Consider the following 56934-nt stretch of genomic DNA (forward strand, 5'->3'; position numbering starts at 1 on the left):
CTGGCATCATTTAAGATACTCATTTTTGTTTATGTCACCGAAGTGCACAAACTATTTTCGTTAACGTTTTGCTGTTCAGTTTTCAAGGTTCATGTCAGTCGTTTTTTTGACTGTTTCATTACTATAACAAATGATTTTTATAGTGTCAACAGTTTTAAACAATTTATTTCAATAAATGCTAATAAAATTTCATTTTCGCTAAACTGTTAAAAAAAACCGCTTCTCTCTATATAAGAAAGAAACGGTTTTCAACAAGTATTTTCTATTTGATAAAAATGAAATAAAGAATAAATATCACGAACAATCCATACATGATCGGATGGATCTCTTTTCTTCTTCCGCTTACAAGCATCGTAATCGGATAAAATACGAAGCCAATTGCGATCCCTGTCGCAATACTGTATGTCAGTGGCATTGCAATGATTGTAAAGAACGCAGGCACAGCTATTTCAAAACGATTCCATTCAATATTTCCTAATGTAGAGACCATCAGAACACCTACGATAATTAAAGCGGGTGCAGTAACTGCCGGTGTAATGACCAATAAAAGAGGAGAAAAGAATAAAGCTAACAGGAATAGAACGGCTGTGACGATTGAAGCGAATCCTGTTTTTGCTCCTGCTGCAACACCAGCTGTTGATTCTATATAAGATGTTGTTGTAGATGTACCCATTACAGCACCTGTCACCGTTGCCAATGAATCTGCCAGCAATGCTTTGCCTGCACGCGGCAGACGGTCATTCTTCATTAATCCTGCCTGTGTGGCTACCGCCACCAATGTACCTGCCGTGTCGAAGAAGTCGACAAACAAGAAAGTGATGATGATAACAAGAAACTGAGTCGTCATTAATGAAGACGGGTCGTTTATAATTGCATCGAAAGCCGCTCCGAATGTCGGCGTAACCGGTGGGATTTTATCTACAACTTTATGCGGGACTTCTATTAAGCTGACTAGCATACCTAGAACAGTTGTCATGATCATTCCATAGAAGATCGCACCTTTAATTTGGCGCACCATCATAACTATAGTAATAACTAATCCAAAAATCGCCAGCAACGTAGGGCCAGAAGTCAAATCACCAAGTCCTACTAATGTATTTTCGTCACCTACGATAATTTTGGCGTTTTGCAGCCCAAGGAAAGTAATAAACAAACCAATACCAGCGCCTACAGCGAATTTTAATTGAGCAGGGATCGCATTGATAATCATTTCACGCAATCCAGTTAATGAAAGAATAATGAAAATTAATCCAGAAAATAGAACACCGGTTAGCCCTGTCTGCCATGGTATTCCGTATGTTAAAACAACTGTAAACGCAAAGAAGGCGTTTAATCCCATTCCCGGCGCTAATCCAATTGGGTATTTAGCTATTAACCCCATGAACAATGTACCGACCGCGGCAGATAGTGCTGTCGCAACAAAGACAGCTCCTTTGTCCATTCTCATGGAATCGGGCAAATCAGGTATTACATCCAGTGATAACATGATCGGATTGACTGCTAAAATATAAGCCATTGCCAAGAATGTAGTGATTCCGCCAATAATTTCACGGCGGTAATTCGTGCCTAGCTTATCAAACTCAAAATATTTTTTCATGGCGACCTTCCTTATGCTCATTATGTAAAAAGAGGCATACGAAGTAAGTTCGCATGCCTCTAATCCAGCTAAATAGAAAATACTTATCCTATTTAGGGATCGTAGTCGAAACATTTACGGCGTTTCGGTAGAGACTTCTGGGCCATATCCCCAGCGTATACGATCATATTCACTTGTTGATTGATTACATTTTATTTCCACTCAATAATATTACTTCAAATATACGAACAGTGCAATAGCAGTTTAAAAAAGACTTTTTAAGTCTAAATGACGATTACCCATTTTTTCTATACTTGTTTTTAAATCTTTTATCACAGCTTTTCTCGCAGACGTCGTATGTCTTTCCTTGGGGAGAGACCAAATTTACGGCCGTATTCCCGACTGAAATGAGATGGACTTTCATAACCTACATTAAATACCGCCTCAGCCGTCTCCATGTTTTCCGTTAAAAGCAATCGTCGTGCAATCGCTACCACTTCCCCATTCAGTTCGGCACTATTCCTTGCTTCCTTCTTCCAGATGAATTCAAATAAAATCCCCAGCTTGTGATAATTAACTGGGGATTTCGTTGGGTAAGTTATGTCTGAAAAGGAGTACTACAAACCGAATGAGAAAGTTAAAATTTACGTTGTACGTTTACTATTCTTAAGACAACTTGTAAAAGCAAATAATGGGACCGACTCTATTAACTCATTCGATATACTTATATTGTTACGAAACTTTTATTGACTAAATTTATACCTCACCATTCAATTTACATCTTTTATGGTTAATTCTTGTTCTGGTGTAAAACTAACGTAATAATTAAAAACTTCTTCCCCTTTGACGACGCTTCTATACCCTACTTCAGCTAAATAATAATCGATAGATTTACTATTCAATTGCTTCTGTATTTCCTGGCTCTGTTGTAACATTTGTTCTTTCGTCAAATCGCCTTGTTCAATTTCAAGCATAATGAGAATCGGCTTTGGTGTTTTCAATTGCGGCGTCCATTCCTTGGAAACTTTGTTGTATACGGCCACGTCAGTATCCACTGAATCGACTTGCGGCACTTTTTCCTGGAGGAGTGTTAGAATATACTGCTCCGCCTCGGCATTTAGCTTTTCGGATGCCTCTTTGTCTATGTTGGATTCATGGATCGTATCACTAAAAACTTCATAAGGTTCGAGAGCAGAGACATAGAACGGATAGGTGGTTTCAACTGCTATCGGATCCTTTTTCACTACTTTAAAAAGATACGTGCCATCGGACCATCCATATCCTACAGACCGCTTGATCTCGTAGTCCATATCCGGGTAAGTTTGTTCTAAAAACTCTTCCAGGCTCTCCCTTGCTTTGTGTTTGTCAATTGTATTTCCGCTCATTTGTATGTAAGCGAACACTATGACGGCAATTAGTGATAGGGTAATCACACTGTATATTATTTTCTTTTTCATAATTAATTTTCCTCTCTTATTTTAAGAATGCAGAAGCCGATAATGATTCCGATAAAAGTAAACAGCAGGTGGACAATTAAGGCCGTCAGTGCTATTTGAAGAGCTTCCCAAAAATTTTCAGCATAAAATTCTCCGAACCAATCCGTCATATATAACAGGCAATTCCATATGAAATTCGGTACAGCCGCAAGTAGGACGGCAACGAGGACCGAGCGGTAAAACAGATACGTGACCGCACCCAAAATGGAATAGGTCAGGATAAAGCCACTATTGTCATTCATAAGGGTCGTGCTCATCGCCAATATAAAGGCAATTGCTACAAAGAAAATCTGTATTGTCGTCAATTTCACGGTTATATTCCGAATCATTTTTTTAGAAGCATCGCCGTCCCTTACTTCCACGGGCAGTGGAAGTTGTGATTGCTCTGCGATGCGGCCGCATTCTCGGCAACTTTTCAAGTGCTCCTCGATAAATTGTTTTGTCTCCACCTGCAACAAGTCTTCTTCGTATAATGGCAAAAGGTCTTGCACAATTGTACATTCGTTGCTCATAAAGTCACCTCCATTAATTTTCGAATTTTTAATTTCAACCGATGAAAAGTTACACGCGTATAGTTCTCTGATTTGCCGATCAAGATGCCAATCTCTGAAAAACTCAGCTCTCCGTAAATGCGCAGCAATATGATTTCCCTTGATTCATCATCTAATTTCGAGATATGAAGTAAGAGTATTTTTGTGTCTTCTTTAATTTCTGCCAACTCTTCTATTGAATGGATTTCAGTCTCTGGAATTCCTGCAAGTTTTTGCATTAAGCTTTGCTGATACTTGTTTTTTCGGTAATACTTTTTTAATAAATTAGTTGCAATCGAGAACACCCAAGTCGTCAAGGTTGAATGTCCATTATAAGAGACAATATTTTTACATGCCTCGTAAAAGGTATCGTGACAAAGATCTTCAGCAGTCACCCGATTTCCTGTCTTGTAATAAAAAAACGCATAGATTTTCGGATGTATCTCTTCATATTCTTCCTCAAGCTTATTCATAACTGCCCTCACTTTCTTGTTGTTCATAGTATTAATACCTCGACCATCCATTTCGTTACAAGTTTTTAAAAATTTGATCACTTGTTCGAAATTCCGCCCACTTAAAGTGGTTAACGTTTAAATGGAATCACGAATCGTTTTGATCTTCCAGCGAAGGAAAGCAGTGAAATATGCCGCTCTCATTGAGCCATTGGGTTGTTCTTCAAATAGATCAAGCAACATGTGAAAATCAAACACTTTTACGGGATGAGCGAAAACGCGGTGATTTTCAACTGTATTTGAAAAATCATAATGCAGAGTTGTGCAACGAGAAATACACAATGTTACAACGTGACATGGAGCCTCTGCGAGCATTTGACGCTATTAATCTTTTATCTATCATTCCATAGATCTCTCTTAACTGGAGTTTTAAAGGTTTGGGAACACAGCAAACTAATCACAAACAATCGGGCGCACTTCTTGAATGATAGTATGTTCATTTTTCAGAGTAGAGAAAATCTTATAGAACGATTAAGTAACTTATATAACTTTTCTCAGTCTAACAATTTAAGAAGGGAATGTGAGAGTAAATACATTTCAGAAAAAGAGTATCATTTTTGAAAGGAGAGAATAAATTGAAAAACTTATGTTTCATTTGGAAAGGGATATTGTTACTAGTACTAGTTTTCCTACTTACTGCTTGTAATGGAGAAACAAAATCTTCCGATACAACTAAAAAGGAAGCTGAAGCTGAATCGATATCGTCTTCTACATCCGGACAGAAGCCAAACGCTCTAGAAACACGCCCGGCAGTTAAAAGCTTTGAAATGCTAACATCTAAGGGAAATCAGACACTGGAGGCTACTTTACATCAAGGGGAAGGGTTTTCTTTGTATGTCTTCGACAAATTCACATTTGACGCAACTGAGAATCGCCTATCATTAAGTGGTAATCCGGAATATTACGTCGACATTGAACCACTGCCATCCGCTTATGATTTGGCTAAACTTGAAGTAGCGGGTAAAGAAGAGCTACTTCAATTCGGTGAGGTGTCCAATTTTAGCGGTGAGTTGCTCGAACATCCTCTTGGTTTCGCAGATCTCTACCTCCAAGTTTCCGGAACGAAAGGGATTAGCGATTATATTGTGTGGACAGCGGAATCAGGCGATGCTTTTTTATTCCGTCTTCATAATCCTAAAGGGGAGGATGTATCCGATTTCGCTGGACCCATTCAGATTTCCCTATCTACCGTACAAAGTGAATAAAGCACTGTCCATTCTGCCCAATTCGAAAAAGCACGCTGAACCCGAACATAGTGCTGTTCGGTTGATTAAACTAATCTTACTCAAGAAAACCGGGCTAAATTGTGAAGGACAATTTTTCAAGGGAAATCGGATAGTTATATTACCCTAAATCGCAATACCAAGTTAGCCACTAAGGTAAGATTCTTACATCAAAGGGCTGTTCGTTAAATAACATAGGCATCAAATTTGGTATCACAAAATAAAAAAGCTTGGAGATAACCCACTAATAATGGGATCTCCAAGCTTTTTATAATATCTATAACTTTATTCCCACTCAATTGTGCCAGGTGGTTTAGCCGTAATATCATATACTACACGGTTGACCTGATCAACTTCGGATGTAATACGTGTACTGATTTTTTCAAGCACTTCCCAAGGAATACGTGCCCAGTCAGCTGTCATTCCGTCTATAGAATGCACTGCACGGATACCGATTGCGTAATCATAAGAGCGCTGTTCATTGCGTACGCCTACACTGCGGATATTGGGCAGAACTGCGAAGTATTGCCAGATCGCACGGTCAAGACCTGCTTTTGCGATTTCATCACGCAAAATCCAGTCTGCATCGCGAACGATATTCAGCTTTTCTTCTGTAATTTCACCAAGTACACGAACCCCGAGTCCAGGACCTGGGAACGGTTGACGGTGAACGATTTCTTGAGGGAGTCCAAGCTCAGCTCCAACTGCACGCACTTCATCCTTGAATAACGCACGAAGAGGTTCAATCAACTCGAAATCCATATCTTCTGGCAGGCCGCCTACGTTATGGTGAGATTTAATTGTCGCAGAAGTTGCCGTCCCACTTTCGATAATATCAGCATAAATCGTTCCCTGTGCCAAGAATTTGATACCGTCAAGCTTAGCGGATTCTTCATCGAACACATAAATGAATTCATTACCAATAATTTTACGCTTTTGCTCAGGGTCTGTAATACCTTCAAGCTTGCCCAAGAAACGTTCGCGTGCATCAACTTTAATGAAATTCATGCTGAACTGTTCACTAAACGTTTTCACTACGCTTTCTACTTCGCCTTTGCGAAGCAAGCCGTGGTCCACGAAGATACATGTCAGCTGATCACCGATTGCACGGTCGATCAGAGCTGCCACTACTGAAGAATCTACACCGCCACTCAAAGCACAAAGTACTTTGCGGTCTCCGACAGTTGAGCGGATCTTGTCCACTTCGATTTCAATGAAGCGTTCCATCGTCCAGTCGCCTTTTGCTTTACAAATCTCGAATACGAAGTTGCGTAAGAATTCTTTTCCGTTCTCTGACTGATGATGTTCAGGATGGAATTGAATACCATAGACCTTTTGTGCGTCGTTAGAAATCGCTGCAATATTGCCAGCAGAATCTTTTGCACACGCAGTAAATCCTTCAGGTAGCTGTGCAACTGAAGAACTATGACCCATCCATACACTTTGCTTCTCCGACTGACCTGCAAACAAGCTAGACGCTGTATCCGCAGTAACTGCTTCCTCTTTAAAATCACTATCCGCAGTTTGCCCAAGAGAACCACCAAGGTGTTTGACGATCAGCTGTGTACCATAGCTGATACCCAATACTGGAATTCCCAATGTGAAGATTGCAGGGTCCACATCATATGCTGCGTCATCACCGATAGAAGCAGTTCCACCGGAAAGAACGATACCAACTGGATTCATATTTTTTAATTCTTCTACAGTCGTAGTATGTGCGTGAAGCTCGCTGTACACTCCGAAATCACGGATTGTACGAGTGAAGAGCTGATTATACTGACTTCCGTAATCAAGTACCACGATCTTTTCTTGTTCGACTAGCAAAGGAGCATTTGACAACTGATCCACCTCTTCCATTGTAATAGTGCCGATTGATTCCCCAATTATAAAAGACGCGTAAGAAAGTAACTTTCCACGCGCCTTTTCCGCTAACGAATACAAACCTTTATACGTCAGCAGTCAACGTTCGTTATAGCAAGATATATCGAGGTCATATCAAGCATCAATTCGTTACATATTTTACGCACATTTCATGAAAAAATCAAGAAGTAGTAGTAATAATTAAATCTTCCCAAACTTCATTTAATTTATTCCAATCATGCGCCACTTGATCATTTCCATATATTCCTTTTTCATAGGCATCTGTTAGTATGCGCATCTGCTCCCCGCCATATCTTGTATCAACTGCAGCCGCATAAATTGAAAGCGTCATACCAGGCTCTTTCGGAAAGCCAATCCGTTTCAGTTGCTGAAGCAGCTCTATATACTGCTGTTCAAATTTCCCCCACCCATCCGGACGCTTGCGAAGCTGTTTAATCCGCAACGCCGGCAGCCAGCTTGTCCGCTTGGAATAGCCGAGCACTGAACCGACGGCCAATAATACAGCTAAAACTGCATATAGCCACCACTGCGTAAAGAACCACTTAAGATTTTCTAGCTGCTTGCTAAACAGCGGCGAAGAAGAATCGCGCTTTTTCTTCTGCTCTTTGTTTTCTACTTTCGGTTTCACAGGCTGCTTGATCATTTGCTCTTCTTTTTCACCTTTTGAGGTATCAAATTTAATTTCTGTAGGATGTGTAAAGCCGATTGTCGGTTCAAACGGCATCCAGCCTATTTCTGGAATATAGGCTTCCACCCAGGAATGCGCCTCGTCGTTTGTTACGCGATAGACACTTTTTCCAGATGATTTAAATGCAGGTTTTCCCGGGGCAAACCCCTTTACCCAGCGAGTGGGAATACCTGCTGAACGAAGCATAACAGCCATCGAAGTAGAAAAGTTATCGCAATATCCTTTTTTCGTATCAAATAAAAACTGATCTACATAATCCTCATCAGGTCCCGGCACAGCTACATCCTGCGTTTCATAGACGAAGCCATTCCTCTTGAAATACTGTTCCACTGCTTTGACTTTGTCATAGACGCTTGTTTCTTCTTCCGTAATGGATAAGGCTAATTCTGTCACACGATCCGGCAACTCAGGCGGCAGTAGCAAATAGCTTTCCAAATCCTCCTGGACCGTTTCATAGGCAAGCATTTCTGCTTTTTCCAATTCAGACATTTTGTATTTGGGAGTCTCATATCCCACTTCATACTGTCTCAATTCCTCTTGTGCGCCCATCAGCAGATACATACGATTTGCTTCCGTTTCGCGCATGATGGAAAGCGATTCAGGATAGAAGATTGTTCGCGCGCCATAAGGAGTGACTAAAAAAGGAAGCGGCTGTTCAAAACGCAGATTCGCATAAGACAGTTGGGTATCTTCATTGCCTAAAAAATCTTCATTGGTATGCAAGATCTCGGAATCTACCTCACTGTTTTGAATCCAACCTTTTGACGTATAGGTATCCTTTGTCTCAATCCGCCAATACTGCCGCTGTTTCACATCCGCTTCAAACACTATTTGATGGTCCTGAATAAAGGCACCGCCCAGCTGTGAATCATCCGGATCATAGCCAGCTCTGGACACACCGCCTTTCTGACCGTCCTCCCCGCTCATCGATAATAAAAATGGTACAGGATCTGGCCAAGCCGGCGGATAAACCGGCAGCTGTCTTGATACCAATCCGACCGTCGCAATCAATAAGAGCAAAGGCAACGATAGAAGGAGCAAGCGTTTCGGGCGCAGAGTTGTGCGCTCTCCTGCAGCCAGCTTGATCAGCGTCAGATAACCGACAATGAGCAGTCCAACCATCATAATGCGTACAATGGAAGCAGACGCGTCATACGGACTGAATGTATCAAGAAGCGCAATAAACACAACGGTGATGGCAAAAAACATCATCATGCTATTGCGCACTTCAATCCAATGGCGAATTAAATAAGCAATCATCCAAATCAATGTATATAACAAAAGCGTTCGAAACAGATTGGACAGTTCCCCTACATGACCCTGAAATAAATGAGAGAAGTTCTGTTTAATATCAGTAAAAATTAGACCAATTGTTCCAGTCGATAACATAAGCTGACCAAAGTATATGTAATGAATTGTCCAAACAATATACAGCAGTTGGATAATCGCACTCAGCCACCACGTCACATCAAATAAGGCCAGAACGAAGAACAGAATCAAATAAATTAGGAAAAGCGATGGATAGCCAAAATCCGTCAGCTCCATTATCGGTATAAACCATTCCCAAAGCAAAATGACGCTCAGTATATATAAAAAGAGCAAGACCTTCCAGTTCATACGACTTTTCTTCATGAAGTCACCGCCTCTTTTAACGCTGAGGAAATATTGGCTTTGCTGATCAACTGAACTTTGATTCCCAGCTGTTTCACCTGTTGAATTACAGACTGTAACTCTTCCGAAACTTCTGTGGTTGTCACGAAACAAACGATAGAAGACGGATTTGGATACGATTGAAGGACAGTCTGAATGAATTCCAGCCGCAGATTCCCTGTAACTACTAGCAGGATATTCCCCTGATCAACTTTCAGCCTAGGAAGCTCAGAATGATTTGTCTCATCCGGCTGCATTTTCGCTAGATGAATCAGTGCCTGTTGCGTGCTTTCCGCCGAATGAATCATAGGAAATTGTGCTGGATTTTTTCCTGCAATCAGCAGAGTGAGCATCGCATGATGGTCTTTTGCAGAAACCAATAGGGAAGCAGCAAACTCAAGTCCCTCTTCAAAATCAGGCGACGCATTTGCATCCAGAAGGACCGTATACTGCTCAGATTTCTGTTCATCAAATTCTTTCGTCATCAATTTATTCGTACGTGCAAAAGACTTCCAATGAATCCAGGACATCCGGTCACCCGGCGCATATTCTCGTACACCTGAAGGCATCGCAGCATCCTTCGTCAGTGAATAAGCAGATGCTTTCTTCCCTTCATTCGCACTGGAAGAAGCTGACTGATAAAACAGCTCCGTTAACTTCGGATAAACTAAAAACGAATCCTTTATCGCAAACACCCGACGCTTTTTGATCCAATTAAAAAAATCGACTGTCTCTATTTCTACAGCCTTCAGAGTATATTCTCCACGCTGAATATTCGTTAATGTATAGGAGAATTCATGTTGCCTTTTAAATCCCCATAATACAATTTCCTGTGTTATTCGCTCACGTTCCGCGTGTTCTCTCCGGTCCGTAATTACGGTATATAATAAGGGAAATGGCAGCTTTCGCGTTATACGCAAACGGATTGTTACCTTGCCTTCACGCGTTAACCTTCGTGTTGTCATCTTTCGTTCCACTTTCAGATCACTCAGCGGATAAAAAAACAGCAGGATGGAGTACAGCACAAAAGGGAGCAGCATATAAAAAATAAACCAGCTGACAAAACTGCCTTGAAACTTTGCGAAAACATAGGCTGCTACACCGATTCCGATTACTCCCGCAATACTGCTGATTGATTTCATTCGCTTCATACTATGAACGACCGCTGGACCGGCACTTCCAGACGCGTCAGTACTTGCTGAATGAGTTCGCCAGGGTCCACTCCTTCATAGACAGCTTCAGGACGCAAAATGAGACGATGAGAAAATGCAAAAGGAGCTAAATACTGAACGTCATCCGGCAAGACATATGTACGGCCTTTTACAAATGCATACGCTTGGCATGCTTTCATTAATGCCAATGAACCGCGGGGACTCACACCGAGCGACACCAAGTCATGGTGTCGCGTTGCTTCTGCGCAATCTACAATATAGGAAACAATCGTATCGTCTACAACCACTTTCTGAACTTCTTCCTGTAACTCAAGCAATTCCTCAACCGATAGAATGGCGCTGATTTGATCAATTGGCAATTGCTGTTCGGCGCGTTTCAGGATGTCCATTTCCTGCTGCTTTGTCGGATAACCCATTTTCAGCTTGAATATAAAACGGTCCATTTGCGCTTCAGGTAATGGATAAGTCCCTTCATATTCAATCGGATTCTGTGTAGCCATAACGAAAAACGGTTTAGGCAACTGGATTGTCTTGCCGTCAACGGTAATAGATGATTCTTCCATCCCCTCTAGTAAAGCGGCCTGTGTTTTTGGAGAGGTACGGTTTATTTCATCCGCCAGTACAATATTGCCGACTAACGGACCGGGGCGAAATTCAAACTGCATCGTTTGCGGATTGTAGATCGACACACCTGACACATCGGATGGTAATAAATCCGGCGTAAACTGTATTCGCTTAAACTTCGCACCGATGGATGTTGCAAGCGCTCTCACCAGCATCGTCTTTCCTACTCCCGGCACGTCTTCGAGCAGAACATGTCCGCCCGCCAGCAGTGCTGTAATACTTAATTCCGCGATTTCTCGCTTGCCGACAATCACTTTTTCAATATTCGTCAGTACTTGTTCGATCCACCTTGAATGCATGTTATTTCCCCCTTATTTCCCTAACTTGCTCCGTTCTAGTATATGAGACTATCATACCTGAAACGACTAAGTCCCACAAACAGAAAAAACTGCCGCCTTCTATTTACTAGAAGGCAGGCAGTTTTCATTTCCAGAAATCATCAAATACGGTAATCGGCAAATGCCGCTTATGAGCAGAACGCAAATAATGTCCTTCTATTTGCTTTCTAGCCTCATCAGATACTTTTTTGCCTTCTAAGTAATCATCGATTTCCTCATATGAGACACCTAAAGCAATTTCATCGGGGATTGCTGGTTTGTTTCCCTCCAGATCTGCCGTTGGAATCTTATTGTATAGGTGAGGGGGACAGTTCAGCACTTCCAACATCTGTCTCCCCTGTCGTTTATTCAAACGGTAAATCGGCATCAAATCTGCTGCGCCGTCACCATGTTTCGTATAAAATCCTGTAATTGCTTCAGCTGCATGATCTGAACCAAGTACAACAGCGTGATGCACCGCCGCTACTGAATACTGGACTTTCATACGCTCCCGGGCTTTTTCGTTCCCTTTATCAAAGTCGGTAATGTGCAAACCTGCATTCGCAAGTGATCGTTCACTGGCATCCACCGCTTCTTTGATATCAACAGAATATACAACCGACGGACGAATGAAATGTAATGCGTCTTGACAGTCATCTTCATCAAATTGGACTCCGTATGGCAGACGCACTGCATAGAAGCGATACTTTTCATTCCCTGTCTCTTCATTCAGTTCATCAATAGCCATTTGTGCAAGCTTGCCGACTAAGGTGGAATCCTGTCCACCTGATATTCCTAATGTGAGTCCTTGCAAAAAAGTATGCTTTCTCAAATAGTCCTTCATAAAGTCAATGGAGGTTCGGATCTCTTGCTGCGGATCGATTTCAGGCTTCGCACCTAACGCGTGGATAATTTCTTGCTGCAATGTCAACGTTCCCACTTCCTTTTTCAATTATTTGTTGTAGTTGGCCACCATTTCATGCACTTCTTCTATATTACGTCGTTTATTGTCCCAGCACTTCTGGCTGAGATCGACAGGATATTCTTCCGGATTCAATGAACGTTTGTACTCTTCCCATAATAACGTTAGATTCTCATACGCAAATGAACGGATCTCATGCACTTCAGGGTTTTCATAAATCACTTCGCCGTTTTTTATGACTTGCTCATGAAGGTTTACCGCTTTAAAGTTCGTAACAAATTTCGAAATGAATGTGTGTACGGGATGGAACATTTTGATACGTTTTTCCTGCGTTGGATCTTCATCATGCATCGTAATGTAATCACCTTCTGCTTTGCCGTTTTCCAGATCGATAATTCGATACAGCTTTTTACGTCCCGGTGTCGTGACCTTTTCTACATTCGCAGAGATCTTAATCGTATCTTCCATCACACCATCGCTGTTTTCAATCGATACGATTTTATAAACCGCTCCGAGAGCAGGCTGGTCATAGGCAGTTATCAACTTCGTACCGATGCCCCATATATCCACTTGCGCTCCCTGAGCCTTTAAGTTAAGAATCGTATATTCATCCAAATCATTCGAAACGACAATTTTTGCATCTGTAAAGCCTGCTTCATCCAGCATCCTGCGTGTCTCTTTCGATAAGAACGCGATATCTCCACTGTCGAGGCGGACGCCGATGAAATTGATACTGTCTCCAAGTTCTTTTGCTACTTTTATAGCTGTCGGTACACCGATCTTCAGCGTGTTGTATGTATCAACTAAAAACACACAGTCTTTATGGCGCTGCGCGTAGACTTTAAACGCTGTATATTCATCCTTATAAGCTTGCACAAATGAATGCGCATGTGTGCCCGAAACCTCTAATCCGAAACGTTTCCCGGCGCGTACATTACTCGTTGATTCTACGCCTCCGATCACAGCCGCTCTGGCTCCCCAAATCGCTGCATCCATTTCTTGTGCTCTGCGACTGCCGAATTCCATCACAATATCGTCTTTCACGACTTGTTTGATACGGCTTGCTTTTGTCGCAATCAGCGTCTGATAATTGACGATATTAAGCAATGCTGTCTCAATCAGCTGTGCTTCAATCAAAGTTGTCTCAATACGGATAATCGGTTCATTGGCAAAAACAAGCTCTCCTTCTTTCATTGAGTAGACATCGCCTGTAAAACGGACACCTTGTAAGTATTCCAGGAAATCCTCTTGAAAGCCGAGCTCTTCTTGTAGATAAGCCAAATCACTCTCTGTAAATGAAAATTCCTGCAAGTACTTTAATACATGCTCAAGTCCAGCAAAAATCGCATAGCCGTTTCCAAACGGAATTTTTCGGAAGTACAGTTCGAAAACCGCTTTTCGTTCGTGAATACCGTCCCCCCAATAAGATTCTGCCATGTTGATTTGATAAAGGTCTGTGTGCAGCGCCAAGCTGTCGTCTTTATATGATGAAGTCATAATGGTCTCCTTCTTCCGATACAATGATGGTCTTATTATACACTATTTCCCCTTTTTCTCCGCAAAGTAACCATCTTCAGCTTAAATTACATATGAAACTTTTTCCAGACTGTTACGTAATAGAAACAAGGAGTGATTATTATGCAAACAATACTATTGGTAGTAGTTATGGCTGGCTTAGGATTTATGATTTTGGGTAAATTAGAGGCAATCGAAAGAAGACTGGCTAGACAGCAGTCGATTTTGGATCAATTAACTCAGGACTTACCGGAAATGCCTCCTGACAAGGAAGTCGTTGCACTGATTGCAGAAGGAGAAAGTATACAAGCTATAAAATTGGCGAGGGAAGTTTACGGGTTCTCTTTAATAGAAGCAAAGCAGTATGTTGATCGTTTAAAAAAGGATATGTAAAGTAAAAGAAGAACACCTTTCCCCATTTGGAAAAGTGTTCTTTGTTTACGTGAGGAATTAACAATCCTCAATCACAATATAAGCCGCCCTTACAGGACCATGTACTCCAATTACTAAATTCATTTCAATATCCGCCGAGTTACTCGGTCCGGTGATGAAGTTAATGCAAGAGGGCACTTGTTCTCCGCTGTCGATTTTCTCCCGGATTAAATCAGCTGCTTGTGTAATTCTTGGTACAAGTGTGCTCTTTGGAATAATAGCGATGTAATTCGTTGGCAGTAAACTGACAGAACGTCCTTTATCGGAACTACTTAAAAGTACTACAGTGCCTGATTCCGCGAGAGTCAGATCACTGAATGTGATGCCAATATTTGCTTGTTCGGCCAGCTCCACATTCCGTTCGCCAAGTTCAGCCTGCCATGTATGGACTTCTATATTTTCCGCCGGCCAATCACTTTCAATCAAACGGGTCAGCCCGTATTCTTCAAAGCGCTCATCATTCCAAAGCGACAGCGGACCTCCGCCATATAGTTTGACCGCATTGTCTAAAGCTGCGGGAAGGTCCACGAGCTTGGTTTCAATTAATTCCGTATGAATATGTTCACATTGATTGCGCAGTACATCAAGCAGCTCATCTGTGGAAGCACCCGTTAATACCTTTCGTTGCGGCTGGTGTTTCCATACAGGTTTCTCTACCTGCGCTTTCTGTGCTCTTCCCAGTTGAGATGCAATACCGCTTAAGAATGCTTCACGATTCTGAATGGTGCCTGTCATGTTTATTTGCCCCCTTTCTGATCGTAGAACCAGTCACGGAAACGAGTGTTGCCGACTGCCGGAAACTCCCGAAGATCTGTCCATTCTTTCAACGGACCAGGACCTTTCGAAATTCGTTCATTCTTCGTAAATGGCTTCATCGCGGTTGACGCCGCCTTAGAACCCATGGAATACAATGGATTGGAAGAAGCACCGATGCCGAATGCTTTCATTGCAAGCCGCTCTGAAATAGGAGCCCGCCCTTCTTCTTCGACGATGATTTGTCTGTGTGTATGCAGCAGTTCATGCAACGGTATTTTCACTGGACAGGCATCTGTGCACGCGCCGCAAAGTGTTGAGGCAAATGGCAATTCTTTGAAATCATCATACCCTCCGAGTAACGGTGACAGCACAGCGCCGATTGGTCCGGAATAAATCGAGCCATAGGAGTGTCCGCCGATATGCCGGTATACTGGGCAAACGTTGACACATGCTGCGCAGCGAATACATTGCAAAATGGATTGGAATTCTGTTCCTAAAATCTCAGAACGTCCATTATCTACGATGACTAAATGAAATTCTTCGGGACCGTCGGCATCGCCTTCCCCTTTAGGTCCAGTCAATGCTGTAACATAACTCGTCAGCTTTTGACCGACTGCACTGCGCGTCAATAAACTGACTAGCACTTCAAATTCTTCAAATGAAGGCACAATGCGCTCCATTCCCATTACGGTAATTTGTGTTTTCGGCAATGCGGACACTAAACGGGCATTCCCTTCATTTGTCACAAGACTGATTGATCCTGTTTCCGCAATAGCAAAATTACAGCCTGTGATTCCGATATCTGCCGCTAGAAACTCTTGTCGAAGTTTTTCTCGCGCATGAAGGGCCAGCTCTTCCGGCTTAGACGTATTTTTATAGTCCAGTTTATCTTCAAAGACCTCACGAATTTGCTCTCTGTTTTTATGGAGAGCAGGTGCAACGATATGTGACGGCGGATCATGGTCATCTATCTGAAGTATGTACTCCCCCAGATCCGTCTCGATTACTTCACACCCTGCTTCCTCAAGAACCGCATTCAAATTAATCTCTTCCGTCACCATGGATTTGGATTTAACTACTTTCTTGCCGTCTTTTTTCTCTATAACTTCACGAACATAGTTACTAGCTTCTTCCGCCGTTTTAGCGAAAAATACATGGCCTCCCCGCTGCGCCACATTTTCACTCAGCTGGTGCAAATAATAATCGAGATTCTCTAATACATGCTGCCGGATTTCTTCTCCGTGAGAACGCCATTCCTCCCAGTTCCCAAGCTCTTCTGCTGCATCTAAACGGCGACCGTGCAATCGTTCCTGCGCACCCGCTACCGCCTGCCGCATGAACTCATCTGATATATTGTCTTTCGTTCGATCTGCAAAGTTTTTCGTGCTGAACTTCATTGACATAAAGCTTCACCTCATTTCACAATTATTCGCGACTATTCAACACTTCCGCTATGTGCATGACTCGAATCTTCTTCCCTGTCCGCTCTGCACGCCCTCCGATATTCATCAAGCAGCCGCAGTCTGCCCCGATTAAATAATCCGCTTCTGTCACCATCGCGCTGTTTACTTTTTCATCGACCATCTGCTCCGAAATATCTCCCATCTTAACTGAGAAGGTGCCGCCAAATCCGCAACAGTTATGCGCGTTCGGCAAAGGTATCATTTCCAGTCCTTCCACTTGAGCAAGCAGCTTTTTCGGCGGTTCTTTAACGCCAAGCAGTCTCGTCATGTGACAGGATGGATGGTACGTACCCTTTCCCGTTAACTTCGCACCGACATCTTCCACTTTCAGTACATCCACCAGAAACTCAGTAAATTCATAGGTTTTATCTGCAAGTGCTTGCGCTTTGTCTTTCCATCTTGCATCGTTCGCAAAAATTTCAGGATACATTTTAAACATCGTGGCACAAGAGCCCGAAGGTGTCACTACATACTCTGCGCCTTCAAATGTCTTAATCATATTTTTCATAGCAGATTTCGAATTCTCTACATATCCGCTGTTATAAGCAGGCTGCCCGCAGCATACCTGCCCTTTTGGAAATGATAATTCACAGCCTTGACGTTCCAATACCTCTGCCATGTCTTTTCCTGCATGTGCATAGAACATGTCTACCAGGCATGTAATAAATAAACTGACCTTCATTTTCATTCCCCCTCCGGTATTTTCCCAGTCAACAGGTCATCAGATGACCTACATATTTCCTAGCATACTATAAATCTTTTTGATTGAATAGATGTTTACTGTTTTTTCTGATAAAAAAATCACCCGGTTACATAACGGGTGAATAGGGTCATGGCTGCAAGGTACGCATATAAGTAGATAAAACCTGTTCTACATTTTGTAAATGTGACTGCATGTTTATAGCTGCTGTATCAGGCAGTTTGTTTTTAATTGCTAAAAATATCGCTTCATGCTCTTCATGTAAACGGTCAACCGTTGCAGTCTCCGTATAGAGACAAATCCGCCGGGTCTCACGCATCGATTCACCCATCAGGTCTGAAACATGATTCATCAGGCTTACCAATATAGGATTGCCACTGGCTCGCGCTATAGCGAAATGAAAATCTAAATCCGCTTTTTCTCCTAGGATGATGTCACCTGCATGCTGCTTCATCTCATTCAGAGCGGATTCCATCTTCAGCAAATCCTCATCTGTTCGTTTTTCAGCAGCTGCATATGCAGCACCAGCTTCAAGTATTTTCCGCACACCGAGCAGATGAAATACATCTTCTTCAGTCATGAGCATTGCGCTGTGAAGAGGAAATGTCAGATCATCTGTTGAAAATTCAAGGACATAGGTTCCTTCACCTTGACGCATTTCAATCAGCCCCATTGCCCGCAGCGAAGTGAGTGCTTCTCGCACTGCCGATCTTCCCACATTAAAGTTTTCAGCCAACTGCTGAACCGAATCTAATTTATCCCCCGGCTTCAATTGACCCGAACGGATGAGACTTAATAACGTTTCTGCTACTTCTTCATATATTTTTTTAGGCTTGATTTGCTTGTATTGCACAGTGGTTCACTCCTGTCTCTCGCTTTATTATAATATATACCGCCTATTGATAGGTCGAAACGTGCAAATATATTATTTTCTAAAAAGTTCAAATAGTTGTTGTCTTTTATTATAACAGTCTATATAATCAGGAAAAGAGTTCATAGTCATTAGGTCATCAGATGACCACATGACCTCATAAAATAAGAAAGCACTTTCCAACAAATACAAAAAAAGGAGGTTGTTCATTTTGAGTTTACTCGTTCTTTCGCTTATTGCCCTGCTCCCCATTGTCACGATTTTAGTATTTTTGGTCTTTTTGAATTGGCCGGCAAGTCGTGCTATGCCAATCGCTCTCGTCGTCACTGCCCTCGTTGCCATCTTCGTCTGGGGGACAAAAGGAAGTGTCGTGGCTGGTGCCGCTTTTAATGGGTTGATCACTGCACTCGAAGTAATCTTCATCGTTTTCGGCGCAGTTTTACTGTTAAACACCATTAAAGAAAGCGGTGCCATCCACACAATCCGAAACGGTTTTACATCTATTTCTCCAGATAGACGAATTCAAGCTATTATTATCGCATTTTTATTCGGTTCATTTATTGAAGGTGCCTCAGGATTTGGCACACCAGCCGCTGTCGCTGCACCACTTTTGGTTGCTGTCGGTTTTCCGGCTCTGGCAGCCGTTATGGTATCACTTGTCATCCAGAGTGTTGCTGTTTCATTCGGAGCGATTGGCACTCCAATTCAAATCGGCGTCAATACCGGCCTTCTAGATCAGCCTGCCGTTATGGCCGCTCTTGAAAAAACTGGCATGAGCTTTCCAGAGTATCTACTTCAGATTACTGCCAATACCGTGCTGATTCACGGTGTTGTCGGTTCATTGATCCCATTATTTTTAGCCGCATTGCTGACTCGCTTTTTCAGTCCTGAAAAGTCATTCCGTGAAGGTCTGAAAGTGTGGAAATTCGCTTTATTTGCCGGTCTTGCATTTACCATCCCTTATTTCCTGATCGGCATTACATTAGGACCTGAATTTCCTTCTCTGCTCGGTGCACTCATTTCATTAATTATCGTTGTGCCTGCTGCACGTAAAGGATTGTTCATGCCAAAAGCGGAAGATACATTCGATTTCCCGCCTCGTGCACAATGGGAAGAAGACTGGTTTGGCAGGCTAAATCATGAAGCTGCAAAACCGATGGAAGAAAGCCGCAAGATTTCGATGTTAAGTGCATGGATGCCCTATGTGGTTCTTGCGGGTTTGCTCGTGCTGTCAAGAACGATTGAGCCTCTGACAAATTTATTGAAACATTCCGCAGTGACACTTAAATTTGAAAACACATTCGGTTCAGGAATTACTACAGCATCCACACCTTTATTCCTACCGGGCTTTTTCTTTATCATCGCTTCACTATTCGGTTACTTCCTTTATCGAATGAAACCGAATGAGTATGTCCTGGCATGGAAAAACTCATTTATTACCGCACTGACTGCCGGTGTCGCCTTAATCTTTGCAGTCCCAATGATCAAAATTTTCTTAAACACTTCTCTTGCAGCAGGAAAAGTAGCAGCTGACAGTGCTTCACTCGCCGGTGAAAATATGCCGCTCATTCTAGCAGAAAGTGTATCCGTTCTAACCGGCAGTTTCTGGCCTCTCGTTGCCCCGGTCATCGGGGCGCTCGGCGCATTCATTGCTGGCAGTAATACATTCAGCAACATGATGTTCTCTCTGTTTCAATTCGGTGCAGCCGGCAATATTGGGCTGGATACTGCACAAGCTGGAATTGTTGTCGCCATGCAGGCGGTAGGGGGTGCTGCCGGCAATATGATCTGTGTGCATAATGTCGTTGCTGCTTCTGCAACAGTCGGTTTAATCGGTAAAGAAGGACTGTTGATTCGTCGCGTGCTGTTTCCGCTCAGCTATTACTTACTGACCGCCGGCTTCTTTGGAATGGCACTGATCCACGGTTTCTTAAACATCTGGCTGATTATTGCACTTGGAATAGTAGCTGCCTATATCTTCAAAATGGCTACAGATAAACAAATGCTGTCGGGCAGTACTTTACGCCAGCCATCTTAATACGCAAACTAAAAAAGAGCCGAAGGGCTCTTTTTTAGTTTGCGGCTGTTTCTTCAATAATGAATACTCTCTACCTTAAGACATTTATGGCACTCTCTGTGCGATAAAGTTTCTCGATACTCATGACTGCATTCCGTTTGTAGCCGATGCAGTTGCTCTTCCAAATGACGCAGACCGTGACGCTGTACCGCAATATGACGGACTAACTGTTTTACTGCAGACATCTCTTCCACTCCTCATCAAAGATAAATTTCCGCACCGGCTTTTTTGAATTCATCTGCTTTCTCCTGCATACCTTGTTCGATAGCCAGTTTCTCTTCCAAACTATTTTCATCAGCGTATTTGCGAATGTCATGGGATATGCGCATACTACAGAACTTCGGTCCACACATCGAACAAAAGTGAGCGACCTTCGCTCCTTCAGCAGGCAATGTTTCATCATGATATTCCATTGCTCGTTCCGGATCTAGACTCAAATTAAACTGATCTCGCCAGCGGAATTCAAAGCGTGCTTTTGACAGTGCATTATCGCGCTTTTGCGCATTTGGATGGCCCTTTGCTAAATCCGCCGCGTGTGCTGCAATTTTATACGTAATAACACCTTCGCGAACATCCTCTTTATTCGGTAGGCCAAGGTGTTCTTTCGGTGTCACATAGCACAACATCGCCGTACCGAACCAACCAATCATCGCCGCACCGATGGCAGACGTGATATGGTCATAAGCCGGCGCAATATCTGTCGTCAGCGGACCTAACGTATAGAAAGGGGCTTCCTGACAGATTTCCATTTGCTTATCGACATTTTCCTTAATCAAATGCATCGGCACATGTCCGGGTCCTTCGACCATCACCTGCACATCATGTTGCCAGGCAATCTTCGTCAGTTCACCCAGCGTTTCAAGCTCAGCGAATTGCGCTTCATCATTAGCGTCTGCAATCGATCCTGGCCGTAATCCATCTCCAAGCGAAAAGGCGACGTCATACTGTTTCATGATTTCACAGATCTCTTCAAAATGTGTATATAGGAAGCTTTCTTTGTGATGCAACATGCACCATTGTGCCATGATCGAGCCGCCGCGCGAGACGATTCCAGTCACGCGATTTACTGTCATCGGGATATAACGCAGAAGCACACCGGCATGAATCGTGAAATAACTGACACCTTGCTCGGCCTGCTCAATCAGCGTATCTCGGAATACTTCCCAAGACAGATCTTCTACTTTTCCATTCACTTTTTCGAGTGCCTGATATAAAGGAACCGTCCCAACTGGCACAGGTGAATTGCGGATAATCCATTCACGAGTCGTATGGATATTCTTTCCCGTAGACAAATCCATAATATTATCTGCGCCCCAGCGAGTCGCCCACGTCATCTTTTCCACTTCTTCCGCAATTGAAGAAGATACCGCTGAATTACCGATATTCGCATTAATTTTCACATGGAATCGGCTGCCTATAATCATGGGCTCTGCTTCGGGATGATTAATATTGGACGGAATGATCGCTCGGCCTCTCGCTACTTCGTCACGCACAAGCTCGGGCTGCACACCTTCACGAATCGCAATGAACTCCATCTCGGGTGTGATCATTCCTTTTCGCGCGTAGTGCATCTGCGTAACATTTTTCCCTTTTTTCGCTCTCAAAGGCTTGCGTTTCAACAATGGGAACTGTGCATCATTGTTCATTTGTTCCAATGAACGAAATCCGTTATCTTGCGGCTGTACTTGCCTTCCTTCATATTCTTCTGTATCTCCGCGTTCCCATATCCAATTTTTCTTAATAGCTGGAAGGCCCTTTTGAATATCAACTTCATAGCCCGCTTCTGTGTATTTCCCGCTAGTATCATAGACACGAAACGGTTCATTTGGAAACTCGCCATTGTCCGTGACGGTCGGAGATAACTTGATTTCACGCATCGGGACACGTAAATCCTCCCGGCTCCCCTGTACATAAACCTTGCTGCTTGCCGGAAAACAGCTGTGAATGTGAATCTCTTCTGTCGTTTGTTTCATTTTGTCATCGTCTCCTTTTTGAGGGCAGACCATGACTCCATCCGAGTTATGGGAATCAGCATACAGAAAAGACCAGATCCGTAAAAGGACCTGGTCTTCAAAAAAGCGCAAATAAGCACGCTGATTAAATCAATCGTGCCTTGGCGTGATTGCGTCTGGAATTTGAATCGCATTTACGCGATGAACACCTTACAAAATCCATGACATCCGCCGGAGGCTTTTATCTGATTTCAGCATGCTTTAGCACTTCTGCTGAGTTCAGATAAATTGAAAACTTCCCCACGCTGGTACGAGCCAGATCAGGTCCAAAGAGTTCGGAATGCATGTATTCATTCCATCTCAGTCCGGTCACGCCGGACACCCCTAGTTATGATTATTGAATTGTCGAACAACTACAGTGTAGCACAGTCATTTTTGTTGTCAACAGGAGATAAAGAGTTCGCCTTTTCCAACTCCAGCAAACGTTCCTTCACCTGCTGACCATCCCGGAAACCAGACAAACTTCCATCTTTTGCGACAACCCGATGGCATGGAATTATCAGCAGAAGCGGGTTTCTAGCGATCGCAGAGGCGACAGCGCGAACAGCAGCAGGGCGTCCGATTGCCTTGGCTATATCCGAATAGGTAACAGTTTCTCCATAGGGGATCGCTCGCAATGCCTGCCATACAGACAGCTGGAACGAGGTGCCGATACAGTCAGTTGACGAAACAAATTTCTGTATTTTACCGGATAAGTAACTTTTTATTTCAAGGACATTTGTGGTGAACCTGTCTGCATCTTCAAGAATTTCAACCTCACTCGACTGTTTAGAAATCCATTCTTTCATCCGTTCTTCACTGTCATTTGCAAGGCCGATATAGCAAATTCCTCTTTCATTTGCCGCCAGTGTCACATGCCAATCCTCCGCATCAAAACTTGTCCAATACATCATTTTGTTTTTCATCCTCCGTTCAGCCAAACAGTTTTAGTCCTACGGCACCCATGATAATCAATGAAAGAAAGAATAGCCTTTTCACGCTGGCCGATTCTTTAAAAACGACAATCCCTGCAAGCACCGCCCCCGCTGCACCAAGCCCAGTCCACACTGCATAGGCTGTACTCATCTGGATTCCACGCATGGCAAGGGACAGGAATATAAAGCCAAAGCCAAATACACCTACAATCAGCAGCAGCCGTTTCATTGTACGTTTCTGTAAATAATAATTGATGCTCATGACACCGAAAATCTCACCTAGACTGGCAATTGCTAAATAGACCCAAGCCACCGTCAGCTGCCCCCTTCTGCTTCATCGGTCGTCAATTTAATTCCAACGACACCGATCACGATAAGTCCGATAAATGACAGTGTAATCCAAGTAAAGCCTGCATCAAAGACAAGGATATCAACTAATAAAATGGCGGCTGCACCTGAGCCTGTAAAAACAGCGTATACCGTCCCGGAAGGCAATTTCTCACATGCCTTAATAATGAAATAAAAACTGAATACAATCGCCGCGCCTGTTCCAGTCCATTGAAGGACGGTTTCCGAATAGCGCAAGCCGACAACCCAAAAGATTTCTACGACTGCAGCCAGCGCGACATAACCCCATGCCAAAGTGAACGTCCCCTTTCATCCGCTGTATACTATCTAGTAGTATAGCAAAATTATGAAGGTTGCGAAAAACCACTTGTACGCTTCCAAGTCTGCTTGCATCTGCTATGACCGCATGATAGAATGAATCTTTCAATAGTTTTTCTTATATTATGAATATTCTTATCGAGAGAGACGGAGGGATAGGCCCAATGAAGTCTCAGCAACCAGCCTTATGGCATGGTGCTAATTCCAAGGGTGAAACCGCCTTGAAGATGAGAATGCGAAAAACAAACTAGTATGTTCGAGGGCCTATTCGAAAAGAAGAGGTTCTTTTTTTATCTTGCTAAAGGGGATGAATATTCATGACAAACAACGGATTAGAAACAAGATTAGTCCAGCTGGGGAATAACAGTGACGAAAAAACCGGAGCGATTAATACGCCTATTTATTTATCAACTGCTTTTCGCCATGAAGGACTCGGTATGTCCACGGGATATGATTACTCACGCACTAAGAATCCCACACGTTCTATTTTGGAAGACGGTATCGCCAATTTAGAATCAGGCGACCAGGGGTTTGCCTGCAGTTCGGGAATGGCCGCAATCCAGCTTATCCTCTCTTTATTCAAGTCAGGGGATGAAATCCTGGCACCAGAAGACTTATACGGGGGCACGTACCGTTTATTCGAGCAGTATGAAAATATGTATCAAGTCAGTCCGCGCTATTTAACATTCGCTGATGCTTCTGCTGTGGAAGCTGCTATTAATGAAAAAACGAAAGCGATCTTTTTGGAGACGCCAACTAATCCGCTTATGATGAATATTGATATTAAAACCTACGCAGATATCGCAAAAAAGCACGACTTGCTTCTGATTGTCGACAATACATTCCTGACGCCGTATTTGCAAAGACCGATTGAGCACGGTGCAGATATCGTCATTCACAGCGCAACGAAATATATCGGCGGCCATAATGATGTACTTGCAGGTCTGGTTGTGGCAAAAGGGGAAGCACTTTGTGAAAAACTGTTTGAGAATCACAATTCAATTGGTGCAACGCTTTCTCCATTTGACTCATGGCTTGTTGTGCGCGGATTGAAAACGCTGCATTTACGGATGAAGCAACATGACGCAAATGCCAAAGAAATGGTTAATTATCTGGAAAAAGAGCCTCTAGTTGTGGATGTACTTTATGCGGGTATGGGTGGCATGCTGTCTTTCCGTGTGCAAAACAGCGACTGGGTCAGTCCGTTCTTAGAGAGTATGAAACTCGTATCATTCGCGGAGAGTCTTGGCGGAGTGGAAAGTTTCATTACGTATCCTACGACGCAGACCCATATGGCAATTCCTTTGGAAGAGCGAAATCGCCGCGGGGTAGATGACCGTCTCCTACGTTTCTCGGTAGGTGTGGAAGATATCGATGACTTGATTGCTGATATTAAACAGGCACTGTATACAGCAAAAGAAATTGTTGAAGGCATGAAAGTAAAATAACCCCAACCTCTTGTGTGACATGCACAAGAGGTTTTTTTATACACAAGAGGCACCCAATGTAAGTGGATGCCTCGGTCTCAATTATTGAACTTGATGATACTTTTTCTTTTCTGCTGAATAAACAACTGCGGCCGGGATTGCGATAAAAGCCAGCGCGGTAACACCTGCAAGCATGCCTACCCATTCTTTACTTCCAAAAGAAAATCCTGCAGCAGTACCGATTCCAATTCCTGCGAAAACTGCCAATGCGACCAGCTTATACATCAAAATCCCGACCTTTCTGTGTGTAAAGTTTCCGTTCAACCCGTTGCTTTTAGCATACGCCAAATGAGAACTATTTTCAAGTGTGAATGAGAATCTTTTTCATTCGCCACTATAATTCTATTCATTTTATGGGACCCCGACTGCAATAATACCCGATCACGAAAAAAGACCGCCCACCCGGACGGTCTTCTTTCTCTAGCTTATTTTTCCAGCAGCTTCAGTGATTCACGGTTGAATGCTGGAATATCGTCAGGCTGGCGGCTCGTCACAAGCTGGTTTTGACAGACAACAACTTCTTTATCTGCAAATTTTGCACCTGCATATTCCATGTCCACGCGAATCGACTTATAGCCTGTTGCATCGCGGCCTTCAAGAGTCTTTGCTGTAATTAACAGCTGCGGGCCGTGACAGATCGCAAATACAGGTTTATCCGCATCCATGAATTCTTTAACGAATTTTACAAAACGATCGTCCGCACGCAGAATATCCGGCGAGAATCCTCCCGGGATAAATAATGCGTCATAGTCAGCTGATTTTGCATTGTCAATCGCTTTATCAATTTTTACTTTTGTATTTTCTTTCATACCTATCACTTCAGAGCCTGCTTCCGCCCCAATGACTTCTACATCGTGACCTGCATCTCTGTAAGCTTTTGCCGGTTTCATATATTCTGAGTCCTCGAACATATCTCCTAATACAGTTGCAATTTTAGCCATCTTGCTATCCACTCCTTGTTTAGATGTTCTAGGTCTACTATTCCACCTTTTAAAACATCTAAACATTCATCAGCTAAGTTGGAGTGCTCCCTCACTGTCCAGGCGAGCGGTAATATTCGTTCCGTCCCTTGTAAAGACGTGTTTACGCGTACCCACGTGAACTTCAGTCCCCACGTACGCCATGCCAATTTTTATTCGTCCCTGCGCACTCGTGCGGATTACTGTCTTCACCGGACTTTCTGATCCAGCTTCCTGCAGCACAACTTCAGTCGGTGCAGAAATTTCTCCGCCTCTACACACTCCTATAATTTTGATGGCATGTGAAGCGGTCAGATCACTGTGATAGACACCTTTTGAATGGACCTCTATATCCCCGTTGCTGTAGAGCGTACTGTTGATAGCATACGGTACACTCAGTTTAATTTGTGGTGAGCTTTCCGTGTCATATAACTGTACTAAGATCTGTGCATGTTCAACCAGTTGTTCAAAGTCAGTCATATTCTGCAGATCTTCATTCAGTGGATTGATGAAAATATCGTACAGCCGATCCGCCAATTCTGTCCATTCTTCATCAATTAACTCACCCTGCGCCCGTACTTTTTGGATAAAATGCTTGTTCAGTTCTTCAAATTGCGCATATCGTTTCTCCATCAGCAAATAAATCAATCGTTTTAATTCAGACGGGCTCAGATCAGCTTCTCCCTGCCCGCGAATGACAAAGATCTGATCTATCGCTTCTTTGATCTGTACAAGCAAATGTGTGACGTCCTTTATGATGACCGCCAATTCACTGACGGCTGCTTCCTGCTTTCCAGCGCTAATAGTAGAAGAGAGGACATTTCCGCGCACGGTTATGGATTTCATTGCATGAATCACAGCTTTGGTCACTGAGCCTCCGACGTACACACCACCTGTCGCCCCGACGAACATGGACGGTAAAACATTACCACCTATCCGGACATCTCCTTCAAAGCGGATGTTCCCACTTTCTAAATCGACTTCGCCCGGATGATGAAATTCATTATTCACATCGATTTTCACTAATTTTTCGCGCCAATCAAGTGCAGGTTTTCCGGAAATCAATGTCACAATATCCTGATCCACCTGTTTGACGTTTTTGCCAAGGCGCAGGACGATATCCCGAACAGGTTTTACGGGAATTTCCTTGCCCAATAAACTTCTGCCCGGTGTCCCCGGCACAGGCAACACATGCGTTGCAATCACTTGACCTTCCTTCACATTCGCGATGGCGTTCATTTCACGGAAATCAACTTTCTCTTCACTGTCCGGATCAAATTCTTCATAGCGGATATGTACTTCAAGATCACCATCTGTACCTTCTGTAGGCAACGTGCCTTTTGCCACAATTAATTCATAAGGTTTATCTACATCCGTTACCTTCTTGATCGCTGGAAACAGCAGCCCTTGCTGGACGCCCTTCGCCTTCAGTTCGTCCACAATATCCTGTGCTTTCAGGTCATTAGTAAATTCAGTGGTTTCCTCTACCTGTATTGCAATACTCGGGGACCAGGGAGTGTCCGTCAACATACGCTGAATACGCTTTCCCGGTGTAAATGACAATAATGCGATCATATCTTTTTCCATTAGCTGTATGGTAAATTTCGGGGATATGACCTCATCACAGATCGTCAAAGTCACTTCGTCTTCAGGCTGAATCAATACAGGTTCTGTCTGCAATTTGCCATTAATATGGAGCAGTGCATTTTCATTTGGAATAACGGACGGCAGCCGGTCCCCACCGAAACTGAATTGAATTTCACCTTCATAAATTCTAACGCCGCTCGTTTCTGTCTGTGGTTCAGTTTGAACTGTGGAATCAACGGATGGACTCTTTACAGTACGAGCTGTTCCGGCTTCTGCTTCATCCAATAAATTCGCCAATTCTTCAATCTTAGAAAGCACCGGTTTCACTTCGGGCTTTTCTTCTTGTTGTGCTTTACTTGTCACAGTTACTTCTGCAGATACTTTGCGCAATCCCATTAAACGTCTTCCTGGGTTTGTAAGTACTTCTACATCCACCTGTTCCTTAGTCAATTTGAGCATAGCCAACGCTTGCTGAACCGCTTCTTCTACTGTGTTCGCTTGGACCGTCACTGCTTTTTTCAACACGCCCACCCCTGTCTATATTCCTGATACTTTTATAGTACCATACTGCAAGGATGGCTTTAAAAAAATATTCCAATAATGACAAGTGCAGCAATTAGTAAACCACCGACAGTCTGAATCATTTCGGTCGATACCACAGGTTTCTTCTGAAATACATCAATTAATTCTAGGTCTTCACGCAGCTGCTTCACTTCTTTACGCAAGTCTTCCACTTCAGTATTCAATGTACTAAGTTCCTGTGACTGCTTAATTACCAGCTCATGTTTTTCTAAAGACGTTTCATTAGTTTCCATAACAACTCCGCCCTTCACCTTTTCTTTTCTATACGTTTATGCGAGTCGATAAGTTTCATGCTTATGTAATAACTTCCATTGCATTTTTTGAGTCCAGGGTGTATTATAAATTTACAAGCTGTATTGTTCGTATGTACATTAAGTTTTAACCTTTAAGCTGTAACAGGGAGTTTATTACGAAACGGAAATGGCATGCCGGGTTCCTTTCTTAGCAATCCGGACATACAGGAACGTTTTCCGCAAACACCCACTTTGAGGAGTGGTGGTTTAAAACTTTCTATGACTAAACTACGGCAAAGACGGCTTCTATAAAGACAGAAAACACCTTCCATTTTGGAAGGTGTTTTTGTATGGAAACTAATTAACTCAAGCAGCATTACTGCACGCTTCGGCACATTTCCGACATGCTTCTGCACACTTTTTACAATGCTCATGATCGTGTTTTCCGCATTCCTCCGCACACTTTTTACAAATTTCAACACAAAGCTGCAATATCTGTGCAGTAAACGGGCTGTTTCGGGTAATGGCTTGAATTGCATAAGAACAGACTTCGGCACATTCACGGTCTAGTCGGATACAATCCGCCATCATCTTGACATCTTCCTCCTTCAGACACGCATCAAAACAATGATTACAAGCTTTTACACAGTCTTCCAATACACGAAGTACTTCGTCATATTTACTACTCATTCGATCGCCTCCCAGATTATATTTCTTTCTTACTCTTCCCACTCATTTCCATTCTAAACTAAAAGCTTTGCTTTCTTATTCATTGAAAATCTTTTCATGTTTCAGGTACACTAAACAATAATCAACAAACTTTAAGTAGATAGGGTGAAGAATTATGAAACTATTTAAATGGACTGGGCCGTTGGAGGAAGCAGGTAATTTACCAGAAGAATCCCGTGCTCTTTTATTGAATAATGATGAAGAAGTACTCGTACTGCAAGAAGCGGAATCTACTAACTTGGAAGATGCGGTGGCGTATGAAATACTGGATCAAAGTGGTGATTTGCCGTCAGGACGCTTTGCGGTTTTGAATAACATTCCGGTAGCAGAAGACGGACGGGAGATTTTTGAACAGCGTTTTACTAACCGTGCACGCTTAATTGAAGCAGAACCAGGATTTGTTGCCATCCGTGTACTGCGTCCTGTTAATTCCGACACATATGTCATTTTGACGATGTGGGAAGATGAAGAGTCATTTATTACTTGGCAAAGTTCACAGGCTTACGGTAAAGCGCACGCGAAACGGGGCACAGAAGACGGAGTCGATCAACGTCCAAACATTTTCCCTAGACCTTCCTTTGTGACAAAATATAAAAAATAAGCGCATAAAAATTAAATTCCTGTAAAGACTACTCCTGAGGACAATTATGAACTGAGGAGTGAGTTTATTGGGTATTCTAGATGGTAATCCGAAAGATGAACCATTACATTATGGCGAGATCACCGCTGTTTGGGCATTCATGGGAGCCAACAATGGATTAATCAGCGGATACGAAGCGTTCATCAATCACGCAGAAGACGCAGATTTAATTCATTTGCTGGAAGAGGCAATTAAGACCATGCGCTCAGAGAATAAAGCTTTCGGCAAAATATTGAAAGCGAATGGTATTACCCCGCCTCCTGCTCTGCCGGAAAGACCAAAATCTAATCCGGCTGAAATTCCGGCGGGCGCACGATTTATGGATCCTGAAATCGCGGGAGCCATATCGATAAACGTAGGACAAGGCCTGGTTTCATGCAGCATGGCGATGGGGCAATGCCTGAGGGAAGATGTTGCTGCCATGTTTGCGAAATGCCATATGGATAAAGTGGCGTTTGGCGCAAAATTACTGAGCCTCAACAAATCAAAAGGATGGATTTTCCCACCACCACTTCATTTAACATGAGCCGATTGGAACTCCGCTATGCATTTGTGCACAGCGGAGTTTTTATAATCTGCTGACCACGACTGAAACTCCAGATGCAATCACGCCAAATCTTAATTGACATAAGTTGTAGTATTTTTTACCACTCATAAAATGGTCTCTACAGCACAATCTATAGGTGTAGATGACAGATCATCTAACAACTTATAAGGAAGTGCTCCCAAATGAATAAACGTAAAAATGAGCGTCAACGTCAAGAACAACCAAATCAGCATGAACGACAGCAACAGGAACGAGGACAACAGCCAGAGAATATGGAGTTTGGCGAAGAATTCACATTTGATCAGAAGCGTGAACAACCTAAAGAAAATCAAAATAAAGAACGCAGAAATAACCGTAAATAACTTAACAAAAATAAACAAGCTGCCCCATTTTTATTTGGGAACGGCTTGTTTTCATTTTCATTTTATTCGTAATCGCAATTCCCTCTATTCTTCACTCGATAGTCCCCGCCCCCTGCAGTTTAACATCCACGTTTACATGAACATCCAGGTCAGGATACGCTCTATTCCATTTATCAATTTGACCGTCTCGTTCCAGCCTCGTCGCTCTGTAACGGAGGCCAAAGCCAAATGGATCCACTTCATGCTCTTGCATTTTCTTTAAAAATTTAGAAATTATTTTCTCGGTCGTATTGGAAGCCATTTGATTATATTCATCAAGTTTTTTTAGAGACAACGGTTGATTAGATTCTCCTATTGTACCAACCATCTTGACATTCATTTCAATAGACTGTGGTTCGTCATTTTCCGCTATTATTTGATAATCCATCTTTATTCTGCTGATATTCAGCAACAGCTGAAAATCACCTTTTATCTCTTTGTACGAAAAACCGCTGGCACCTTTAACTAATGAGTTGTAATATTTAGTCTCTTGATTATCCAGTTTAATCGGCTCTTTATGCTGATCAATCACAATTGCATTATTTATTCGAAGCTCAGTTTGTTCTTCATTGGTCTCGATCAAAGGCAAAACCGGATTAATACCGTCGCTGAAAAAGTCCCTACGAAATTGAAATAAGTAAGTAGTCGTAATAAAAGGACTTTCCGTTCCTGTACCGCCAAAAAAGTTAAACAAAGAAACTGATGCAGGTGCTTCCGTCTCTGGCTCTACTTTTATAATTTCCTCAGCAGATGGACTAGCCCCCGCCACAAATGCAATTAACTGAACATCCCCCCTACGCATGAAGTAATCCATAAAATCCTTCAAATGATCTGTCATCAATAATTCGTGAACGAGAATCGTTTTCATTTGTCCGAACTCCAACACCTTATCTGCATATGTTTCAAGCATCCGGATACACTCTCCGATTGAATCTCCTTCATTTGACAAGTATGCATAGCTTGGCTTTTCAGCTTCTTTTATGGCCCCAAACGGCAAGGACACTTTTAACGTCACTTTATACCTTTCTTCATTATTCTCGACAGGATCGATTGCAATTGCCACAACGAACAGGGTTTTGTCTATATCCTTAAATGCACAGCCTGTCTGCAGTAGCACACCGGTCATTAAAAAAAACACTAGCACAATTTTTATAATAAAAATGCTATGACTTCTCAAACTTTGCCCTCCTGTTCACAATCAATAATGCTATAAACAGCACGGCTGATACTGCGGGGAGCGCATTAAAGTAATAATTACTATATTGAAATAGATTATACTCTGTTTCCTGAATGGTCACTAATACACCTACTGTCCAGAATACGATAATGATGAGGGTGTTGCTGAAGTACTTACGTGTACCAGGAGCCAGCTGATCTACACTAAAAGTACTTTGAAACAGTTTGAAGGCTACAAACCAGTGAAGCATTATATTCAAAAATGCAATCGCCAGGAAGTTTAATAAAAATAGAAATATCACCCGCTCGACTATCCCATATTGCATTCGAACCGAATCACTTGTTGAAACCCACGGATAGACGAAATCCTTGATTGAATCGAACCCCAATACACCGATCGGAATAAAGTACGTTGTGGCCAAGGTGATGGAGCCAAACATAAATATAATTATGGCTTGCTTCCATTTAAATACAATTTTCTTCTTTATTACTGAATTGAATATAATCAGGTCAAAAATACCTACAAATACGTAAGATGCAGCAGCGAAAGCGGTATAACTTGGCGCATGATTGATATGCATTGCCGCAATCTTCACTTGGTCCCAGTCAATTTGTTCAGTAAAATAAATTTTCCCTAAAAACAAAACAATAATGGGTAGCAGCAGTACAAAGATCACTTCAAGCAAAAACAGTACATTCCGACTCTGCATGAATAACCCAAATGTAATAACTGCAACAAATGCACCGAGAATCATATAGATGGACATTTCGGGTGTTAGAAAGCGTGATAGTATCGCCACATAGGTGATCAGCGACTGCAGTCCGGCAATATACCAGACAATGCCAAATAGCAGAAGAAGAGGAACACCTACCCACTTACTCAAATATGTTTTGAACAGTTCCGGTAAATTTTTTCCCGGAAATTTACTGATCAATCTTATGAACACCCATATTCCAATCACTCCATAAATCAGTGCTAAGATAATCGACAACACTGCTCCTTCCGAACTTTTAGAAAGTAGAATTCTGGGAACGGCAGCCAGAATATTGGCTACCATATTGGACAACAATAAGTAGTAGACAAACCGGCTCATTGATCATCCGCCTTTAATTCCTCATGGCGATCCTTCCAGGCCACCCGCAAAAATGGTTCCCCGAAACTATTTAAATTCACCAAGTACATTACCAGTCCAATCATACCTAAGACGAGGCCCGCGAGACCAAAAGAGGTTGTATAAAGCAATAAAAGAAAACGACAAACTCTAATAGCATAGCTCATTTCATTGATTGGGATAACAAAAGTAGAAATGGCCACCAACGAAATGACAATGACCATAACATTTGAGACCAGTGCTGCCTCCACTGCTGCAGTCCCCAATATTAATCCTCCGACAGTCGTTGCCGTGGAACTGACCTTCTCTGGCAGACGTATACTGGCTTCCGTTAATAATTCGATAAACAGCAACATTAAAAATACCTCGATAAATGATGGGTAAGGTACGCCGATACGGCTGGCTGCCACAGTCAGAGCCAATTCCGTCTTAAATATATCTGGGTTGTATGATGTGATCCCGACATAGACAGAAGGCAGCATAGTACAAATTATTATTCCTGCATAACGCAGAAGACGAATAGCACTCACAATCCAGAAGCTGTGGTAATTATCTTCCATGGAAAGCATGAAGTCAAAAAAAACAACGGGTGCAATAATACCATGCGGACTTCCATCTACCATGATAATTACTTTTCCGCCGGTCACATTGTGAAGTAGCCGATCCGGCCGGCCGCTGAGCAAGGTTTTGGGTAGTAAAGTATATTTACTATTGTTTAAATAATATTGTAAATCTGCACTTCCCTGAACCAATTCTACATCCAGGTTGTTGATACGTAATTTAATCTCTTCCAATAATTCAGGACGGACTTTTTCCCGATCATAAAGTAGAGCAACGGTCCGGTTGGATGCCTCATCCAACTGCATTGTTTCAATCATTAGTGAAGGCTGATGATAGCGCTGCCGTATTAAATTAATATTCGTTTCTATACTTTCACTGAGCCCAAGCTGTGGTCCGTGAATGGTTGGTTCCATCTCTGCAGCTTGCACTGTGTTAGCCAATACCATTTTCAATTCAAGTAAAGTAATTTGTTTATCAATCATGACCAGCACATTGCCCTTCGTGATTTCGGTCAATACTTCTTCATCACCCGTCGGCATCTGGGTTTCATAAGGCAAGGATTGTACATATTCTGCAAAGTCTTGCTCTGCAGAATTTCCATAAAAGGGTTTTACAATAACTTCTTGTAATTGCATCATATCTACCACACTTTTTAAATAAAGCAAATGCACGACGTTATCGTTTCTTTTTAAATTCTTTTTCACAACATCAGCAGAAGGTGCCAGCTGTTTAGCGAGCCGGTTGATATATGCAAGTGCTGCTGTATCTTTTTCTGATTCACCCAAGCCCTTCACTTCCTTCATTCGAATGTTATTCGCTGTAGATTAGACTGTCCTTTTTGAAGGAAACTTAATCATTGAAGGAAGAGTATTACCACTTAATTTCACTGACATTGCTGAAATATATCTAGAGTTAATTTAATGCTGGTGTTTTAGATCGCAGTAAAATGGTCAAGATGAATAGAAGCGTGGATTTTCACAACAGGAAGGAGGAGGAATAATGAATTTAGCAGCCATTGGAGTACCTGGGTTGATTATCATATTGGTTATTATATTGATTTTATTTGGGCCCCGTAAATTACCGGAAGTCGGTGCTGCAATCGGAAAGACATTAGCAGAATTCAAGAGATCGGCTAAGGATATCATGGAGGACGAGGAGGAACCAAAGAAAATCGACACACAAGAGCAGGTGAAATAAATGACAGTCAATAGCCAGGAACACCAGCCGAATGAGCAAGATACAGCACAAATGACGAATAACGCTAATGCAGAGGAACCAACACTTGTTGAACATTTAACAGATCTTCGAAAACAGCTGATCAAAAGCTCTGTCGTCTTTCTAGTTTTCTTCCTGGGGATGTTCAGTACGATCAATCTGTGGTTTCCGTATGTGACAAAAGGACATAAACTCATTGTCTTGAGTCCGCTGGAAATCATCACGTTTTATATGTCGATTTCAGCAGCGATTGCACTGGGCTTAGCTTTACCTTTTGTCTGCCACTTCTTATGGCAATTTGTCAAGCCGGGTCTGAATGAAAAGGAAAGTCGTTTTCTCAGCCTGTACTCGCCTTTCATGTTTATTTTATTTGCAGGAGGATTGGTTTTTGGCTATTTCGTAGTCAATCCGCTAAGTTATAACTTCCTGATTTCACTTGGAGCAATGAATTTCGATGTGATGATCTCAGCACAGGAATATGCACGGTTTTTATTACTGACGACTATGCCGATTGGATTGTTGTTTGAATTGCCGATGGTTGCGCTGTTTTTGGCAGCAATTGGTCTGCTGACAGGAGAAACGATGAAGAAAGTGCGTAAGTGGTCTTATATCGTATTGGCCGTTGTCTCAGGATTGATTACGCCGCCTGATTTCATAAGCCAGCTCATCGTTTTGGTGCCAATGATCCTACTTTATGAAGGAAGCATCCAACTTGTAATCTACACAGAGAAGCGTGCGCGCATGCGAGAATCAGAAAAAAGCCAATCAGCGATTTGATTGGCTTTTTTCTGTTTTTATTCATTCCAGCCATTGCAATATCACTCCTACGCTACTTTTCTATTGCTTATAGATACCCATTTCTCATAAATAACTATCATGCTGATTGTCTAACATGTATCAATAGATAATTTCATAACATAAGGGAATGAGTTCTTGAATAGGAGGTTTACCGATGTATCGTCACCCTTACTTTCATCATCTTTACCATCCTTTTTGGACCCCTGTCCCCGCGCAAGCTGTAAATGATACGAGGCCTTATCCGCCCATTGATACAAAAAGGCTTCAATCCTCAGCTCATGAATACCATCAACTCATGAAACAAGCTGAACTTGTGGTCACCCAGATTGAACAGTCACCGCAATTTGCAAGGGATTTAATGCAAGCTGCTCAACAATCCAATCAAGCTAGAGTGGATCAACTGGTAGCATCCATTGATGACTCCATCACTGTTGAAACTCATTACAACCCAGACGGTATTCAGCTGAAGTATCGTGACAAGAAAGGTATATGCTGTGTGTTAACGATTGGTCTTGCCTGGTGAAATAACGCAGAGATTTACATGTATAGTAATTTCGAATTTCCCATGACTGTTTACTAGCATCGCTAAACATAAATAATTTGAGACATAGCCGTATGGATGCCAATGGCACGGAACTTGTCGTTTGTTATAACATTGCATAATTTGCGCAAAGTGAGTCATTAGTAAAAGCTAGAGCCCTATTTCTGATTGCTCTAGCTTCGTCGTTAATAAGGAGGCTTTTGGTTACGAATTAATTCCCTCATAAGTTGTCGTTTGAAAACGTAACGTTTCTGTTCTGCATTATTTGTTTTATGCAGGTACTTTAAAGCTGATGATTAAATTAATCTTCATGCTCTTTCCCTTCATATACTGAATCCACCAACTCCCAAAATTGCGAAGCTGCTTTTGAAACTCTTTCTTCTTTCGTCTTAATCAAGACAGGCTCCACATGAAAATCAAACTGCTTTAATTTATAGATTCTTACTTGTTCCATAGGTACCGCGTATGCAACTCTCGGTATGATGGACAGCCCCAGCCCCTTACTTACCATTGCGATTACGGTCGTCAGGTCCTTGCTCTCCAGCACGATTTCAGGCGACACATTCTCTGCATCAAAAGCTCTTAGAATGTTTCTATAATACGAGTGACCTTCCATTGCCCCAAGCATAATAAATGGATGGTTCCCGATTTCCTTAAATGTCACTCGATCGGAAGAAAACACATTACCCCAGCTCCGTGGACTGACTATTACATATTCTTGCTTTTCCAAGGCCTTCACAAAATAGTCTTCACTGTGATCTAGCCGGAGCAATAAGGCTACCTCTATTTCTTTTCGATTCAACTTCTTCAGCAGTTCTTCCGAATTACCTTTCTCAATACTGATTTTGACATTCGGAAATCTCTCCCGGTATATGCTGACATAGTCAACGAGCAGGTTTAAACAGGCAGATGACACGCCAATCTTAAGAGTTCCGGCACTGCCTTGTTCAATTTCATCTATCTGATGCTTAATATCGTCCACAGTGGACAGCAGTCTTTCTGCATATTGATAGAGTACTTCACCTGTTTCAGTCAGCTCCCATTTTTGACGGTAGCGATGAATTAACACGGTCCCCAGTTCAGTCTCCAGCTTTTTCAATTGCTGACTAAGAGGCGGCTGCGCTATGTGAAGAACTTCTGCTGCTTTTGAAATACTTTCCTGATTGACAATTTCTCTAAAATAATGAAGCTGTCTAATATCCATTGTTATCTCCCCATCATATCTTTTCCATATGTCATTGTTCGTTATTATATATTATTAATATCACTGTTACCATGATAATATTAGTCTATACAGTTACCGAAAGCAGAGGTTTATTACATCTATGAAAATCATTTCAAAACGGCTCACCCTATATGTATTGGGGCTATTTTTATTATCACTGGGAGTCAGCTTTTCCATTCAGGCAAGTCTAGGTGTTTCGCCGGTTTCTTCACTGGCTTATGCTATTTCCCTGACAGCTGGCCTTTCGATCGGAATTACCACGATCATAGCAAATACTTTATTCATCGCAGTTCAGGCTATATTAAACAAGCGGATTGAATTACGGGAATCTGCGGTACAGCTGCTCATCGTATTTTTATTCGGTTTCTTTATGGATGCAACACTTGTACTTGTGCAAATGCTCCCTGCTCCTGAAACTTTACTGGGAAGATTTGCATTTTTAGTAATTAGTCTATACATCATATCTGCAGGTCTGTTAGCCTATTTTACAGCGAAACTGCCGTTAATGCCTTACGATGCGTTAACGTATGTCATCAGTGACCGTTTTAAAATGAAATTCAGCAAAGCGAAAATTAGCGGTGACTTGCTGAATGTAACCATTGCCGCAGCCGTCTGCCTAGTTTTCATTCACTCATTCGGTTCAATTGGTATCGGCACCATTGTCGCAGCTTATTTTATTGGTAAAATACTTGGACGACTGATGCCGCGTTTTCAAGAACCATTGCAAAAATGGATTTATCATGATAAAAACGATTTGACGGTGGAAGAAAAAAAGGTATTCAAACCAATAAAGTTAGAATCTTGATTTACTGGAAATAGTAAAAATCCACTTTAGTAATTTACATTTTTTCACTTGTATGGGGACGCGCAGTGTGCTATTTTTATAAGCGAAATCAATATTCCATTACCCCTGTATAATCCTGATAATCTGGTTCGGGAGTCTCTACGGAACAACCTTAATTGTTCTACTATGGCTGGTACATTTCTTCTATTTACATGGGGGCATTCCAATTTATTTGGGATGCCCCTATATTATTTGAGTTGTGGATCATGTGTATTTTGTTGTTTCCGTATACGGCGGCGTAAGAAAAGGAGAACAAGATGGACATTTGGAAAGATATATTAGCAGCACTGAGCGGTGTATTGAATGCTCTGCCGCAAGGTTTGCTTGCACTGACATTCGGCTTCGCATCCATTCCTACAGCGCTTGCGTTTATGGTCGGTGCTTTCGGGAATGCGGCTACAAGTAACGTGGCAGTAATTTCCTACCAAGCTGAAACCATCACATTGGCTGGTACGATGGGCAAAAATATGAGGGAACGTCTCTCAATGATTTTCTTTGGAGCTGCGATTCTATTTGTGATTGGAATCTTTGGCATTTTAGAATCTGTCATTGATTGGATTGGTCCGATCATCACGACAGGAATGATGGCTGGAGTCGGGCTGATGCTATCTAAAGTAGCATGGGATATGGCAAAAGCGGATCGTGTCGTAGGTCTGACTTCCATGTTCAGCGCATTGATCGTTTATTTTGCGACGAAGGATTTAGTCTACACGATCACTGCATCTGTTATTTTATCGAGTATAGTATACGCATTTATGAAGACAAAAAATCGGGTGATTACAGAACGTCCCGCAATTAAAGATGGATTTCATTTGCAAAAATTGCTGGTCAATACCGCAGTCATACGTGGTGCACTCGCAATGGTCTGTTTGAACATCGGTGCGAATATTGCATTTGGTAAAATTAATGGAGAAATCGCGGGTTCCGATGTTAACGTGGATGTCATCACGATGATCAGCAGTTTAGCAGACATGGTATCCTCCTTATTTGGCGGAGCACCGGTTGAGATTGTCATTTCCGCCACTGCAAGTGCCCCCCACGCTGTCTGGTCGGGAGTCTTAATGATGGTATTGATGGCCATCGTTTTAGTGACAGGGTTGCTACCGAAAATCGGTAAATTCGTTCCGAGTGCTTCCATTGCAGGATTTTTATTCGTTCTTGGTGCCATTGTCACATTGCCAGGCAACGCGATTATGGCTTTGACAGGAGAAGGCGCGGGAACTGGAATCGTCGGTGGTATCACGATGGTAGTCACCGCTATCACGGATCCTTTTCTCGGCATGCTTTCTGGGATTATCGTACAATTTCTAATGAATCTGTCTGGATTTTAATGGAGGATGAATGAATTGAAAACCTATACACTCGAAGTGGCTTCGTTAACCAGAGAACTTCCTATCATACCCATATCCGATACACTGAGCATCGCAAGTTTTGTTCTGCTGGGCGATACTGAGATGGTTTGCGTGGCTGCACCGGAACTGGCAAAAAAACTACCGGCTGTTGAAGTACTGATTACAGCAGAAGCAAAAGGAATTCCCTTTGTTCATGAGTTAGCCAAACATCTGGACATGCCGCGCTATATCGTGGCCAGAAAGTCTGTAAAAGCGTATATGGAAGATCCACTGATCACCAAAGTAAATTCCATCACAACGCAAAAAGAACAGTTTCTCTGTCTTGATCGGCTGGATGCAGAATTCATCAAAGGAAAACGCGTCGCCTTGATCGATGATGTGATCAGTTCAGGTGAATCTCTCCGTGCACTTGCAGAACTTGTGGAAAGTGCCGGTGCCAATATTATAGCAAAAGCTGCCATTTTAGCTGAAGGCGATGCTGCCGATCGTGAAGACATTATCTTCCTTGAAAAACTCCCTTTATTTCCGAATGAAAAGTAAATAAGTAAAAGTCAGCCTGATCGACGGGCTGACTTTTTTTACGCGCTATATTTCTTTGCTGAATACAGGTTCGTTTTTATATACTCTTCATCCAGCATGGGTCTGCCTTCCTGATCTACCATGGCGGTCAGTCCAAGGCCATAGCCTGCACTATGGGACATGTAAAGTACACCGGTTTGATTATCGAGAATCACTCGAAACACTTCCAACTTCCCTTGTTTCTCAACAACTTCAAAACGTTTGCTGTCCATTGCTTCATGCTACTATACTGCTATTTTTTTTAAAAACCACCTTAAATCTTTCACAAACAACCGGTATTTTATCATGGAAATGCTGCTTGACACTTTCCAGTTCCCTTTCAAAGAAGTCTTGATGAACTTCCCGCCAGTAACGCAATGAACAGTCGCCCTCCCCTTCCGAATGCGCATGCTCTTCCGTTACTTCATCAAACCGGACCACTTCAACCGATGTCGTTTCGACCACAGCGACTGCCTGGCCTTCTCCATCAAGAATAATATTGTGCAGACCGACATGCGGCAGCGTCTCGCTTTCCAGTTCATACAACAGATAATTTGAAGAGGTGCCTGTCTTTTTTCCAGACAACACCAGCCCCGCCAGCTCATCCGCCATTTCTTTAGAATCGCCAAATGCCCATGCTTCGTAACTTTCCGGTGCATTTGGAGCGCCGATTTTAAATTCTTCCCACATTTGAGCTATAGATGCCTTGCCCATATATTCTTTCCAGGCTGTAATTCCGCCTTCCAGTAAGACAACATCATATTCTTTTTCGGTAAGAATGTTTGCACACTTCGCCGCAGAATTTCCGGTCGTACAGGTAATAATCAGCTCTTTATTTCTCGGCAGTTCAGAAACATTTTGTCCTGTTCCGTCTTCTAACTTGAAAATCTCTGTTTTCGGGATGTTCAATCCTTTTATGCTGGTTCCCGAAATATGAAAATCAACATATTTTTCCGCAGCACGTACATCCACCAGCACAAGGTCTTCCTGCGCGTTCATTTTCCTGCTCAATTCTTCAGGCGTAATCTTTTTGACCGTCATTTCCATTTCCTCCTCAGTCTGCTTTCAAAGTGACCGCCACAATCTCGGGACGATTGAATAATCGTAAAGGAATAATACTGTTCCCAAGCCCCCTGCTGACCATCATCACGGTATGATTCAAATCATGCTTTCCAGCCGTATACGCTGGTAAAAACCCTTGATTCGGTGCAACTAGTCCTCCGATAAAAGGAATCCTCACCTGTCCGCCATGAGCATGTCCGGCAAAAACTATACCAAAATTATACTCTGCGTAGAGAGATAGCAACTCCGGACGATGAGTCAACAGTATAGTGAAGCTGTCTTTCTCCAGTCCTTCAATGGATTGCACGATATCCTCTTCTGCCGTCTCTCTTTCTGCACGGCTTCCGTCATGCGCGGGATCATCAATGCCTACCAGATACATTTTGTCATTCCCTTTTTTCAACACGGCATGCTCATTCCGTAAAACCTGCACCCCTATATCTTCTAATGAACTCTCCAGTGAACTGAATGTTCCAGACCACCATTCATGGTTGCCAGATACATAATATACAGGTGCAACAGCCGTAAGTTCTTCCATTAAAATCAGGCCCGCTTCATCACCTGCTCTATTGGAGTCGATAAGATCCCCGGTATATACGATCACATCCGGCTGAAGCTTGTTAATTTTCCGAAATAGTCTTCGCTGATTTTTCCCGAAACTTTTATTGTGCAGATCAGACAAATGCACAATTTTGTATTGGTCAAAGCTTTCGGGAATAGTTGAAGAACTGATTTCACTTTGAGTTACTGTAATTGAATTATTTTGAAACCAAATGAAATACCCTACTATTGCAAGCACAGCGGCTGTATATAAAATTCTCCTCTTTATCATCCCATCAATTCCTATCCGGCATCTCCAGCTGATCTTCGCTGTAAATGAGCATATAATCCACTGGATTGTAGTTAACAGAGTAGCTATTACTATTCATTATACTCGTCGGAAATGCTTCGTTACCTGAGACATCTTTGGCAATCCAGCTAAAATAGACTTCCGGCTCTGGAAAAGAAAAAAGCAAGTCCAGCTTCCTCGCTGCACTGACGTTTGTATAGGCCTTCAGTATTTTCACACCCTCGTCAGGCAAAGGCATCAATCCGTATGGCTGATCCTGAAGCAAGATCTTCCACTCAATCTGTACTCGCGGTTCATATGTTTCCTCTTCTTCAGAGAACCTGAGGCCACGTTCACGAAGCATATATAACTGAATAGCACTCAGTTTTTCAGCAGGTGAGATATTCCAAACAAAATGATAGCTCGAAGGATCTTGCGGATTCACTTTCCAAACTCTTGGCTCACCGCCCAGATCAATATGCAGCACTTGCCATTTATGTTTTTTCCACATCCAATAACTAAGACCATACTGTTGTTTTTCTGAAATGAAAGGCACAACAACATGATGTTCATCTGCATGAATCTTATCCTGAATGACCTCCACTGCGACTTGCGGGAACACATCATTCATTTCATAAATCAATTGCTGATCATCCGGAAAAGTGACAGGTTTTGCGAGATAAAACCAGTAAAACAGGCAGAGTGACGCTACAAGCAGCAATCCCGAAGAAAAGATCCACATGTTCTTTTTTGTCATCAGTTGCCTCCTCCCGTAATGAATGGTTCATTTGAACGGAAATACAGCTGACGTTTTGATGTTTTCACCAATATTCCTTTTCCATCATCCTCTATAAAAATCATAGGTTGCAGGCCGCTTCCCCGCTTCGGATGAGCGCCGTCCAGCAAATAAGGAAATCGTTCGTTTCTTTCAGATGCTTCCGTCTCTAGATAGAACTTTGTGTACCACTCATCATTCATCACTTTTTCTTTCTTCATTGATTCCAGTTGTTTTAAAAACTTCTCCGGCTGAAACTGCCGTCCCTCTTCAGCAGCAGAATGAATAGAAATCAGCGATGCACCATCGGTTTCTGTTAAATAGGTGGACAGTTGTTCCTTAGGATAAATCCATTGGTGAAAGGGAACCGACAGCAGCGCCATTGCCAAAAATATATAATTCGCCCAAAAACCGAGCCAGACAAAACCTCTGTAACGCTTCCACCGATCTCCCTTTCTTTTCATAATCAAATATAAGACCCATAGCCCAAGCGGTAAGATCGCCAGCCGCAATGGCGTATCAAACCAATTGATGTTGATGGAAAAAGAAAATAAGCCACCAATCAAAACGAGAAGAACCGCCCACAATTTCGGTTTGACGATTTGTTTCCTATAGATTTTGACAGTAATGAAAATGATAATAGCGTAAGACAGAATGGTTGATATAAAATCAATTAGGTTAAGACTGAAATCTGCTTCTATAACGTACACCTCTTCTCCTGTTTAATCGAAAAATGTTATTTCTCCTAATTATAGACTGCAAGTGTTCAAGGCAACAACTGTATAAGTTGAATTTAAAAATCTACATTGTCGAAGATACTTAGTACCGTTGATTTCCGTTCCAGACGGACGCTTTCTGGAGGGCCCGCGATGAGCCAACTTGCACTCCAATCAACTGAGTAGGCTGTACATAGCATGCTTTATCATGTAAAACGTCTAATTCAAACTATATAGTAAGAAAAAATCATTCAACAATTAAAACTTCGCCATCTTTCAATGCGATAAAAGGAATTTTATTATCAATCATATATTCAATAGATCTATCTATATCCTGAGATTCTGGATGATCCGATTTATAATGCGGAGCAATTGCATAATCTACTATATGCAAGCGTGTTCTTCTCCATATGGCTTTTGATCAGGATCATCTGCTAAATGGATACCTTTTAGCGTTGGTCCAAGAATACAGGCGCCTGCACTGTACCCTCCATACACAATATCTTGTTGTTTCTATCATACTGTTTCAAAATCTCATCGAAGTCACTCAGCCTCATAGCCTGGGCAAGAATAAATGTGTTACCGCCCCTTACCCAAAAAACATCATATGATCCCAGGGTTTCCTCCAGCTCTTTTTGATGATGAAAATAGCTTTTCAAATCGATACTATCTACCCTAAAGCCCAGTTTTTCAAGATCTAATATATCTGCTACATCACTGTTCTTCTTTCTTTCCAGATCGGTTGCAAAATCTAATGCATTATTTATATAGGCTACTCTTTTATTTCCGTTCTTCGTCTTCTCTTTCACTTCATTTCCTTTATTGCCGATCTTATATAATGATAGGTACAGTTTCATACATTCCCCCTATTGTTTGCTTGATAATATTCCCGTCGCTACTCACTATTGAGCATATTTTATCTAATTGTATCAACTGTTTCACAAATCATCAGACTTTTATCTGAAGAATTAGTAAAACTTCGCAAAACAAAAAGGCTGCTGAAACAGCAACCTCTCGTCCGAGAAATGATATTTATTAAGCGTATTTACATCACTTCCAAGAAACTTGTGAAGGATGACATTCAAACCAGCCTAGCCATTCTGACAATGCGCAGCCTGCCTCGAATCCAGTTTGTCCACTTTTCCAATCGCTTCCTAAGGAAGTTGATCCTATCGTATGACTAACGGATGCTGCCTCCGCTGTATTTACGGTGGAGTTGGCGCCAATTGCCAGAACTCCCGCCATAAGTAATGCAGCCGCAAATCGACCTGTCTTCTTCAAGTAAATCAATTCCCTTCCATAGTACTTATTGATTTATTAATAAAATATTTAATAAATCTTGTGTAACTATTCCCAGTAAGTAGAATTGTTAAACACTTATTTTAAATGACATCCACAGCAGGCATCAATAATCTATTTTCCCTCGTGTTACATGTTATATGTTATATGGCTATATACAGTTAAAACTGATTATAATTACTCATGAATGTAGCTTTGGAATAAAGTTTGATCATTTTCTACTGTTGATCTACAACACACGCACCCGTTACTTAGATAGCGGTTTAAAACCGTTGATCTGCGCTGCAGCCAAGCGAACAGCGCAGGGTTCGCTTTGTCGTATTTCTGCGTCTTTTTGTAGAAATTTAGGCAGGACTTTATGGTGCTTTCAAATCCAGTTCATCCTCCCAGAGTCGCCGGCTTCCGCTCCGCTCAACTAAGTGTTTACCAAAAAAACTTGTTCTACAATAGCCCCTGACTCTTGAAGTAAGCTTCTTGTCGAAATCTATTCACTAGCCATTTTTTCACCATGTTTATTTTCCATAACGAAAAAAACAATAAGTGTTATGAGAATCACAAATGGAGTTGTACCGAACTCCATTAATCCAAAATACGGCAATATTAAAGACAGAAGTATCAGTACTGTAGCTACTAATCGAACGATAATAAGGTTTTTAGGATGATTTTTATTATCCAAATTACTCCCTCCTTTTCTTAGTACATCTCTAACAATTCTGGCTAGTTTGTGGCTTTGTCACAATCCTTCTTGTTAATGTAATTGTATCAAACTCTTTTATCAAAAATCAGAATTCATTGCAAATTATCAATATTTATTATAATAAAACTTTATTTCAAATCAACATGAAAAATTCTACTTCCTATCTTCTCACTCCACCGTAACACTTTTCGCTAAATTCCTCGGTTGATCCACATCACACTCACGCTGTAACGCGGCATAATAACTAATCAACTGAAACGGAATTACAGCAACGAGCGGTGTCAGCAATTCATGCACATGGGGCAGCACGAAACGATCGCCTTCTTCTTGAATTCCTTCTATTGAGAAAATACTAGTCTTAGCACCTCTGGCAGTAACTTCTTTCACATTCCCTCTTATATTCGGACTGACGTCACGCTGTGTGGCCAGAGCAAATACCGGAGTTCCTTCTTCAATCAAGGCAATCGTGCCGTGTTTTAGTTCGCCGCCTGCAAATCCTTCCGCTTGAATATAGGAAATCTCTTTTAGTTTCAGCGCACCTTCCAAGCTGACATAAAAATCGAGATTTCGTCCGATGAAGAAGGCGTTGCGTGTATCTGTCAATGTCTCTTCCACGACTTTTCTCACGTCTTCTTTTGAATCCAGCACAGTTTGGATTGCATTCGCTGCTATAGAAAGTTCTTTCTTCAACTCCAAATCACTTTCACCGCACGCATAGGCACAGATTGCGAGAACCGCTACTTGGGCAACATACGCTTTTGTTGAAGCGACCGCGATTTCCGGGCCTGCATGCAGAAGTAATGTGTGATCGGATTCACGTGATAAAGTCGAGCCTTGAACGTTTGTCAATGTGACGGTTGGATAGCCAAGCGCTTTTACTTTCACCAATACTTGTCGGCTGTCGGCAGTTTCGCCTGATTGTGTAATGAATAGAAACAAAGGTTTCTTTGAGAGCAATGGCATATTATAGCCGAACTCACTGGAAATATGAACTTCCACCGGGATACCGGCGAACTTTTCGAAGTACTGTTTACCGATCAATCCTGCATGATAGCTAGTTCCCGCCGCAATGATATAAAGCCGGTCAGCTCCTTTAAAAGCCTGTAAAACCTTCGAATCAATCGAAAGTTTGCCGCTTTCATTGGAATAGGCATCCACGATCTTACGAATGACTGTCGGCTGTTCGTCCATTTCCTTCAACATATAGTGCGGATACGTTCCTTTTTCCAGATCACTTTGATCAAGTTGAGCTGTGTAAAGTGCACGTTCCATACGTTCACCGCCAAGTGTAAAGATTTTCACTTCGTCTTTCCGCAATAATACCATCTCTTCGTCATGCAGTTCGATAAACTGATCGGTCACCTGCAGCATTGCCATCGCATCTGACGCGACAACACGGCAATCCGCTCCAACCCCAACCAATAAAGGACTTCGATTTTTCGCGATATACAACGTATCGGGATCCTGTTCATCCAACATCGCAATCGCATAAGAACCATGAAGTAAAGTTAACGCTTTACGAAAAGCTGCTTCCGTTGACACTTCTTCACTTGATAATTTCTCAATCAGCTGCACAATCACTTCCGTATCTGTATCAGATATCATCTCAACTTCCTGTAAATAGTCACGCTGCAATTGGAGATAGTTTTCGATCACTCCGTTATGCACGAGTGTGAATCGTCCCGACTGACTTTGATGAGGATGTGAATTTTTACGGTCCGGCACGCCGTGTGTCGCCCAGCGAGTATGGCCGATTCCAGCAGTTGATTGCACATTCAAATCTACCATTTTCGTAAGATCTGCTATTCTGCCTTTCTCCTTACAAACTACTACACCTTGCCCTGTCTGGAGCGCAATGCCTGCCGAGTCATACCCTCTATACTCTAATTTCTTCAAGCCTTCCAATAAAACGGGTGTTGCCTGCTGCTCACCGATGTATCCTGTAATTCCGCACATATCGTTCCCTCCAATTAACAAAACGTCAAAAACACCTCACCCTGGAAGTGTTTTTTTGTTTTATTTGTTTGCCTTCTTGATCCTTTGGTTATACAGTCTCCTGTATCTTTTAGGACTCAAGATTTCAATCGGGCAACTGCGATCGGGAGGCATCCGCCGAACAATTCGATACTCCTCCACCTCGTCTGCGAGAGATTACGATTCTGATTTCTCCGGCTCTGGCGCTTACATTGTTTTCCTAATTTAACGTGCATATTGTTCCTCCTTCAGCACCTTGATATCATACAAAAAAATGTTTTAATCTGTCAATCTGAAATAGAAATATAATGAATACGGTTACATATAAGGACGTTCTCTTGTATACTATTCATTGACGAACGGGGGAGATAGATAATGAAAGCGGCTTCACGTAGTGCACAATTTATCGCTTATGAAACAATACGGAAGAAAATCATTAATGGTGCTTTTCCTGGTGGGATGAAGTTAGTCGAGGGACAGCTAGCTGAAGAGATCGGAGTAAGCAGAACGCCCATTCGTGAAGCAATCCGCCGTTTAGAACAAGAGGGCCTAATTAAACGGAATAAAGTATTTAAACCGAATGAAAAAGATTTTCGCCATATGTTTGAAATGAGGATGCTAATCGAAAGCCATGCAGCAAAGATGGCAGCAACCAATATGCAGGAAGAACGTATAGGAAAATTGCGAAAGTGTATCCAACTTGCTCAGACGAGTGAACCAGAAGTTATAGTGGAAGCAAATAAACAGTTTCATAATCTAATTATTGAAGAATGCCAAAATCCAATCATGGCAGGGACATTCGATAAAATGCAATCGAATTTTTACCTATGCAGTAAGACACTGGCGCTTAACACCCCCCCGTTATTAATTAAAGAGCATGTCCAAATTTGTGATGCCATTGAACAGCGACAGCCGGAATTGGCAAGTATGCTGATGGAGAAACATTTACAAAATGATTTGGAATTCACATTAACTATTGTTACATGAAAAAAAGATAGGTATCCTCAGACAAAAAGAATCCGAGAACATCCTACCTGCTGTCAGTATGTACAGATGCAGAGGTTTTTATACATGCAGTAGATAAAAAACCTCAGTCAACACTATTTCAGTTGACTGAGGTTCTTTAGGCATTCACTCGTACAGGTTCGTGCCATGGATAATTGTTTGTCAAAACAGTTGCCAAGTCTTTACTTTGCTGCTTTCTCATCTTACGAATTTCAGCGCGCTGCGGAGCTGTTTCATGCAAATACTTTTCCTCTTCTGTTTCCGGAACGACTTGCGGTACAGTCAGCGGTTTTTTATTCTCATCTAATGCAACAAACGTCAGCAAAGAAGTAGCTGCGATTTTACAAACACCGCTCGCTAAGTCCTCCGCAATCACTTTAACGAAAATCTCCATAGAAGATTTCCCTGTCCACGTCACATAGGATTCAAAGCAAACAGAATCAGATGGACGGATCGGATGCAGAAAATCCACTGAATCCATTGACGCTGTGACACAATCAGCCCGGCTGTGACGAGCCGCAGAGATAGATGCGATCTGGTCAATATCACTCATTAAACGACCGCCGAACAATGTATTATGATTATTAACGTCATTTGGAAATATTCTGCTCGTTCTCACGACTCTCGAATCCCGACATTGCTTTTCATGTATCATTCTAAATGAAGCCTCCCTGGTTGTATGCCAACCTACCGCCATACAGGTAGATTGATTAAGTCCTAAATTGTATATCAACTAAACATACAGGGTGTTCACATAATTGTCAACAATTAAGTTTGCAGAATCTGATGAAGTATGTTACTTATTTCTTGATGCTCTGCAGTAACGGTACTTCATCCTCTTGCAATAGACCGACCTGAAGTAATCCTTTTAAAATGCCGTCATCATCACAGGATGCTGTGATAAGATCTGCAACTTCCTTTATTTCAGGAATGGCGTTATCCATCGCAATCCCGGTACCAACAGTCTCAATCATTTGCATATCATTCATACCATCTCCAAATGCATAGCTGTTTCCGATTGGGATCTTCAAATGCTCCAGCATCTTTTGGATACCGATAGCCTTCGAAGCTCCTGCTGGCAGCATATCCACTGACGTTTTATCCCATCTGATAAATGTATGGCCATCAAAAAGTTTAATATATTCTTCCGTTTCTTCTTCGGGACAGTAAAGCTGAACTTGATTGACACCCGAGTGAATAAAAATCTCACTGTCGACCGGAGGATAAGGGATTTTTAAGCGGGATGTACTATCAGTGATAAGAGGATGCGCCGACGTATTGGAAACGAATGTATCAAACGTGGAATAAGTAAGGCCATGACCTTTTTCATTCGCCATTTTCGTCAATTTTTCCATATCATCCTGTTTCATGGGATTTGTAAAGATTTCTTTTCCTTCACAAATCACATGCTGCCCGTTCATCGATACATATGAATTAAATGAAAGTTCGTCCAGCAGCCACTCAAACATAAGCGGTGCCCTACCGGTGCAAATAGCTGTGTAAACCCCTTTATTCTGCAGAGCTTTCAAAGCCTGCTTTGTCGATTCCAATATCTTTTTTTCGTGAGTAAATAACGTACCGTCTAAGTCAAAAAACACTATTTTCTTTTCCAATGAATTTTCTCCTTTCTTATACAGGTCGCACAGTAATTTCATTTACGTTAACGTAATCAGGTTGTGTTACTGCATATACGACCGCTTTGGCAATATCTTCTGCCTCTAATTTTTTTCTGTCTGACACTCCTGAACTCAGACGGGTGTCCACCATCCCTGGAGAAATATTCGTGACGCGCACACCCGTCCGCGCAAGTTCTTTTTCCAATCCTGTCGAAATAGCGCGTACAGCGAATTTTGTGGCGCTGTACACCGTACTCTTCTTTGTCGCTTCGAAGCCGGATACAGAGGCGATATTGATAATATGTCCGCTCGACCGTTCCGTCATGCTTGGCAATACAGCGTCTATCCCGTAGAGTACGCCCTTAATATTGACGTCAATCATACGCTCCCACTGCTCTACTTCTCTGTCGCGGACAGAAGCTGACAGCATCTGTCCTGCATTATTGACATAGATATCGACAGAACCGAATAAATCGTTCGCACGGTTTACTAATGATCTCACTTCCGCTTCATTGGCGACATCAGTCGGTACAGCAAGTGCTTTTCCGTTACCTTTGCCATTGATCGCCTGAACAATTTCATCTAGTTTTTCTGCACGGCGAGCCGCCAAGACAACATTTGCTCCTTCTTTAGCTAATTCTTTTGCGATGGCAGCTCCGATTCCGCCACTCGCACCCGTTATAATCGCAGTTTTTCCTGATAATGAATATTTTTCATCTGCCAATTTAACCCGCTCCTTTTCACATGTTACAATTAGTCTAACAATTTATCTGACAATGCGCTGTGAAGTTGCTTATCAGCTGAGACCTAATAAGAAAAGGAGTGAGAAACATGCTGAATAAACAATTCATGAAAGGTCTGCGCTTAAAACGTGCTACAGTTCCTTCGTTTGATGCGTATCCGTTTGATTTGCCCAGTATTCGAACACTGGATGAGTTGGACTTTCATCCAAAAGTGACATTCTTCGTAGGGGAAAATGGCATGGGAAAGTCAACACTGCTCGAAGCTTCGGCTGTAGCTGCGGGATTTAATCCGGAGGGCGGTTCCTTGAACTTCAATTTTTCTACATACGATTCGCATTCTGTGTTGGAAGAATATATTACGATGATTAAAGGAGTAAGACGACCGACTGACGGTTTTTTTCTTCGTGCTGAGACGTTCTATAACTTGGCGACAATGATTGAGGAACTTGACAGCGCACCTGGACCAAGCCCGCGAATTATTGACGGCTTTGGTGGTGTATCTCTGCATGAACAATCGCACGGGGAATCATTTTGGGCAACTTTCATTCATCGGTTCAGAGGAAACGGGATCTATTCATTGGATGAGCCGGAAGCTGCGCTTTCCCCAATGAGGCAGCTTGCCATGCTAAGCCGTATTCATGACTTAGTATGTGAAGGTTCTCAATTCATCATCGCTACGCACTCGCCGATTCTACTCGCTTATCCGGATGCAAAGATTGTAGAATTCACGGACGAAGGCGCGCAGGTTACTACCTTAGAAGAAACCAGTCATTATCAGATCATGAAACAGTTTTTTGATGATAAAGACCGAATGCTACACCATCTTTTCAACGAATGAACTATGTAAAATAAGCGATTATTTCCGGGGAAATAATCGCTTATTGTCATTATTCCTTATTTCGCTCTTTTTTCACTTGTTCTCTGGCTTCCTTTTTGATTTCTTCCACCTGTTTTTCCGCTTCTCTTGCTGCATCATTTGCTACTTCGGAAGGTTTTTTATTTTTCTCGTTTTGATCTCCTGATTTGTCAGCATAGCTTTTCGTCATAAACTGCACTCCTGTCTGTTATTTTGTGTTTATTATTCCCTAAGAGAGCATATTAAAACCTTACTCACGAAAAATCATCAGGTTTTTCATGCTACAATAAGGTTACAAAACAAGAGAGGTGGACTCGCATTGCCGAAGAAATTAGCTATCTATTTATTCATGCTGGCAGTCGGTTTTACATTTTTGATCTTAGCAATCATGCTGGAGTTACCCGATATAGTAAAATGGATATTCTTAGCGATTGCTGTGATTTTAAATCTCACTAGCGCGATTGCAGCAATGAAGATTGGATTACAACAAATGAAACCAGATAAACCATAACTTCACACATGGCCGTTTAAACAGCAAATAAGCATCTTGGATGACTACACGAAGTTGATAGTCGAATCATGCATCTAGCTGGTCATTTTAATTTGGAAATATAGCCGTTTGGGGAAAGAGTCAGTTTTTCTCCAAACGTTTCTGTATGTATGATTTCAGACCTTCAGCAGAATATAGATCACGCTTTGGCACTATATAGGCACTGACCGTACTCGTGTACAAATAGAAATAATCCGCATCTTCAATCAGCCGTTTTACGCCTGGCCATTGAACGTTCGTTTCACCTGTGGAAGTAGTATCTCTTATTCCCGCTTTATTGAGCTTCATCTTATGCTCACCGACTAATCCGTCATTCTTCCCTTCCTTCAACATTTTTCGTACCTGCCTGGTAATATGAAAGTAAAAATACTTAGGATATAAAATCACCCATGCAATCGCTGTTACACCAAATGTTGCAAATAAGGGACCTTTCGCCATGTCTGTAAACATGGATAAAAAATAGGCAAACAGTAAAAATATTAAAGGAGAAATATACCGCTGCCACTGCAATGAATTTTTGCCGACTTTGGTATTTTTCACATGATATAAATTAAAAGCAACTACATCTTCTTCAGTTAATTCATACTCAATCTCCATTCGTTCCTCCTGCTAAGTGTGCTGTACAATTCAGCAGCGTACACGTTTTATTTTCCACTTCTATCACAGTCAGCGACGTATTTTCAATCGTCACTGCATATTGTTCATCTTCTAATAACACCGCGATTATCTGCTTAATAAAACTGCCATGGCTAACTACAAGAATTCGTTTATCTTGATGTATGCGGGTCTGCTCTTCTACAAAATTAAGTCCCCTGGCAATCACACGATCTGCAGATTCAAACTGCATATCAAGCTCACGCCACCGCGCTCCCCATTTCTGCACGCGTTCCTGTTCCGTAGTCCCTTCAATCCGCCCGCTGCTTCTTTCCCGCACGCGTTCATCTTCTTCGACTGTCATGCCCGGCATTCGAGATGCGATCAATTCCGCTGTATGCTTTGCACGATTCATTGGACTTGTAAACATCAGATCCCACTGTTCATCAGCCAGGCGATCTGCCAATTTTATTGCTGACTTGATGCCTTCCTCATTCAACGGAATGTTTGAGCTTCCCTGCACCCGACCTTCCTTATTCCAAGCTGTCTCGCCATGCCGTATAAATCCAATTATCGTCACTACTATCCCTCCTGATTAGCCTATTAGATATGCGGGGTATAAGCAGGTGTCCTTTTAATCCATAAATAATTCAGTCCGACTCCGATGAGCAAAACGAATGCGGCGAAATAAAATGGATAGTCGACATCGATATCGAACAGTGCTCCGCCGATTACAGGTCCAAACACATTACCGATACTGGTGAACATGGAATTCATTCCACCGACAAACCCTTGTTCATTTCCTGCGATTTTAGATAAATAGGACGTAGCAGCAGGACGAATCAGATCAAAGCCTACAAAGATGATGATCGTCACCGCAAGAACCGCAAAATAACTTTGTACAAAGGTCGCGAAAAATACCAATATGGCTGAAAAGACGAGACAGAAAAAGATTAGTCTCTTTTCCCCGATCGTCCTCGCCAGTTTATCAAACAGCAGCACCTGAGCCAGTGCACCTACCAGTCCACCGCCAGTAATAATGATAGCAATATCTTTAGGCGTAAAACCGAATTTATGGTCCACAAACAAGCTGAAGATTGATTCGAATGAAGCCAGTCCAAACGAGAGAATTAATATAATCACAAATACTATAAAATAACGGCGTGCAAATATTCGCTTGAGTCCCGGCTTTTCTTCATCCTCTGCCACAGCTTCTTGATAGCGTTCAGGCTCCCGCAGCATAAGTAAAGAAAATATCGCGGCAAACAGCGCCAGTCCGCCAGCAAAAAAGAACGGAACCCTGGTACCGAAGTCCGCTAAAAAACCACCAATACCAGGGCCAATGATGAATCCTGTAGATATGGCCGCCGACATAAAACCAAGCGCCTTCGACCGCGTCTCCATCGTCGTGATATCGGCAATGAAGGCAGTGACTGCAGGCATAATAAAAGCAGCACTAATGCCACCTAAAACTCTTGAAGCGAACAGAACAGGAAGCGTTTGTCCGATACCGAATAGAAACTCTGACGCACTAAAAATAATTAAGCCGATGACAATCATCTTTTTCCGGCCGACTGTATCGACCCAACGTCCCGAAAAAGGTGAGACAAGCAGCTGAGCCATTGCAAAAATGGCGACCATATATCCGACAACCTTACCTGATATATGCAGTTCATTCATCAGCGTCGGCATAACCGGAATGACAAGACCAATCCCTAAAAATGCAATCAGTAAATTCGTCAGCAGCAGTCCCAGCGTGATAGATTCCTTTTTCATGATACTCTCTCCTGTGTTCATTCTAGTTGATATTTTATTATCATAGCAAGCAGTACATAATGATACAAGGAGAACGGAAACTATATTTCCATCCGCCCTACCACTTCAAATGAAGAAACTTCTGAATCAATTTATGACGTTCTTTATCAGGGATTCTCCACTGTTGAATTTCAGCCACAATTTGTTGTTTTGTACCAAACCCCTTGACGATTCCATTGAGTCTAGCTGCAAATATGGAATCTCTTATATACGCTTGATCCGGATACAATTCGGACAGCTGCTCAAGTACGCCTGGATAGCGCTTCAAATAGTATTTCTGATGACGTTCTTCTGCTAAATAAAACTGCTGAAGTTCTGTAATTTCCGTTTCAATCGTTTCTCCAAGCTCTGTCTCCATGAAGTTCTTCACTCGATCAATGACTTCTTTCTGCTGTATGCCGTGATAGCGCAGAGAGGACAAATATTGACGCCCTCTGTACTCGTCCCTGTTTGGATAATGATTGCGCCAAAAATGTTTCAACACGTCTTCAAATGAAAGGATCTCCGGATCAAAATCAATTTCCACTGTTTCGGTATGATCACCTAATGTTCGGTATGTCGGTGAAGCAGTTGTTCCACCGGCATATCCAGTCCTTGTCCGGAAAACACCCCGTAAACTACCAAATCTGGACTCTGGACCCCAAAAACAGCCCATACCAAAAGTCGCAGTTTCTAGGCGATGATTTTCTATCAATTCATTTTCAATTTCTTGAGCAGTAAGCATTTTTGTACACTCCTATTCGTCAGCCTGACCGGTACCGAATTCACAAATAAAAAAACGATATCCCTTAGTGACAGGATACCGCAATAACTATTTCCTATCTATTTTACTGTTTCTTTGTGCTTCTGCCAATCTTCATCCAACATGCTGTATAGAATCAGGTCATGAAAATGATCGTAAAGAAATTCACCGTCACGAATGACTCCCTCTTCCATGAACCCCAATCTCTCTGGAATCGCTCTGCTCTTTACATTGTCTGTGCCGCACTTGATTTCTACACGGTGGCAATCGTATTCCTCGAATGCATAATCAAGGAGAGCCCTGACGACTGCAGTCATAATGCCTTTTCCTTGATATGCTTCTGCCAGCCAGTACCCGATGCTCGTCTGTCGGTTCGAATAGTTTACTAAATGGAAACCAGCCATTCCTGCAAGCTTTCCATTATATAAAATTCCCGCCTGAAATCCGTCTTCTTCAGCGAATTGCTGAAGCCAGGCTTCAATGATCGGTCCATATTGTTCTGCGTCTGTCATGGAATCTACCCACGGTAGCCATTCCCGCAAATTCTCCCTCGACGCGTTTACCAGCTCAAATAATTCCTCAGCGTCTTTCTGTCCTATTAGTTTTAATGATATTTCTTCTGTTACTTGATGTGTGAACAAAACCCCATCCCCCTTTTATCTTTACGGCAAAATTGCGAATGACCGTACCGGAAAACCAGATGCATTCTCAGGCTTCGGCACAATGTTAAAGATGACTGCTCCTTTAGCAGGCAGCTGATCTAAATTGGTCATTAGTTCGACTTGGTATGTATCTTGCTCCAGTACATAGTATTCCCCGCGAAGTGCCTGATGTTTCTGAAAATCAATCGCAGAATCCGTATCGAATGTCTCGTGTCCAACAGCTTGTATATTGCGTTCATTGAATAACAACTCCAGCGCCTCTAAGCCCCATCCTGGTATCCGGTTATTGCCATCTGCATCTTCATTGCAGAACGCTTCATTGTCGGGCCAACGTTTGCTCCAATCCGTGCGCAACGCGACGAATGTATCTGGTTCTATACGTCCGTGCTGCGCCTCAAATGACTTGATGTGATCAATGTTCACGGTAAAATCATGATCTTCCTCTGCTTCTTTCG

At 42.3% G+C, this 56934-nt stretch carries 64 protein-coding genes, 1 other RNA gene, 1 pseudogene and 4 riboswitches (1 of these 70 only partly in view); of the genes and pseudogenes, 17 read left to right on the top strand and 49 right to left on the bottom strand.

What is annotated here, in order from left to right:
* Nucleotides 1-262: 262 nt before the first annotated feature.
* The 5 genes and pseudogenes from Q1J64_RS04950 to Q1J64_RS04970 all read right to left on the bottom strand — a co-directional run bounded on the left by Q1J64_RS04950 (nucleotide 263) and on the right by Q1J64_RS04970 (nucleotide 4075).
* Nucleotides 263-1597, bottom strand: coding sequence for an NCS2 family permease (locus Q1J64_RS04950; protein WP_301107978.1), 1335 nt, complete (start codon nucleotides 1595-1597; stop codon nucleotides 263-265).
* Nucleotides 1598-1679: 82 nt separating this feature from the next.
* A riboswitch (purine riboswitch) is annotated at nucleotides 1680-1780 on the bottom strand.
* Nucleotides 1781-1908: 128 nt separating this feature from the next.
* A pseudogene (locus Q1J64_RS04955) lies at nucleotides 1909-2061 on the bottom strand (helix-turn-helix domain-containing protein); the annotation flags it as partial.
* Between the two features lie 285 nt (nucleotides 2062-2346).
* Entirely contained in the window at nucleotides 2347-3033 is a 687-nt protein-coding gene (locus Q1J64_RS04960) for a YfjL-like protein (protein WP_301107979.1), read from the bottom strand.
* A gap of 2 nt (nucleotides 3034-3035) precedes the next feature.
* Complete coding sequence (locus Q1J64_RS04965; protein ID WP_301107980.1) at nucleotides 3036-3584, bottom strand: zf-HC2 domain-containing protein; 549 nt, start codon at nucleotides 3582-3584, stop codon at nucleotides 3036-3038.
* A complete protein-coding gene (locus tag Q1J64_RS04970) occupies nucleotides 3581-4075 on the bottom strand; it encodes an RNA polymerase sigma factor (RefSeq protein WP_301107981.1) in 495 nt (164 codons plus the stop codon). Before Q1J64_RS04970 ends, Q1J64_RS04965 begins: the two co-directional genes overlap by 4 nt.
* Nucleotides 4076-4689: 614 nt before the next feature.
* Here Q1J64_RS04970 and Q1J64_RS04975 point away from each other — a divergent pair.
* The gene (locus Q1J64_RS04975) at nucleotides 4690-5319 is read left to right on the top strand and encodes a DUF8580 domain-containing lipoprotein (protein ID WP_301107982.1); all 630 of its coding nucleotides are present in this window, start codon (nucleotides 4690-4692) and stop codon (nucleotides 5317-5319) included.
* Between the two features lie 303 nt (nucleotides 5320-5622).
* Here Q1J64_RS04975 and guaA read toward each other — a convergent pair whose 3' ends face one another.
* From guaA to Q1J64_RS05005, 6 genes are all read right to left on the bottom strand, one after another.
* Nucleotides 5623-7194 (bottom strand): glutamine-hydrolyzing GMP synthase, encoded by a 1572-nt coding sequence (guaA, locus tag Q1J64_RS04980; protein WP_301108059.1) that lies wholly within the window; start codon nucleotides 7192-7194, stop codon nucleotides 5623-5625.
* A 184-nt stretch (nucleotides 7195-7378) separates the two neighbouring features.
* Nucleotides 7379-9538, bottom strand: coding sequence for a transglutaminase TgpA family protein (locus tag Q1J64_RS04985; protein ID WP_301107983.1), 2160 nt, complete (start codon nucleotides 9536-9538; stop codon nucleotides 7379-7381).
* Nucleotides 9535-10707, bottom strand: coding sequence for a DUF58 domain-containing protein (locus Q1J64_RS04990; protein WP_301107984.1), 1173 nt, complete (start codon nucleotides 10705-10707; stop codon nucleotides 9535-9537). Before Q1J64_RS04990 ends, Q1J64_RS04985 begins: the two co-directional genes overlap by 4 nt.
* Nucleotides 10704-11651 (bottom strand): AAA family ATPase, encoded by a 948-nt coding sequence (locus Q1J64_RS04995; protein ID WP_301107985.1) that lies wholly within the window; start codon nucleotides 11649-11651, stop codon nucleotides 10704-10706. Before Q1J64_RS04995 ends, Q1J64_RS04990 begins: the two co-directional genes overlap by 4 nt.
* A 124-nt stretch (nucleotides 11652-11775) precedes the next feature.
* A complete protein-coding gene (nadE, locus tag Q1J64_RS05000; RefSeq protein ID WP_301107986.1) occupies nucleotides 11776-12600 on the bottom strand; it encodes an NAD(+) synthase in 825 nt (274 codons plus the stop codon).
* Nucleotides 12601-12621: 21 nt separating this feature from the next.
* Nucleotides 12622-14088, bottom strand: coding sequence for a nicotinate phosphoribosyltransferase (locus tag Q1J64_RS05005; protein ID WP_301107987.1), 1467 nt, complete (start codon nucleotides 14086-14088; stop codon nucleotides 12622-12624).
* Between the two features lie 141 nt (nucleotides 14089-14229).
* Here Q1J64_RS05005 and Q1J64_RS05010 point away from each other — a divergent pair, with 141 nt between their 5' ends.
* On the top strand, nucleotides 14230-14499 hold the full coding sequence (locus Q1J64_RS05010; protein ID WP_301107988.1) for a hypothetical protein: 270 nt from the start codon (nucleotides 14230-14232) through the stop codon (nucleotides 14497-14499).
* A gap of 57 nt (nucleotides 14500-14556) precedes the next feature.
* On the opposite strand, the gene Q1J64_RS05015 is transcribed toward Q1J64_RS05010, so the two are convergent.
* From Q1J64_RS05015 to Q1J64_RS05030, 4 genes are all read right to left on the bottom strand, one after another.
* Nucleotides 14557-15273: a LutC/YkgG family protein gene (locus Q1J64_RS05015; protein WP_301107989.1), complete on the bottom strand. Its 717-nt coding sequence runs from the start codon at nucleotides 15271-15273 to the stop codon at nucleotides 14557-14559.
* A 2-nt stretch (nucleotides 15274-15275) separates the two neighbouring features.
* Nucleotides 15276-16697: a LutB/LldF family L-lactate oxidation iron-sulfur protein gene (locus Q1J64_RS05020; RefSeq protein ID WP_301107990.1), complete on the bottom strand. Its 1422-nt coding sequence runs from the start codon at nucleotides 16695-16697 to the stop codon at nucleotides 15276-15278.
* Nucleotides 16698-16719: 22 nt separating this feature from the next.
* Nucleotides 16720-17439, bottom strand: coding sequence for a (Fe-S)-binding protein (locus Q1J64_RS05025; protein ID WP_301107991.1), 720 nt, complete (start codon nucleotides 17437-17439; stop codon nucleotides 16720-16722).
* Nucleotides 17440-17587: 148 nt separating this feature from the next.
* Nucleotides 17588-18310, bottom strand: coding sequence for a FadR/GntR family transcriptional regulator (locus Q1J64_RS05030; RefSeq protein WP_301107992.1), 723 nt, complete (start codon nucleotides 18308-18310; stop codon nucleotides 17588-17590).
* Nucleotides 18311-18539: 229 nt separating this feature from the next.
* On the opposite strand from Q1J64_RS05030, the gene Q1J64_RS05035 reads away from it, so the two are divergent.
* On the top strand, nucleotides 18540-20366 hold the full coding sequence (locus Q1J64_RS05035) for an L-lactate permease (RefSeq protein ID WP_301107993.1): 1827 nt from the start codon (nucleotides 18540-18542) through the stop codon (nucleotides 20364-20366).
* 53 nt (nucleotides 20367-20419) lie between these two features.
* Here the strand turns inward: Q1J64_RS05035 and Q1J64_RS05040 are convergent, their stop codons facing one another.
* The 5 genes from Q1J64_RS05040 to Q1J64_RS05060 form a co-directional block, all read right to left on the bottom strand.
* On the bottom strand, nucleotides 20420-20590 hold the full coding sequence (locus tag Q1J64_RS05040; RefSeq protein ID WP_301107994.1) for a hypothetical protein: 171 nt from the start codon (nucleotides 20588-20590) through the stop codon (nucleotides 20420-20422).
* Nucleotides 20591-20605: 15 nt separating this feature from the next.
* On the bottom strand, nucleotides 20606-22378 hold the full coding sequence (gene thiC / locus Q1J64_RS05045) for a phosphomethylpyrimidine synthase ThiC (RefSeq protein WP_301107995.1): 1773 nt from the start codon (nucleotides 22376-22378) through the stop codon (nucleotides 20606-20608).
* A gap of 259 nt (nucleotides 22379-22637) precedes the next feature.
* Nucleotides 22638-22753: riboswitch (TPP riboswitch) on the bottom strand.
* 17 nt (nucleotides 22754-22770) lie between these two features.
* Complete coding sequence (locus Q1J64_RS05050) at nucleotides 22771-23310, bottom strand: methylated-DNA--[protein]-cysteine S-methyltransferase (RefSeq protein WP_301107996.1); 540 nt, start codon at nucleotides 23308-23310, stop codon at nucleotides 22771-22773.
* A gap of 19 nt (nucleotides 23311-23329) precedes the next feature.
* Complete coding sequence (locus Q1J64_RS05055; RefSeq protein ID WP_301107997.1) at nucleotides 23330-23644, bottom strand: DMT family transporter; 315 nt, start codon at nucleotides 23642-23644, stop codon at nucleotides 23330-23332.
* 2 nt (nucleotides 23645-23646) lie between these two features.
* The gene (locus Q1J64_RS05060; RefSeq protein WP_301107998.1) at nucleotides 23647-23973 is read right to left on the bottom strand and encodes a DMT family transporter; all 327 of its coding nucleotides are present in this window, start codon (nucleotides 23971-23973) and stop codon (nucleotides 23647-23649) included.
* Between the two features lie 156 nt (nucleotides 23974-24129).
* Nucleotides 24130-24231, top strand: a riboswitch (SAM riboswitch).
* Nucleotides 24232-24314: 83 nt separating this feature from the next.
* On the opposite strand from Q1J64_RS05060, the gene Q1J64_RS05065 reads away from it, so the two are divergent.
* Entirely contained in the window at nucleotides 24315-25445 is a 1131-nt protein-coding gene (locus tag Q1J64_RS05065) for a methionine biosynthesis PLP-dependent protein (protein ID WP_301107999.1), read from the top strand.
* An 81-nt stretch (nucleotides 25446-25526) separates the two neighbouring features.
* Here the strand turns inward: Q1J64_RS05065 and Q1J64_RS05070 are convergent, their stop codons facing one another.
* From Q1J64_RS05070 to Q1J64_RS05085, 4 genes are all read right to left on the bottom strand, one after another.
* Entirely contained in the window at nucleotides 25527-25709 is a 183-nt protein-coding gene (locus Q1J64_RS05070) for a hypothetical protein (RefSeq protein WP_301108000.1), read from the bottom strand.
* 200 nt (nucleotides 25710-25909) lie between these two features.
* Nucleotides 25910-26425 (bottom strand): type 1 glutamine amidotransferase domain-containing protein, encoded by a 516-nt coding sequence (locus Q1J64_RS05075; RefSeq protein ID WP_301108001.1) that lies wholly within the window; start codon nucleotides 26423-26425, stop codon nucleotides 25910-25912.
* A 69-nt stretch (nucleotides 26426-26494) separates the two neighbouring features.
* Entirely contained in the window at nucleotides 26495-28552 is a 2058-nt protein-coding gene (locus Q1J64_RS05080) for a FapA family protein (RefSeq protein ID WP_301108002.1), read from the bottom strand.
* A 59-nt stretch (nucleotides 28553-28611) separates the two neighbouring features.
* On the bottom strand, nucleotides 28612-28845 hold the full coding sequence (locus Q1J64_RS05085; protein ID WP_301108003.1) for a hypothetical protein: 234 nt from the start codon (nucleotides 28843-28845) through the stop codon (nucleotides 28612-28614).
* Nucleotides 28846-28957: 112 nt separating this feature from the next.
* Between Q1J64_RS05085 and ssrS the strand changes: the two genes are divergently transcribed.
* Nucleotides 28958-29155: non-coding RNA, 6S RNA (gene ssrS / locus Q1J64_RS05090), on the top strand.
* Nucleotides 29156-29211: 56 nt separating this feature from the next.
* Here ssrS and Q1J64_RS05095 read toward each other — a convergent pair.
* Entirely contained in the window at nucleotides 29212-29535 is a 324-nt protein-coding gene (locus Q1J64_RS05095) for a four-helix bundle copper-binding protein (protein ID WP_301108004.1), read from the bottom strand.
* A 154-nt stretch (nucleotides 29536-29689) separates the two neighbouring features.
* Between Q1J64_RS05095 and Q1J64_RS05100 the strand changes: the two genes are divergently transcribed.
* From Q1J64_RS05100 to Q1J64_RS05110, 3 genes are all read left to right on the top strand, one after another.
* Nucleotides 29690-30175, top strand: a complete 486-nt coding sequence (locus Q1J64_RS05100; RefSeq protein WP_301108005.1) for an antibiotic biosynthesis monooxygenase family protein — start codon at nucleotides 29690-29692, stop codon at nucleotides 30173-30175.
* A gap of 67 nt (nucleotides 30176-30242) precedes the next feature.
* On the top strand, nucleotides 30243-30740 hold the full coding sequence (locus Q1J64_RS05105; protein WP_301108006.1) for a DUF3231 family protein: 498 nt from the start codon (nucleotides 30243-30245) through the stop codon (nucleotides 30738-30740).
* Nucleotides 30741-30943: 203 nt separating this feature from the next.
* Nucleotides 30944-31123: a hypothetical protein gene (locus tag Q1J64_RS05110; RefSeq protein WP_301108007.1), complete on the top strand. Its 180-nt coding sequence runs from the start codon at nucleotides 30944-30946 to the stop codon at nucleotides 31121-31123.
* A gap of 91 nt (nucleotides 31124-31214) precedes the next feature.
* Here the strand turns inward: Q1J64_RS05110 and Q1J64_RS05115 are convergent, their stop codons facing one another.
* From Q1J64_RS05115 to Q1J64_RS05125, 3 genes are read right to left on the bottom strand one after another with little or no spacing between them, the layout of a single operon-like run.
* Nucleotides 31215-32339, bottom strand: coding sequence for a Ger(x)C family spore germination protein (locus tag Q1J64_RS05115; protein ID WP_301108008.1), 1125 nt, complete (start codon nucleotides 32337-32339; stop codon nucleotides 31215-31217).
* Nucleotides 32326-33432: a GerAB/ArcD/ProY family transporter gene (locus tag Q1J64_RS05120; RefSeq protein WP_301108009.1), complete on the bottom strand. Its 1107-nt coding sequence runs from the start codon at nucleotides 33430-33432 to the stop codon at nucleotides 32326-32328. Before Q1J64_RS05120 ends, Q1J64_RS05115 begins: the two co-directional genes overlap by 14 nt.
* Nucleotides 33429-34796 carry a spore germination protein gene (locus Q1J64_RS05125; RefSeq protein ID WP_301108010.1) on the bottom strand — a complete coding sequence of 456 codons (1368 nt, stop codon included), beginning with the start codon at nucleotides 34794-34796 and terminating at the stop codon, nucleotides 33429-33431. Before Q1J64_RS05125 ends, Q1J64_RS05120 begins: the two co-directional genes overlap by 4 nt.
* A gap of 214 nt (nucleotides 34797-35010) precedes the next feature.
* On the opposite strand from Q1J64_RS05125, the gene tatA reads away from it, so the two are divergent.
* The 3 genes from tatA to Q1J64_RS05140 all read left to right on the top strand — a co-directional run bounded on the left by tatA (nucleotide 35011) and on the right by Q1J64_RS05140 (nucleotide 36547).
* Nucleotides 35011-35208 carry a twin-arginine translocase TatA/TatE family subunit gene (tatA, locus tag Q1J64_RS05130; protein WP_301108011.1) on the top strand — a complete coding sequence of 66 codons (198 nt, stop codon included), beginning with the start codon at nucleotides 35011-35013 and terminating at the stop codon, nucleotides 35206-35208.
* A 51-nt stretch (nucleotides 35209-35259) separates the two neighbouring features.
* Nucleotides 35260-36003: a twin-arginine translocase subunit TatC gene (tatC, locus tag Q1J64_RS05135; RefSeq protein WP_301108060.1), complete on the top strand. Its 744-nt coding sequence runs from the start codon at nucleotides 35260-35262 to the stop codon at nucleotides 36001-36003.
* Between the two features lie 175 nt (nucleotides 36004-36178).
* Nucleotides 36179-36547 (top strand): YuzC family spore coat inner layer protein, encoded by a 369-nt coding sequence (locus Q1J64_RS05140; RefSeq protein WP_301108012.1) that lies wholly within the window; start codon nucleotides 36179-36181, stop codon nucleotides 36545-36547.
* 319 nt (nucleotides 36548-36866) lie between these two features.
* On the opposite strand, the gene Q1J64_RS05145 is transcribed toward Q1J64_RS05140, so the two are convergent.
* Nucleotides 36867-37769 carry a LysR family transcriptional regulator gene (locus Q1J64_RS05145; RefSeq protein ID WP_301108013.1) on the bottom strand — a complete coding sequence of 301 codons (903 nt, stop codon included), beginning with the start codon at nucleotides 37767-37769 and terminating at the stop codon, nucleotides 36867-36869.
* Nucleotides 37770-37890: 121 nt separating this feature from the next.
* On the opposite strand from Q1J64_RS05145, the gene Q1J64_RS05150 reads away from it, so the two are divergent.
* The 3 genes from Q1J64_RS05150 to Q1J64_RS05160 all read left to right on the top strand — a co-directional run bounded on the left by Q1J64_RS05150 (nucleotide 37891) and on the right by Q1J64_RS05160 (nucleotide 40526).
* On the top strand, nucleotides 37891-38595 hold the full coding sequence (locus Q1J64_RS05150; protein WP_301108014.1) for a YczE/YyaS/YitT family protein: 705 nt from the start codon (nucleotides 37891-37893) through the stop codon (nucleotides 38593-38595).
* Nucleotides 38596-38680: 85 nt separating this feature from the next.
* A riboswitch (purine riboswitch) is annotated at nucleotides 38681-38781 on the top strand.
* 110 nt (nucleotides 38782-38891) lie between these two features.
* Nucleotides 38892-39965, top strand: coding sequence for an NCS2 family permease (locus tag Q1J64_RS05155; protein WP_301108015.1), 1074 nt, complete (start codon nucleotides 38892-38894; stop codon nucleotides 39963-39965).
* Nucleotides 39966-39980: 15 nt separating this feature from the next.
* The gene (locus Q1J64_RS05160; RefSeq protein ID WP_301108016.1) at nucleotides 39981-40526 is read left to right on the top strand and encodes a phosphoribosyltransferase family protein; all 546 of its coding nucleotides are present in this window, start codon (nucleotides 39981-39983) and stop codon (nucleotides 40524-40526) included.
* 38 nt (nucleotides 40527-40564) lie between these two features.
* Here Q1J64_RS05160 and Q1J64_RS05165 read toward each other — a convergent pair whose 3' ends face one another.
* The 10 genes from Q1J64_RS05165 to glmS all read right to left on the bottom strand — a co-directional run bounded on the left by Q1J64_RS05165 (nucleotide 40565) and on the right by glmS (nucleotide 47878).
* Entirely contained in the window at nucleotides 40565-40777 is a 213-nt protein-coding gene (locus tag Q1J64_RS05165) for a DUF6440 family protein (RefSeq protein ID WP_301108017.1), read from the bottom strand.
* Nucleotides 40778-40781: 4 nt separating this feature from the next.
* Complete coding sequence (locus Q1J64_RS16660; RefSeq protein WP_367183449.1) at nucleotides 40782-41585, bottom strand: rhodanese-like domain-containing protein; 804 nt, start codon at nucleotides 41583-41585, stop codon at nucleotides 40782-40784.
* A gap of 13 nt (nucleotides 41586-41598) precedes the next feature.
* Nucleotides 41599-42438 (bottom strand): metallophosphoesterase, encoded by an 840-nt coding sequence (locus tag Q1J64_RS05180; protein ID WP_301108018.1) that lies wholly within the window; start codon nucleotides 42436-42438, stop codon nucleotides 41599-41601.
* A 4-nt stretch (nucleotides 42439-42442) separates the two neighbouring features.
* Entirely contained in the window at nucleotides 42443-43192 is a 750-nt protein-coding gene (locus Q1J64_RS05185) for a hypothetical protein (RefSeq protein ID WP_301108019.1), read from the bottom strand.
* Nucleotides 43192-43920, bottom strand: a complete 729-nt coding sequence (locus tag Q1J64_RS05190; protein WP_301108020.1) for a glycosyltransferase family protein — start codon at nucleotides 43918-43920, stop codon at nucleotides 43192-43194. The genes Q1J64_RS05185 and Q1J64_RS05190 overlap by 1 nt, the downstream gene beginning before the upstream one ends.
* A 253-nt stretch (nucleotides 43921-44173) precedes the next feature.
* On the bottom strand, nucleotides 44174-44320 hold the full coding sequence (locus Q1J64_RS05195) for a type 1 glutamine amidotransferase family protein (RefSeq protein WP_301108021.1): 147 nt from the start codon (nucleotides 44318-44320) through the stop codon (nucleotides 44174-44176).
* Between the two features lie 55 nt (nucleotides 44321-44375).
* On the bottom strand, nucleotides 44376-44783 hold the full coding sequence (locus Q1J64_RS05200; RefSeq protein ID WP_301108022.1) for a Type 1 glutamine amidotransferase-like domain-containing protein: 408 nt from the start codon (nucleotides 44781-44783) through the stop codon (nucleotides 44376-44378).
* A gap of 193 nt (nucleotides 44784-44976) precedes the next feature.
* Nucleotides 44977-45207 carry a hypothetical protein gene (locus Q1J64_RS05205; RefSeq protein ID WP_301108023.1) on the bottom strand — a complete coding sequence of 77 codons (231 nt, stop codon included), beginning with the start codon at nucleotides 45205-45207 and terminating at the stop codon, nucleotides 44977-44979.
* A gap of 502 nt (nucleotides 45208-45709) precedes the next feature.
* On the bottom strand, nucleotides 45710-45901 hold the full coding sequence (locus tag Q1J64_RS05210; RefSeq protein ID WP_301108024.1) for a hypothetical protein: 192 nt from the start codon (nucleotides 45899-45901) through the stop codon (nucleotides 45710-45712).
* A gap of 189 nt (nucleotides 45902-46090) precedes the next feature.
* Complete coding sequence (glmS, locus tag Q1J64_RS05215; protein ID WP_301108025.1) at nucleotides 46091-47878, bottom strand: glutamine--fructose-6-phosphate transaminase (isomerizing); 1788 nt, start codon at nucleotides 47876-47878, stop codon at nucleotides 46091-46093.
* Nucleotides 47879-48271: 393 nt separating this feature from the next.
* Here glmS and Q1J64_RS05220 point away from each other — a divergent pair, with 393 nt between their 5' ends.
* Nucleotides 48272-48883 (top strand): GntR family transcriptional regulator, encoded by a 612-nt coding sequence (locus tag Q1J64_RS05220; RefSeq protein WP_301108026.1) that lies wholly within the window; start codon nucleotides 48272-48274, stop codon nucleotides 48881-48883.
* 136 nt (nucleotides 48884-49019) lie between these two features.
* Here Q1J64_RS05220 and Q1J64_RS05225 read toward each other — a convergent pair whose 3' ends face one another.
* The 3 genes from Q1J64_RS05225 to Q1J64_RS05235 all read right to left on the bottom strand — a co-directional run bounded on the left by Q1J64_RS05225 (nucleotide 49020) and on the right by Q1J64_RS05235 (nucleotide 51241).
* Complete coding sequence (locus Q1J64_RS05225) at nucleotides 49020-49556, bottom strand: acyl-CoA thioesterase (RefSeq protein WP_301108027.1); 537 nt, start codon at nucleotides 49554-49556, stop codon at nucleotides 49020-49022.
* Between the two features lie 145 nt (nucleotides 49557-49701).
* Complete coding sequence (locus Q1J64_RS05230; RefSeq protein ID WP_301108028.1) at nucleotides 49702-50514, bottom strand: Cof-type HAD-IIB family hydrolase; 813 nt, start codon at nucleotides 50512-50514, stop codon at nucleotides 49702-49704.
* Between the two features lie 16 nt (nucleotides 50515-50530).
* Entirely contained in the window at nucleotides 50531-51241 is a 711-nt protein-coding gene (locus Q1J64_RS05235) for an SDR family oxidoreductase (RefSeq protein ID WP_301108029.1), read from the bottom strand.
* A 107-nt stretch (nucleotides 51242-51348) separates the two neighbouring features.
* On the opposite strand from Q1J64_RS05235, the gene Q1J64_RS05240 reads away from it, so the two are divergent.
* The gene (locus Q1J64_RS05240; RefSeq protein WP_301108030.1) at nucleotides 51349-52098 is read left to right on the top strand and encodes an AAA family ATPase; all 750 of its coding nucleotides are present in this window, start codon (nucleotides 51349-51351) and stop codon (nucleotides 52096-52098) included.
* 49 nt (nucleotides 52099-52147) lie between these two features.
* Here the strand turns inward: Q1J64_RS05240 and Q1J64_RS05245 are convergent, their stop codons facing one another.
* Nucleotides 52148-52306, bottom strand: coding sequence for a hypothetical protein (locus tag Q1J64_RS05245; RefSeq protein WP_301108031.1), 159 nt, complete (start codon nucleotides 52304-52306; stop codon nucleotides 52148-52150).
* A 129-nt stretch (nucleotides 52307-52435) separates the two neighbouring features.
* On the opposite strand from Q1J64_RS05245, the gene Q1J64_RS05250 reads away from it, so the two are divergent.
* On the top strand, nucleotides 52436-52627 hold the full coding sequence (locus tag Q1J64_RS05250) for a hypothetical protein (RefSeq protein ID WP_301108032.1): 192 nt from the start codon (nucleotides 52436-52438) through the stop codon (nucleotides 52625-52627).
* A 120-nt stretch (nucleotides 52628-52747) separates the two neighbouring features.
* Here the strand turns inward: Q1J64_RS05250 and Q1J64_RS05255 are convergent, their stop codons facing one another.
* The 6 genes from Q1J64_RS05255 to Q1J64_RS05280 form a co-directional block, all read right to left on the bottom strand.
* Entirely contained in the window at nucleotides 52748-53263 is a 516-nt protein-coding gene (locus Q1J64_RS05255) for a YcxB family protein (protein ID WP_301108033.1), read from the bottom strand.
* Nucleotides 53253-53840 (bottom strand): histidine phosphatase family protein, encoded by a 588-nt coding sequence (locus tag Q1J64_RS05260; RefSeq protein WP_301108034.1) that lies wholly within the window; start codon nucleotides 53838-53840, stop codon nucleotides 53253-53255. The genes Q1J64_RS05255 and Q1J64_RS05260 overlap by 11 nt, the downstream gene beginning before the upstream one ends.
* A 23-nt stretch (nucleotides 53841-53863) precedes the next feature.
* Nucleotides 53864-55036, bottom strand: coding sequence for an MFS transporter (locus Q1J64_RS05265; RefSeq protein WP_301108035.1), 1173 nt, complete (start codon nucleotides 55034-55036; stop codon nucleotides 53864-53866).
* A gap of 97 nt (nucleotides 55037-55133) precedes the next feature.
* Nucleotides 55134-55799, bottom strand: coding sequence for a peptide-methionine (S)-S-oxide reductase MsrA (gene msrA / locus Q1J64_RS05270; protein WP_301108036.1), 666 nt, complete (start codon nucleotides 55797-55799; stop codon nucleotides 55134-55136).
* A gap of 98 nt (nucleotides 55800-55897) precedes the next feature.
* On the bottom strand, nucleotides 55898-56458 hold the full coding sequence (locus tag Q1J64_RS05275; protein WP_301108037.1) for a GNAT family N-acetyltransferase: 561 nt from the start codon (nucleotides 56456-56458) through the stop codon (nucleotides 55898-55900).
* A 21-nt stretch (nucleotides 56459-56479) separates the two neighbouring features.
* Nucleotides 56480-56934 carry the 3' portion of a cyclase family protein gene (locus tag Q1J64_RS05280; RefSeq protein ID WP_301108038.1) on the bottom strand. It continues 283 nt past the right edge of the window, so 455 of the gene's 738 nt are visible here — the last part of the coding sequence; its start codon lies off the right edge, out of view; it ends in the stop codon at nucleotides 56480-56482.

The organism is Sporosarcina sp. (assembly GCF_029257255.1).
GTDB lineage: Bacteria > Bacillota > Bacilli > Bacillales_A > Planococcaceae > Sporosarcina.

Bases quoted from the DNA above. Each gene is read 5' to 3' on its own strand.
- Q1J64_RS04950 (WP_301107978.1), bottom strand. From the start codon at position 1,597: ATGAAAAAATATTTTGAGTTTGATAAGCTAGGCACGAATTACCGCCGT.
- Q1J64_RS04960 (WP_301107979.1), bottom strand. From the start codon at position 3,033: ATGAAAAAGAAAATAATATACAGTGTGATTACCCTATCACTAATTGCC.
- Q1J64_RS04965 (WP_301107980.1), bottom strand. From the start codon at position 3,584: ATGAGCAACGAATGTACAATTGTGCAAGACCTTTTGCCATTATACGAA.
- Q1J64_RS04970 (WP_301107981.1), bottom strand. From the start codon at position 4,075: ATGAATAAGCTTGAGGAAGAATATGAAGAGATACATCCGAAAATCTAT.
- guaA (WP_301108059.1), bottom strand. From the start codon at position 7,194: ATGGAAGAGGTGGATCAGTTGTCAAATGCTCCTTTGCTAGTCGAACAA.
- Q1J64_RS04985 (WP_301107983.1), bottom strand. From the start codon at position 9,538: ATGAAGAAAAGTCGTATGAACTGGAAGGTCTTGCTCTTTTTATATATA.
- Q1J64_RS04990 (WP_301107984.1), bottom strand. From the start codon at position 10,707: ATGAAGCGAATGAAATCAATCAGCAGTATTGCGGGAGTAATCGGAATC.
- Q1J64_RS04995 (WP_301107985.1), bottom strand. From the start codon at position 11,651: ATGCATTCAAGGTGGATCGAACAAGTACTGACGAATATTGAAAAAGTG.
- Q1J64_RS05005 (WP_301107987.1), bottom strand. From the start codon at position 14,088: ATGACTTCATCATATAAAGACGACAGCTTGGCGCTGCACACAGACCTT.
- Q1J64_RS05010 (WP_301107988.1), top strand. From the start codon at position 14,230: ATGCAAACAATACTATTGGTAGTAGTTATGGCTGGCTTAGGATTTATG.
- Q1J64_RS05015 (WP_301107989.1), bottom strand. From the start codon at position 15,273: ATGACAGGCACCATTCAGAATCGTGAAGCATTCTTAAGCGGTATTGCA.
- Q1J64_RS05020 (WP_301107990.1), bottom strand. From the start codon at position 16,697: ATGTCAATGAAGTTCAGCACGAAAAACTTTGCAGATCGAACGAAAGAC.
- Q1J64_RS05025 (WP_301107991.1), bottom strand. From the start codon at position 17,439: ATGAAGGTCAGTTTATTTATTACATGCCTGGTAGACATGTTCTATGCA.
- Q1J64_RS05040 (WP_301107994.1), bottom strand. From the start codon at position 20,590: ATGTCTGCAGTAAAACAGTTAGTCCGTCATATTGCGGTACAGCGTCAC.
- thiC (WP_301107995.1), bottom strand. From the start codon at position 22,378: ATGAAACAAACGACAGAAGAGATTCACATTCACAGCTGTTTTCCGGCA.
- Q1J64_RS05050 (WP_301107996.1), bottom strand. From the start codon at position 23,310: ATGATGTATTGGACAAGTTTTGATGCGGAGGATTGGCATGTGACACTG.
- Q1J64_RS05065 (WP_301107999.1), top strand. From the start codon at position 24,315: ATGACAAACAACGGATTAGAAACAAGATTAGTCCAGCTGGGGAATAAC.
- Q1J64_RS05070 (WP_301108000.1), bottom strand. From the start codon at position 25,709: ATGTATAAGCTGGTCGCATTGGCAGTTTTCGCAGGAATTGGAATCGGT.
- Q1J64_RS05075 (WP_301108001.1), bottom strand. From the start codon at position 26,425: ATGGCTAAAATTGCAACTGTATTAGGAGATATGTTCGAGGACTCAGAA.
- Q1J64_RS05085 (WP_301108003.1), bottom strand. From the start codon at position 28,845: ATGGAAACTAATGAAACGTCTTTAGAAAAACATGAGCTGGTAATTAAG.
- Q1J64_RS05095 (WP_301108004.1), bottom strand. From the start codon at position 29,535: ATGAGTAGTAAATATGACGAAGTACTTCGTGTATTGGAAGACTGTGTA.
- Q1J64_RS05100 (WP_301108005.1), top strand. From the start codon at position 29,690: ATGAAACTATTTAAATGGACTGGGCCGTTGGAGGAAGCAGGTAATTTA.
- Q1J64_RS05110 (WP_301108007.1), top strand. From the start codon at position 30,944: ATGAATAAACGTAAAAATGAGCGTCAACGTCAAGAACAACCAAATCAG.
- Q1J64_RS05120 (WP_301108009.1), bottom strand. From the start codon at position 33,432: ATGAGCCGGTTTGTCTACTACTTATTGTTGTCCAATATGGTAGCCAAT.
- tatA (WP_301108011.1), top strand. From the start codon at position 35,011: ATGAATTTAGCAGCCATTGGAGTACCTGGGTTGATTATCATATTGGTT.
- tatC (WP_301108060.1), top strand. From the start codon at position 35,260: ATGACGAATAACGCTAATGCAGAGGAACCAACACTTGTTGAACATTTA.
- Q1J64_RS05140 (WP_301108012.1), top strand. From the start codon at position 36,179: ATGTATCGTCACCCTTACTTTCATCATCTTTACCATCCTTTTTGGACC.
- Q1J64_RS05145 (WP_301108013.1), bottom strand. From the start codon at position 37,769: ATGGATATTAGACAGCTTCATTATTTTAGAGAAATTGTCAATCAGGAA.
- Q1J64_RS05150 (WP_301108014.1), top strand. From the start codon at position 37,891: ATGAAAATCATTTCAAAACGGCTCACCCTATATGTATTGGGGCTATTT.
- Q1J64_RS05155 (WP_301108015.1), top strand. From the start codon at position 38,892: ATGGACATTTGGAAAGATATATTAGCAGCACTGAGCGGTGTATTGAAT.
- Q1J64_RS05165 (WP_301108017.1), bottom strand. From the start codon at position 40,777: ATGGACAGCAAACGTTTTGAAGTTGTTGAGAAACAAGGGAAGTTGGAA.
- Q1J64_RS16660 (WP_367183449.1), bottom strand. From the start codon at position 41,585: ATGACGGTCAAAAAGATTACGCCTGAAGAATTGAGCAGGAAAATGAAC.
- Q1J64_RS05180 (WP_301108018.1), bottom strand. From the start codon at position 42,438: ATGATAAAGAGGAGAATTTTATATACAGCCGCTGTGCTTGCAATAGTA.
- Q1J64_RS05185 (WP_301108019.1), bottom strand. From the start codon at position 43,192: ATGACAAAAAAGAACATGTGGATCTTTTCTTCGGGATTGCTGCTTGTA.
- Q1J64_RS05200 (WP_301108022.1), bottom strand. From the start codon at position 44,783: ATGAAACTGTACCTATCATTATATAAGATCGGCAATAAAGGAAATGAA.
- glmS (WP_301108025.1), bottom strand. From the start codon at position 47,878: ATGTGCGGAATTACAGGATACATCGGTGAGCAGCAGGCAACACCCGTT.
- Q1J64_RS05220 (WP_301108026.1), top strand. From the start codon at position 48,272: ATGAAAGCGGCTTCACGTAGTGCACAATTTATCGCTTATGAAACAATA.
- Q1J64_RS05225 (WP_301108027.1), bottom strand. From the start codon at position 49,556: ATGATACATGAAAAGCAATGTCGGGATTCGAGAGTCGTGAGAACGAGC.
- Q1J64_RS05240 (WP_301108030.1), top strand. From the start codon at position 51,349: ATGCTGAATAAACAATTCATGAAAGGTCTGCGCTTAAAACGTGCTACA.
- Q1J64_RS05245 (WP_301108031.1), bottom strand. From the start codon at position 52,306: ATGACGAAAAGCTATGCTGACAAATCAGGAGATCAAAACGAGAAAAAT.
- Q1J64_RS05255 (WP_301108033.1), bottom strand. From the start codon at position 53,263: ATGGAGATTGAGTATGAATTAACTGAAGAAGATGTAGTTGCTTTTAAT.
- Q1J64_RS05265 (WP_301108035.1), bottom strand. From the start codon at position 55,036: ATGAAAAAGGAATCTATCACGCTGGGACTGCTGCTGACGAATTTACTG.
- msrA (WP_301108036.1), bottom strand. From the start codon at position 55,799: ATGCTTACTGCTCAAGAAATTGAAAATGAATTGATAGAAAATCATCGC.